Origin of the sequence: Roseicyclus marinus, assembly GCF_036322625.1 — a bacterium.
Lineage (GTDB): Bacteria > Pseudomonadota > Alphaproteobacteria > Rhodobacterales > Rhodobacteraceae > Roseicyclus > Roseicyclus marinus_A.
In genome coordinates this window covers 1,254,358-1,310,786 of record NZ_AP027266.1, presented here as the reverse complement: position 1 = coordinate 1,310,786, position 56,429 = coordinate 1,254,358, and the positions used below count along the sequence as shown (strand labels likewise).

The following is a 56,429-nucleotide window of genomic DNA, read 5'->3' as shown; positions in this document are numbered from 1 at the left end:
ACGAAGCCGAGGATGAAGAGGATCAGCATCACGACGAGGAAGACGATCATCTCGTTGTCGAAGCTGCGCAGGAAGGCCTGGATGTGATGCTCACCCCCGAAGGAGATGAGCACGAGGTTCAGGAGCTGCGAGCCGATCAGGATGGTGAAGACCATCGAGGTGACCTTGGCCGTTTCGCGCACGACAGGGGCCAGGATGTTCGAGCGGAACAGGACCCAGCAGCTGAACAGGAGGCCGAAGAAGGCGAAGTGATAGGCGCCCTGCGCGATGATATAGGCGATCCAGTCCTGCAGCGGAACGTCGCTGCGCGTGATGCGCAGGTCGAAGTTCACGCCGAAGAGGATCATGATCACGAGCGCGAAGGAGGCCCAGATCACGATCTTGGACTTGCCGTTTTCCTCTTTCAGCTTGCGATAGGCGGCCAGCATGATGGCCCCTGCCGCCCCCAGCGCCGCGGCGGGCGTGGGGTTGGTGATGCCGCCGAGGATCGAGCCCAGAACCGCCACGATCAGAACGAGCGGCGGGAAGACCACGCGCAGAAGGTCATTCTGCGAGAGCCGTCCCATCGCGACCCGGCATCCATAGAGCGTCAGGAAGAAGGGGATCGCGAGGATCAGGAAGGTCGATCCGCTGGAGGACAGCGGCGAGATGAAGAGGATATCCGCGATCAGCGCGAGGATGACGCCCATGCCACCCGCGATCAGCGGTGCGGGGTTGGACGAGGGCGAGACGCCGCGCGCGAGGATCAGGACGAGCGAGAGGAGCGTGAAGACCACGGCCACGCCTGCCCCGATGGGCGGTGCGTTCTCGAGCGCAGCGGCACGGGCGGCGACCAGTTCTTCCTCGGTCAGGAGGACGGCTTCGCCGGTCTGGCCCGCATCGGCCATGGCGGCGCGGGCTGCCACGGATTCGTCCCAGCGGTCCTGGCCATGCAGGTCGATCATCGAGGCCTGGCATTGTTCGGAGACATTGGTGCGCAGGATGCCGGAGCTGTCATTCTCGGCATAGTCCGAGACGGTGATCGACTGGCTGCCCACGATCCCGCCAGAGGCGGCGAGGACGACGGCGAAGATCAGGCCGACGGGCGCGAAGAGATACCAGGTCAGCGCCTCCTTGCGGGTGACGGGTTCGCCGCCGCCGCCTTCCATCACCACGGGCGGTGCGGAGGCCGGGCGCAGGAGCGCGAAGCCGAAGGCATAGGCCCCGTAGAGGAAGGCGAGGAAGAGACCGGGCAGAAGCGCCGCCTGGAAGAGCGTACCGACCGACAGGACCGCCGGAGCGCCAAGGAAGGTCAGCGCATCGGTGCAGCCGGCGAGAACGGCGCGGGTTTCCTGGCCGGTGGCGTAGAGGTCACCCACCAGCGTGCCCAGAAGAACGATCACGATCGAGGGCGGGATGATCTGGCCCAGCGTGCCCGAGGCGGCGATGACGCCGGTGGCAAGCTCGGGCGAGTAGTTGTTGCGCAACATGGTGGGCAGGGCCAGGAGGCCCATGGTCACCACGGTCGCGCCCACGATCCCGGTGGAGGCCGCGAGGAAGGCCCCCACGATCACGATGGAGACGGCCAGACCGCCCGGCAGCGGGCCGAAGACGCGCGCCATGGTGGTCAGCAGATCCTCGGCGATCTTGGAGCGTTCGAGGACGATGCCCATCATGACGAACATGAGAACGGCGAGAAGCGTCTCGATCGACTGGCCCGCGATCACGCGCTCGTTCATGCGGTTGACGATGAAGGAGATGTTGCGTTCGAGCGCCTGTTCCCAGCCGCCGGGGAAGACCGGTTCCTCGATCCGTGGCAATTCGGGGTATCGGAAGACGGATATCGCGTCGCGTATGACCCCATCGGCCACGAGGGCGCGGTATTCGGCGGAGCCCGTATCGATGGCCTGATGGATCAGGAGGCCTGCGCTGTCGAGGGCGGCGATGATCGCGAAGGAGATCACCCCTGCCCCGGCGATGGCGAAAGCGACCGGGAAGCCGGTCAGGATCGCGGCGAAGAGGGTCAGGAAGACGATCACAAGACCGATCTCGACCCCATCCAATCCGAAAAGCATGCTGTTACGTCCCTTTGCTCGAGCGCTTTGTGTCGCGGCGGCGTGTCGTTTGGATCAGGTGGACCCGGAGTGAATGGCGTGCTCGAGGTCTTCGGCCTCGTCGCCGGTCTTGTCGCGGTCGAGATACTTGTTCTCGCTCGCTTCGCCCTCGACCCATTCGAGGTAGGAGCGCCAGAAGAACGCGATGGCGTGGATGAAGACCAGAACGCAGAAGAGCACGATCAGGATCTTGAACAGGAAATAGGCGTTGAAGCCGTTGGGGCTGAAGCCGATGGTTTCCACGTTCCAGCGGAAGATGCGCGATTGCGCGACCATCCGGTCAAGATCGGAGGTCGAGGTGACCGAGGGCGTCATCAGGTGACGCCACATGAAGAACCACGAATAGAGATAGGTGAGCGTGATCGCGGGCAGCATGAAGATCAGGCAGCCGACCATGTCGATCACCTTTTTCGTGCGGAATTTCACCGCCGAATAGACGAGGTCGACGCGCACATGCCCGCCCTGCACGAAGGTGTAGGAGACGCAGAGACAGACGACGAGGGCGTTGTAGAACTTGAGCCCCTCGGCCCACCAGCTGAGGTCCTGGGCAAAGGCGGTGCCGAGCGGCCCGAGCTGGATTTCGGCCACGCGGAAGATCCGCTGCAAAAAGACGATCATCACCTGGATCAGGACCATGACGAGGCCCGCCCAGGCGGCGGTGCGGCCCACCGCATTGGCGAAGGTTTCGAGGATGCGGACCGCGGCCCAGAGGATTTCGCGGTTCCAGAACATTCCCAGAAGGGTGATGACGAGCGCCGTCGTGATGACGACGAAGAAGAGTTCGACCGAGGCCCCGTAATAGATGAAGCGCATCACGGCTTCGGGGTTCGACCAGTCGAGCCAGGCCCCCGGATTGGTGATCGCGGTGAACAGGTAATATGGCGCGAGCGCGATATTCTGAAGCACCCAAAGGATGAAGTCGATCATGCGGTGGCCCCCTGGCACGCGGCCCCGGCAAGGGGCGCGTCACATGTCTTGGTCATGTCAAGAATGGGTCCGCCCGGCCCACGAGGGGCCGGACGGTTCAAGGCATCTGCCCGGATCAGCCCGCGTTGTTGACGCGGTTGCGCTGGCGCATGAATTCGCCGTCGGCGATTTCGTACCAGCCCGAGGATTCCTCGATCGAGGCGAAGACGCTGTTGGCGATCTCGGCGTAGATCGGGTCGCCCATGTTTTCCTGACGGACTTCGGCGGCTGCGGTGCCGAAGGCATCCCAGACATCCTCGGGGAACTGGCGAACCTGCACGCCTGCGGCCTGCAGACGGGCGAGTGCCGCACCGTTCTCGGCCAGCGAGAGGGCGGTGTTCTGGGCGTGAGCGGCCTCGCAGGCGACCTTGCAGATGGTCTGCTGCTGGGGCGTCAGCGATTCCCAGATCTCGAGGTTGAACACGAGCGAGAGGGTCGAGCCCGGCTCGTGGAAACCTGCGGCGTAGTAGATGTTGGTGACTTCCTGGAAGCCCATGCGCTCGTCGGCATAGGGGCCGATCCATTCCGCACCGTCGATCTGACGCGACGCGAGGGCCTGGTAGATTTCACCGCCGGGGATGTTCTGGACGGATGCGCCCAGACGGCCCAGCACCTGGCCACCCTGGCCGGGCATGCGGAAGCGCAGGCCCTGCAGGTCTTCGACCGAGTTGATCTCGATGTTGAACCAGCCGCCGGGCTGCATCGCGGTCTGACCGCACATCAGCGGCTTGAGGTTGAAGAGCGAGGACAGGTTGTCGTGCAGTTCCTGACCGCCGCGACGGTAGTACCAGTTGGCCATTTCCTGTGCCGTCATGCCGAAGGGCACGGCGGTGAAGAAGGCGAAGGCCGGGTGCTGGTTCAGGAAGTAGTATTCTGCCGAGTGATACAGGTCGGCCTGGCCGGCGGACACGGCGTCGAACACCTCGAAGGCGCCCACGAGGCTGCCTGCGGGCATCTTGTTGAACGACAGCTGGCCGTCGGTCATGGCGGTGATGTAGTCGATGGCGAGTTGTGCCGCGTCATCGAAAACCGCGAAACCGTCGGGAACCGACGTGACGAGGGTGAGCGTGCGGTTGCCCTGCGCGATGGCGGGTGCAGCCAAGGTGGTGGTTGCGGCGGCCGCGCCACCAATTGCGGACGTTCTCAGGAACGAACGACGATCCATACGGTATCCTCCCCGGATGATGGAATACCCGCGACCCCCCTCGGGCCGCGGTCGTGGGTTGGCCCCACGAAGTGCCCGCACCCTAGCGCGGTGGTTTCGCCCCGGAAACAGGTTTTCGCCCCCAAACCGTCACTTTTTGTAAAATGATCTTACCAAAATCGAGAATTCGAGGGGTGTTTCGCCCAAAAGTTGAGCCGCAAAGCGCGAAATGACGCCAAAAGCTGCGGCAGATCGTTGCAGAGGCCCCGCCACGGGGGCGCAAATCGGGCGAGCACGAATCTTGTTAGCTGCAAGCTTTCCCTTTCCGTTCGTTGCGCGGCGGGTGCCCGAGACGAAAGGAATCGTGCCTTTTGCGGTTGACGCAAGCGGAGGGCTTGCCTAGTTTCCCGGTCACTTGGCGAAGGGGCGCGGTCAGATGACCTCCATTCTCGTACTTGTAGGGATCATGCGCATGGGTCGGTGACGGCAACCATACCGGTCTCCCATGCGCCCTCGGATCGAAGCCGGGGGTTTTTTTATGCCAGTGGCCATGCGGGCGCCACGCGACAAGCCCGCGGGACGTAGATGTCGACAAGAGAAGGACAGGCGCGATGACACGGCAGATGACCGGCGCGAAAATGGTGGTCGAGGCGCTGAAGGATCAGGGCGTCGAGGTCGTATTCGGCTATCCCGGCGGGGCCGTGCTGCCGATCTACGACGAGATTTTCCAGCAAAACAACATCCGCCACATCCTTGTGCGGCACGAACAGGGCGCGGTCCATGCCGCCGAGGGCTATGCGCGCTCGACCGGCAAGCCGGGCGTCGTGCTGGTGACATCGGGGCCGGGTGCGACCAATGCGGTGACGGGCCTGGTCGATGCGCTGATGGATTCGATCCCGATCGTGGTGCTGACGGGGCAGGTTCCGACCTTCATGATCGGTTCGGACGCGTTCCAGGAGGCCGATACGGTCGGCATCACGCGCCCCTGCACCAAGATGAACTGGCTGGTGAAGGATACCGACCAATTGTCGGACACGATCCACCAGGCCTTTCATATCGCCACGCAGGGCCGCCCCGGCCCGGTTCTGGTCGATATCCCCAAGGACGTGCAATTCGCCACCGGCACCTATGTGGAAAAGCCCCAGGCCAAGGTCGCGCATTACCAACCGCGCACCAAGGGCGATCCGGCGATGATCGAGGCGCTGGTCGAAGCGATGGAACAGGCCGAGCGCCCGGTTTTCTACACCGGGGGCGGCGTGATCAATTCGGGCCCGCGCGCGAGCGCGCTGTTGCGCGAGCTGGTGGCCGAGACCGATTTCCCCATCACATCGACGCTGATGGGTCTGGGAAGCTATCCGGCCTCGGGCAAGAACTGGCTCGGCATGCTGGGGATGCACGGGCTGTACGAGGCGAACCTTGCGATGCACGGCTGCGATCTGATGATCAACATCGGCGCGCGGTTCGATGACCGGATCACGGGCCGGATCGCGGATTTCAGCCCCGGCTCGAAAAAGGCGCATGTCGATATCGACCCGTCCTCGATCAACAAGGTGATCCACGCCGATTTCCCGATCATCGGGGATGTGACCGAGGTTCTGGCCGAGATGCTGCGTGTCTGGAAGGCGCGCGGGTCCAGGACCAACAAGGGCGCGCTGTCCAAGTGGTGGAGCCAGATCAACGAGTGGCGCGCGGTCAAGTGCCTGACCTACAAGAATTCCGAGGCCACGATCAAACCGCAATACGCGCTGGAGCGGCTGGAGGCCCTGACCAAGGGGCGGGATCGCTACATCACGACCGAAGTGGGCCAGCACCAGATGTGGGCGGCGCAATTCCTGGGCTTCGAGGACCCCAACCGCTGGATGACCTCGGGGGGCCTGGGGACCATGGGCTATGGCACGCCGGCCTCCATCGGGGTGCAGATCGCGCATCCGGGCGCGCTGGTGATCAACGTGGCGGGCGAGGCGAGCTGGCTGATGAACATGCAGGAGATGGGCACCGCGGTGCAGTATCGCCTGCCGGTCAAGCAGTTCATCCTCAACAACGAGCGTCTGGGCATGGTGCGCCAGTGGCAGGAATTGCTGCATGGCGAGCGTTATTCGCACAGCTGGTCCGAGGCGCTGCCCGATTTCGTGAAGCTGGCCGAAGCCTTTGGCTGCAAGGGCATCTTGTGCAAGGACCCCAAGGACCTGGACGATGCGATCATGGAGATGCTGGAGTATGATGGTCCGGTGATCTTTGACTGCCTCGTCGAGAAGCACGAGAATTGTTTCCCGATGATCCCGTCGGGCAAGGCGCATAACGAGATGCTCTTGGGCGAGGCGGAGACCAAGGGCGTGATCGGGGCCGAAGGCGGCGTTCTGGTCTGATCCCCCTGCCCCGATGCGAGACGGACAAGCGGGCCCTTCGGGGCCCGTTTTCTTTTGCGCCGCGGAGGTTATTGGCCGGATCGCCGTGACGGGGGTTGCACTTAAGTTCATGGATGTTAGCCTGATTACGACAGAAAAATGTCGCAAAAGGGTGCTTCCCTCTCGATCGACTGGCGGTCGGGACACGATCCAGCGCCCCCTTTTCATCGCTATCGCCAGGGAAACGGAGGGGCGTCTTGTTCGGACATATCATGGTGCCGGTCGATCTTGCCCATCTTGCGAAGCTGGAGGGCGCGCTGAAGGTCGCGGGCGATCTGGCCAAGCATTACGGGGCGCGCGTGACCTATGTGGGGGTCACCGCATCGCAGCCGGGCAGCGTCGCGCATGACCCGCAGGACTATGCCGAAAAGCTGGCGAAATTCGCGGCGATGCAGGCGGAGCTGCATGATCTGCGACAGATCGAGACCCATCCCGTGACGGTGCCCGACCCGGCGGCGGAGCTGGACCGGGCGCTGGAAAAGGCGCTCGGGCTCCTGGGGGCCGATCTGGTGGTGATGGGCTCTCATATTCCGCGCCGCTTCGATCTTGGCAGCCATGGCGGGCGCATCGCGCGGCACAGCCAAGTGTCGGTGATGGTGGTGCGCGACTGAGGTCGCCGCGCCCCCCAAGAACAGGAAAAAGGAACCGCAGATGAGCGATACGCAGACAGAGACGATGGCCGTGCAGGGCATCCCGGACCCGGACGGGCATCACGATCCGATCGAGACGGAGTACGACATCGGGCAGGACAATATCGAGGGCAGCGTCGGCCCCATCGGGTTCGACATCCACAACCCGGTCTTTGCGATCTCGGGCCTGTCGGTGGTGGCTTTCGTGGCCTATGCGCTGCTGGCACCGGGACAGGCGGCCGATTTCTTCGGCTGGCTCAGGCCCGCGCTGACATCGGGGTTCGACTGGTTTTTCCTGCTGTCGGCCAATGTCTTTGTCCTTTTTTGCCTTGCGTTGATCGTGCTGCCGGTGGGCAAGGTCCGGCTTGGCGGTGCGGAGGCCACGCCCGATTATTCCTATACGGGCTGGTTCGCGATGCTGTTTGCCGCAGGCATGGGCATCGGGTTGATGTTTTTCGGGGTGCTGGAGCCCGCCTATTATTTCGGCACGCCCTGGGGCGATGCGCCGCTCGGCGCGGTCAGGCCCTTTGACGAGAACGGCGCGCTGATCGCGGCCAATGTGGAGGAGGCGCGGCGGATGGCCTTGGCCGCCACATCCTATCATTGGGCGCTGCATCCATGGGCGATCTATGCGGTGGTGGCCTTGGCGCTGGCGCTTTTCACCTACAACAAGGGATTGCCGCTATCGATCCGCTCGGCCTTTTACCCGCTCCTGGGGGAACGGGTCTGGGGCTGGTGGGGGCATGTCATCGACATTCTTGCCGTTTTCGCCACGCTCTTCGGGCTTGCGACATCGCTGGGCCTGGGCGCGCAGCAGGCCAATGCGGGGCTCGAACATGTCTATGGCATCGCCAATACCACGACCATGCAGGTCATCCTGATCATCGGCATCACGGCCATCGCGCTTGTCTCGGTGCTGCGCGGGCTGGATGGCGGGGTGAAGGTCCTGTCGGAGGTCAACATGGTGCTGGCGGTCCTGTTGCTGCTCTTCGTGCTCTTTGCCGCGGGGGCCACGGCGATCCTGACGGAATTCGGGCGCGGGCTGGTCGCCTATGCGCAGGAGATCGTGCCGCTGTCGAACCCGTTCGGGCGCGAGGATGACGGCTACCGGGAGGGGTGGACGGCATTCTATTGGGCGTGGTGGATCAGCTGGTCGCCCTTTGTCGGCATGTTCATCGCCCGGGTGAGCCGGGGCCGGACGGTGCGCGAATTCCTGACCTGCGTCCTGATCATCCCCTCGCTGGTCTGCGTGTTGTGGATGTCGGTCTTTGGCGGGGCGGCGATCAACGACATGGTGGCCGATCCCGAAGGCTCGGCGGTCATGGCCAATGTGATCGAGAGCTACAGCCCGGAATTGTCGCTCTTTGCCATGCTCGAGGGCCTGCCGCTGGCCGGGATAACCTCGACGCTGGCCATCGTGCTGGTGATCGTGTTCTTCGTCACCTCGTCGGACAGTGGCAGCCTTGTGATCGACACGATCACGGCGGGCGGCAAGATCGACGCGCCCGTGCCGCAGCGGGTGTTCTGGTGCACCTTCGAGGGCTTGGTGGCGATCGCGCTGTTGATCGGGGGCGGCCTTGCCTCGCTTCAGGCGATGGTGATCTCGACCGGCCTGCCCTTCACGCTGGTGCTTTTGGCTTTGTGCCTGTGCATCTACCTGGGCCTGCGCAGCGAGCATGGGGTGCTGAAGGCGGCGGCACCTGCCGAATAGGGCAATTGCACCCTTTCCCATCGCGGCCCGCCCGGCTAAACCGGGCGGGCCGTTTTCATGCCAGGGGCCGCCCATGTCACCGCTCAACATCGAGAAAGGCTCGTCGAGCCATTCCGCCTATGATCTTCGCAGCCACATGTCCGACACGGTGGAGACCCACACGCTGGCGGTGCTGGTGCAGAACGAGGCGGGCGTGCTGGCGCGCGTGATCGGCCTGTTTTCCGGGCGGGGCTACAATATCGAGAGCCTGACCGTGGCCGAGGTGGACCGCGCAGGCCATCGGTCGCGCATCACGATCGTGACGAGCGGCACGCCGCAGGTGATCAACCAGATCAAGATGCAGCTCGAACGCATGGTGCCCGTGCACGAGGTCCATGACCTGACGGTCGAGGGGCCCTTCGTCAGCCGGGAACTGGCGCTGATCAAGGTCATCGCCAAGGGCGAGCACAGGGTCGAGGCGTTGCGCATCGCCGAGATTTTCCGCGCCAACGTGGTCGATTCCACCCTGCAGAGTTTCGTCTTCGAGATCACGGGCACGCCGGAAAAGGTCGATGCCTTTTGCGACCTGATGCGCCCCCTGGGCGAGGTGCGGCTGGCGCGGACGGGTGTTGCGGCCATCGCGCGCGGCGTCTGACCGCGAGAGGCGGGGTCCAAGGCGAAACTTTGGGGGGTGACCCCGAAAATTCGTACGAATTTTCGGGGTCTGCGATCCTTCGTACGAAGGATCGGGTCAACCGGCCGGGATCAGGCCTGCCTCTTCGGCGGCGGCGATTTCCTCGGCGTTGAGCATGCCGTCGCCATTGGCGTCGAGGGCGGCGAATTCCGCCTCGGTCAGGTCGGGCAGGGCTGCCTGTGCTTCGCCGTAGCTGACGAGGCCATCGCCATCGGCATCGAGGACAAGCCCCTGCCCCATGGCATGGCCTGCCCCCACGAGGCCGAGGATCAGCGCGCCGTGAAAGAGCGCGCGGGCGGTGCGGAAGCGGAAGCGGTGTTTCGGTGTCATCTGTCAGGTCTCCTGGTGTCTGTTGGACGGTGAAGGCAGTGTGCCGCCCTCGGGGAGGAAGACGCGGGCGGGCGCTGGTTTGATCCCGGCCCGTCTGCAGGGCGTGACGGGGTGGCGGCGGTTTGCCCAAGGGGAAGGTGCCGCGCGCGGTGTCCCGCCGAGGGTGGGCTGCGCGACGCTGCGACACGCGGAAGGCCGCCGAGGATGGGCGGCGCATGGCGCAAGCGCGCGGGGGATGGCGCGGCGGGCTTGTGCGGGGGGACGGGATGGGCGGTGCTGGTGCGGCCAGCCGCGAGAGGAGATCGCCCGATGCAAGCCCCCTGCCCCGGTCCCGACAGCGAAGGACGCCCGCCCGCCACGGCACGGGCCTTTGCCGCGCTATTGCCCGATCTGCGCCGGAGCGCGCGCCGCCTGAGCCGGTCGGTGGAGGATGCCGATGACCTGGTGCAGGACACCCTGCTCAGGGTCTGGTCGCGGCTGGCCATGGCGCAGGCGGGCGCGAGCGATGCCGCCCCGGTCAGCGATCTGCGCGCCTATGCCTTTGCCACGCTCAGGAATTGCGCGCGCAGCCGGGGGCGGGCCGTGCCGCACGGTGACGGGACGCAAGATGCCAAAGACCCCGACGAGACGGCGGATGAATGTGCCGGGCCGGAGGCGGATCTGGCGGCAGGCAGGACCTTGGCCGCGCTGGACGATCTGCCTAAGGCGCAGGGCGCGCTGTTGCGGCTGCGGGCAATCGAGGGGTTGAGCTATGCCGAGATCGCGGCGGCGACGGGTCTGCCGCTTGGCACGGTCACATCGCGGTTGAGCCGGGGACGGCGGGCCTTGCGCCGGAGATTGGGGGCGGAGGAGCACCTGGCCGATCCGCCAAGGCGCGGGCCGGAGCCGAAGGATGGATCACGATGAGCCGAGGATGATGCGCACGTAATCCTGCGTTTCGGCATAGGGCGGGATGCCGTCATGTTCGCGCACCGCCTCGGGCCCCGCGTTATAGGCGGCGAGCGCGTGATCCCAGCGGCGGAAATCGCGGAATTGCAGGGCGAGATAGCGCGCGCCCCCTTCGAGATTGGCGGTCGGGTCGTGCGGATCGACGCCGAGAAGCGCCGCCGTATCGGGCATGAGCTGGGCCAAGCCAATGGCACCCGCATGGCTGACGGCCTCGGGGTTCCAACCCGATTCCTGTTGCACGAGGCGCAAAAACAGATCCTCGGGGATGCCATGGCGGCGGGCGGCGGCGCGGGCGACCTCGAGCCAGGGGCCGTCATAGCGCCCCTCGAAGCGGGGGATGGCGGCGGCGTCGGGGTCGAAATCGGGCCGGAGCCGGACGGAGGCCGCGTATTGCGTCGAGGCGCGGCTGTCGATCACGCCGAGCGCGCGGTTGATCCGCTCCATCGGGTCGGCATGGAGGGGATGGGCCGCGCACAAAAGGAGCGCGGCCGCCAGAAGGCGGCGCGACAGGAGGGCGCGAAGGGGCGACAGGGATCGGCGCATCGCGCGGGAAATACGCCAATTCGGCCCGGATTTCCAGCGTGACGGCATTTGGACGGGGTGCAAGGGACGCCTTTAACCTTTTCTTGACCATGGCAGGATGATCTAAGCGATACGCGCCGCCGACTCGGATCGGGGCCAGCATTTGCCAGAACGGGGAGAAAGAGACATGGCCGGATCCGTCAACAAGGTGATCCTGATCGGAAACCTGGGCCGCGACCCCGAGGTGCGCAGCTTTCCCAATGGCGGCAAGGTCTGCAACCTGCGCATCGCCACCTCGGAGAACTGGAAGGACCGCAACACCGGCGAGCGGCGCGAAAAGACCGAATGGCATTCGGTCGCGATCTTTTCCGAACCGCTGGCGCGGATCGCCGAGCAATACCTGCGCAAAGGGTCCAAGGTCTATATCGAGGGGCAGCTCGAAACCCGCAAATGGCAAGACCAGTCGGGGCAGGACCGGTATTCGACGGAAGTGGTGCTGCGGCCCTATCGGGGCGAGCTGACGCTTCTGGACGGGCGTGACGGCGGCGGCAGCGGTGGTGGCGGCGGCGGCTATGGCGGCGGCGCCTCGGGCGGCTATGGCGACGACCGCGGCGGCGGCTATCCCGACGACAGGGGCGGCCCGAGCGGTGGCGGCGGCTATGGCGGCGGCGGGGATGTGGACGACGAGATCCCGTTCTGAGCGGCCACCGGCAGGCTTTGGGCGATTTGCGGAGATCGCATCTTTGCGCGGGCGTTTGCTGCGGGAGCCTCCGGCGGGGATATTTTTGAAACAGAGAAGACGCGCGCCGCGCGAGGCGGTGCCGGAAGAGGCATGATGCAGCCGATCAACCCGACCTACAGGCGCACCTTTGCCCCGCCGGTGATGGAGGCGCGGCGCTGGATCGAGGGCAAGAGGTTTTCGCCCGAACAGCCGCTGATCCTGCTGAGCCAGGCGGCGCCGGTCGATCCGCCGCCCCGGGGGCTGGCGCAGGCCATGGCCGATGCGCTGATGGAGAATCCGGCGGCGCATCTCTATGGCCCGGTCCTGGGGATGCCGGAGTTGCGCGCCGAACTGGCCGCGCAATGGTCGGCGGCCTATGGCGGGGTCATCGCGCCGGAGCAGGTGGCGGTGACGGCGGGCTGCAACCAGGCCTTTACCGCCGTGATGTCGACGCTGGCGGGGGCGGGCGACGAGGTGATCGTGCCCCTGCCCTTCTATTTCAATCACAAGATGTGGCTCGACATGGAAGGCGTGGGTTGCGTGGCCCTGCCCACGGGCGACGACCTGATGCCCGACCCCGAGCGGGCGGCGGCGCTGGTCACCGAGAGGACGCGCGCCATCGTGCTGGTCAGCCCCAACAATCCCACGGGGCGGGAATATCCGCCCGAGCTGTTGCGGGCGTTTTTCGACCTGGCACGGACACGGGGGCTGGCGCTGATCCTCGACGAGACCTACCGCGATTTCCATTCGCAAGACGGCGCGCCGCATGGGCTTTTCGCCGATCCCGATTGGGATGACACGCTGATCCATCTCTATTCCTTTTCGAAGGCCTACAGGCTGACGGGGCATCGGGTGGGGGCGATCATGGCGTCGGGCCAGCGGCTGGCGGAGGTGGAGAAATTCCTTGATACCGTCGCGATCTGTCCGCCGCAGGTGGGGCAGATCGGGGCGCTGTGGGGGATGCGGAACCTGAAGGATTGGCTGGCGGGCGAACGCGCCGAGATCCTGGCGCGGCGCGATGCGCTTGTGGCAGGGTTCCAGCGGCTGCCCGGATGGGAGCTGATGGGCTGCGGGGCCTATTTCGCCTATGTGCGCCACCCCTTTGGCAAGCCGTCGGACGTGGTGGCGCGCGAGATGGTGGACAAGGCCGCCCTCCTGGTGCTGCCGGGCACGATGTTCGGGCCGCGCCGGGCCGAGGGCGGGACGGGCCAGGCGGAGGCCACGCTCAGGATCGCATTCGCCAATGCCGATGCGGCGGGGCTTGCCGAAGTGGTGGACAGGCTTTCGGCGCTCGATCTCTAGGCAGCGGTCCCGGGGCGATGGCCCCGGCCCTTGCCGCGCGGGGCGCGAGCGCGTAATCAACCGCGCAATCAAGGGCGGCTGAGCCCGGACGGAGCGAAACAGGAAGGACCCGCAGAGAATGGCGAAATCGGTTGCGAAAAAGGCCTCGAACCTTTTCGTCTGGATCATCCTCGGGCTGTTGTTCGTGGCCCTGGCGGGGTTCGGGATCGGGTCTTTCAGCGGTGGCGGCAGCCGGATCGGCAGCGTCGGCGACATCGAGATCACGGCGGAGGATTATGCCCGCGCGCTCGACCAGGAAATCCGCGCCCGCATCGCCCAGACGCGCCAGCCCGTGACGCTGTCGGACCTGCAGGCCGAAGGCATCGACCAGGCGGTGCTGCAATCGCTGGTGGCGCAGGCGGCGCTGGCCAACGAGGCGGCGCGGATGGGCCTGTCGGTGGGCGACGAGGCGGTCGCGCGCGAGATCACGCGGATCGAGGCGTTCCAGGGGATCAACGGGTCCTTTGACCGCGAGGCCTATGAACAGGTGCTGCGCCAGAACGGGCTGACGCCTGCTCAATTCGAAGAGGACATGCGCGAGGATACCGCGCGCAGCCTGTTGCAGGTGGCGGTTCTGGGCGGCTTGCAGCCCGATCAAGCCATCGCCGAGGCGCTGGTCGCCTACCAGGGCGAGACGCGGGATTTCAGCATCCTGACGCTGACCGAGGCCGATCTGCCCACGGGCCTGCCCGCGCCGGAGGAGGCGGATCTGGTGGCCCATTACGAGGCGAACCCCGGCCGCTTCACCCGCCCCGAGGCGCGGCGGATCACCTATGCCTGGGTCACGCCCGCCATGTTGATGGATGACATGGAGATCGACGAGGGCGCGCTGCGCGATCTTTACGAGGCGCGGGCGGATCTCTACCGCCAGCCCGAGCGGCGTCTGCTGGAGCGGCTGGTCTTCATCGACGAGGCGGCGGCGGAGGCGGCTTTCGCGGCCATCGCGGCGGGCGAGACGGATTTCGACACGCTTGTCGCCGAGCGCGGCCTGTCGCTGGAGGATGTGGACCTGGGCGAAGTGGCCCGTGGCGATCTGTCGGCGGAAGCTGCGGAGGCGATTTTCAGCGACACCGAGAGCGAGATCATCGGGCCGGTGCAATCGGTGCTGGGACCGGCGCTGTTCCGGGTGAACGCGGTTCTCGATGCCTCCGAAGTGCCGTTCGAGGAGGCGGAGGAGGAATTGCGTGCGGAACTGGCCGCCGAGGCGGCGCGGCGCGTGATCGACGATCTGCGCGATCCTGTGGATGACCTGTTGGCCGAGGGCGCGACGCTCGAAGAGCTGGCCGCCGATACCGAGATGCGGCTGGGCGCGATCGAGCTGACCCCTGCCTCCGAAGACGGGATCGCGGGCTATGACGCCTTTCGCGAGGCGGCGCGGCTGGCCGAGGAGGGGGATTTCCCCGAGCTTCTGGAGTTGAGCGATGGCGGGCTGTTCGCGCTGCGGCTCGACGAGGTGGTGCCCCCGACCCTGCCGCCGCTGGACGACGTGCGCGAGGCCGTGGCCGAAAGCTGGCGCGCGGGCGTCTTGCGCGAGCAATTGGCGGCACGGGGCGAGACACTGGTGGGCCAGCTGGCCACCGGCGCGACGCTGGAAAGCCTGGGCTCCGTGAGTGCGGAGGCAGAGGTGCGGCGGCAGGATTTCATCCCCGATGCCCCTCCGACGCTGGTGGCGCAGGTGTTCCGCCTGTCGCAGCCGGGGGACGTGGTGCTGGTACCCGGTGCCGACCGGGCGCTGATCGCGCGGCTTGACGCGATCAACCCCGCCGCGCGCGACGATCCGACGACCCAGATCCTGACGCAGATCATCGGGCAGAGCGTGGCGCAATCCATGGCGCAGGACATTTTCGAGGGCTATGGGCAGGCGATGCAGGCCGAGGTGGGCATCCGGCTCGACCAATCGATGATCAACGCCGTTCACACGCAGTTCCCCTGATGGCCATGATTTCGGATTTCGCCGCCTTCGAGGCGGGTTGGAACGCGGGCAGGAACCAGTTGGTCCATGCGCGGCTGGCGGCCGATCTGGATACGGCCGTGTCGGTGATGATGAAGCTGACGGATGCGGGGCGGGACAGTTTCATCCTGGAATCCGTGACCGGCGGCGAGGTGCGCGGGCGCTATTCGATCATCGGCTGCAAGCCGGACCTGATCTGGGAATGCCATGGGCGGACAAGCCGCCTGAACCGGGCGGCGCGCTATGACCGCGACAGTTTCGAGCCCTGCGAGGCGCCGCCGCTGGAGGCGCTGCGCGCGCTTCTGGCCGAAAGCGCCATCGAGATGCCCGAGGATCTGCCCGGCGCTGCCGCGGGGCTGTTCGGCTACCTCGGCTATGACATGATCCGGCTGGTCGAGCATCTGCCCGACGTGAACCCCGATCCGCTGGGATTGCCCGATGCGGTGCTGATGCGCCCCTCGGTCATCGCGGTTCTGGACGGGGTGAAGGGCGAGGTGACGATCGTGTCGCCCGCCTGGGTGTCATCGGGGTTGAATGCGCGGGCGGCCTATGCGCAGGCGGCCGAGCGGGTGGCCGATGCGCTGCGCGACCTGGAACGCGCGCCCGCCATGGCCAGCCGCGAGATGGGCGAGGCGCGCAAGGTGGCCGAGCCGGTGTCGAATTTCGCCAAGGCCGATTACCTGGCCGCCGTGGAGCGCGCCAAGGATTACATCCGCGCGGGCGATATTTTCCAGGTCGTGCCGTCCCAGCGCTGGACGCAGGATTTTCCCGAGCCGCCCTTTGCGCTCTACCGGGCGCTCCGGCGCACCAACCCCTCGCCCTTCATGTTCTTTTTCAACTTCGGGCCGTTCCAGGTGGTGGGGGCCAGCCCCGAGATCCTGGTGCGGGTCTTTGGCGGGCAGGTCACGATCCGGCCCATCGCGGGCACGCGCAAGCGGGGCGCCACGCCCGAGGAGGATCGCGCGCTGGAGGCCGATCTGTTGTCGGACCAGAAGGAACTGGCCGAGCATCTGATGCTCTTGGACCTGGGGCGCAACGATGTGGGCCGGGTGGCCAAGATCGGGACGGTCCGGCCCACCGAGGAATTCATCGTCGAGCGCTATTCCCACGTGATGCACATCGTGTCGAACGTGGTGGGCGAGCTGCGCGAGGATGAGGACGCGCTGTCGGCGCTTTTGGCCGGGTTGCCCGCGGGCACGGTTTCGGGCGCGCCCAAGGTGCGGGCGATGGAGATCATCGACGAGCTGGAGCCCGAAAAGCGCGGCGTCTATGGCGGGGGCGTGGGCTATTTCAGCGCGGGCGGCGACATGGACATGTGCATCGCGCTGCGCACCGCCGTGGTGAAGGATGGCAAGCTCTACATCCAGGCGGGCGGCGGCGTTGTCTATGACAGCGACCCGGAGGCGGAATTCGAGGAAACCGTGAACAAGTCGCGGGCGATCCGCCGGGCGGCTGAGGATGCGGGGCTGTTTTCGGGGCGGGGCAACCGCTAGGGCGCGCCGGAGCGCCGCGCCCTATTCGGAAAGGTTTTGCAAGACCGCCGAGACGGGGGCGAGCGCCACGCCTTCGACGCGATTGGCCAAGGCCCAGGAAAAGATCCCCGTGACCGTGTCGGGGCGGGTGCGGCCCGCCACGATCACGCTGCCGGTCTGGGCCGCGTCAAAGGCCGCGCGCCCGAGAAAGCGGCTGATGACGGTGGCGCGCTGATCCTCGTCATCGAGCAGCCGGAAGAAGGTCGTCCCCGGCACGCCCAGCCGCCGCGCGGTCTGTTCGGCGGCATTGAGTCCTTGGGGAAAGGCCAAAAACCCGTGCCCCGTCGCGCCGAGTGCTGCCATCGTGGCATCGAGCACCGGCCTGTCGGACTGGATGCGGCCCGAGGGGTCATCCATCAGGGCGACAGCCTGCGGAATGGTGTCGATGGCTGCGGCGAGCGCCGTTTCGACATCGGCCGGTGTCGCGCCCTGGGCGATGGCGGGGGCGGCGAGGATCACCACCTCGAAACCGGCGGCGCGGAAAGCTTCGGCGCGGTCGGCGGCATCGGGGCGCGTGGGATCGATGGCGAAGGTGAGGGGAAAGCTGAGATCGGCAAGCGCCGCCGGATCGAGGGGCGTTGCGGGATCGTCGATCAGAACGACGGCCATGAGCGGCGTGCCGATGGCCACCTCGAAAGGTTCGGCATTGTCACGGAGCGCATCGGCCCTGTCGGAGGGGGACAGGGGCGGAACCGCTGCCGGGTCGGGCGCGGGATCGGGATCGGCTGCGGGCATGGCCGCGCCCTGTGCCGGTTCCGGAAGCACCTGCGGCAGGCCGGAGGTGGTGGCGGTGGCGGCAGCGGGAGGTGGCGGGACCTGTGGCAGGCGGCGCGGCTGGACCGGCGCGGGGCCTGCCTCATCGGTGCGGGTCGCGGCGGGTGCGGGCGGCGGATCGGTCGCATCGCCCAGAATCGGCGCGCCCTGCTGTTCGGGCACGCTCAGGCGGCGCGGGGTGGCGCCCCCGGCGCTGGCATCGAAGGTGGTGGAAAAGCGCGGGCTTGGGGCTGTGGCAAGATCCGGGGGCGCGGGCGGCTCGGACGGGGTTGCGATGACGGCATGGGGTTCTTCCGCCGGGATCGCCGCATCGGGGGCGGTGTCGGCGGCGGGGGTCGGGCCCGGTGGCACGGGTGCGCTGGCCATGGGCGGGATGTCGGCGCGCGGCAGGCGGGGCGCGGGATCGGCGCTGGGCCGGGGCAAGGTGGTGACGCGGGGCAATTCGGCCGGGGCCGGGGGTGTCGTGGCCGGATCGGGCGCAACCGGGGTCTCGGGCGCTTGGGAGGGCGCGGGATCGGGCGTGGCGGCGGGTGCGCTGTCGGCTGCGGGAACGGGCGCAGGCGCGGGATCGGCGCTGGCCATCTCCGCCGGGGCGGCAGGCGGTGCGGCCGCATCCGGCGTCGCGCGGTCCTCGGTCACGGGCGGGGCTGCGGGCGTGGGCGCGACCGGCAGGGGGTCTGCGGCAAAGGGTGCAGGCGCGCGGTCGGGCAGCGGCGTCGAGAGCGACACAGCCCCCAGCACGATCCCCGAGAGCACGAGGCCCAGGATCATCCCGTTCAGAATTCCACCACCCATGTCGCCCCCGCTCACCTGCGCGGGACCCCGGCCCGGAGCGCCCTGCCCCGCGACCAAGATCCCAGCCGCCTTGACCACGGGCGCTTGACCACCCGGCGCGGCTTTGAAACATGTATACCCCGGGTGTGCGCCGCCTTCACCCCCCTTTTGACCCATCAGCGCCGGACCCGCCCCCATGCTGCTTTTGATCGACAATTACGACAGTTTCACCTGGAACCTTGTCCATTACCTGGGCGAATTGGGGGCCGAGACGAAGGTCGTCCGCAATGACCGGATCACGGTGCAAGACGCGCTGGCGCTGAAGCCCGATGCGATCGTGCTGTCGCCCGGTCCCTGCGATCCGGCGCAGGCGGGCATTTGCCTTGCGCTGACGCGGGCGGTGGCGGGCGCGGGCGTGCCGCTGTTGGGCGTGTGCCTCGGCCATCAGACCATCGGGGAGGCCTTTGGCGGCACGGTGCAGCGCCACAGCGAGATCGTGCATGGCAAGATGGGCGAGATCCATCATGAGGGCAAAGGCGTCTTTGCGGGCTTGCCCTCCCCGCTCAAGGCCACGCGGTATCATTCGCTGGTCGTGGACCGCGAGAGCCTGCCCGAGGTGCTGGAGGTGACGGCGGAATTGCCCGACGGCACGATCATGGGCCTGCGCCACAGAACGCTGCCCATCGAGGGCGTGCAGTTTCACCCCGAAAGCATCCGGTCCGAACATGGCCATGCGATGCTGAGGAATTTCCTGACCATGGCCGAGGCCGCCAAGGGAGCCGTGCCCGCATGACCGATGCGATGAAACCGTTGATCTATGCCGCCTCGGAAGGGCCGTTGTCGCGCGCGCAGGCGGAAGCGGCCTTCGAGGAATTGTTCGAGGGCACGGCCACCCCCGCCCAGATCGGGGGATTGCTGATGGCGATGCGGGCACGCGGCGAATCCGTGGCCGAATATGCCGCAGCGGCCCAGGTGATGCGCGATCGCTGCGTGAAGGTCGCGGCACCCGAGGGCGCGATGGATATCGTGGGCACGGGCGGCGACGGGATGGGGACGCTCAACATCTCGACGGCGGCGGCTTTCGTCGTGGCGGGCGCGGGCGTGCCGGTGGCCAAGCACGGGAACCGCAACCTGTCGTCGAAATCGGGATCGGCCGATGCGCTGTCGGAACTGGGGATCGACGTGATGGTCCCGCCCGAGGTGGTCGAACGCGCCATCGCGGAGGCGGGCATCGGCTTCATGATGGCGCCCATGCATCATCCGGCGATGAAGCAGGTGATGCCGGTGCGCATGGAATTGGGCTGCAAGACGATCTTCAACATCCTCGGGCCGCTGACGAACCCGGCGGGGGTGAAGCGGCAATTGACCGGAGCCTTTGCCATCGACCTGATCTTTCCCATGGCCGAGACGCTGCAGGCGCTGGGGTCGGAGGCGGCGTGGCTGGTCCATGGATCGGACGGGACGGACGAGATCTCGATTTGCGGGCCGACATCGGTGGCGGTGCTGAAGGACGGCAAGATCCGGGCGCGCGAGGTGCATCCCGAGGAGGCGGGTCTGCCGGTGCATGCCTTCCGCGACATCCTGGGCGGCACGCCTGCGGAGAATGCGGCGGCGCTGCGCGCGCTTTTGGAGGGGGCACCGGGTGCCTACCGCGACGCGGTGCTGTTGAACGCGGCCGCAGCCCTGGTGGTGGCGGAGAAGGCAGAGGATCTGAAGGGCGGCGTGGAGATCGCGGCCCAGAGCATCGACAGCGGTGCGGCGAAACAAAGCGTGGCGCGGCTGGCCGCGATCACGCAAGCGGCCAAGGGGGCATGAGCGGCGCGATGGCGACCATTCTGGACAAGATCAAGGCCTACAAGCTGGAGGAAGTCGCCCAAGCGAAAGCCGAGCGGCCCTTGGCAAGCGTGGAAGACGCCGCGCGCGCCGCCCCCCGCGTGCGGGGCTTTCACAAGGCGCTGACGGCGGCGGAAGAAACGGGCTACGGCCTGATCGCGGAGATCAAGAAGGCGAGCCCGTCCAAGGGCCTGATCCGGGCGGATTTCGATCCGCCGGTCCTGGCGAAAGCCTATGAGGCGGGGGGGGCCAGCTGTCTGTCGGTCCTGACCGACACGCCCAGTTTCCAGGGCAAGCCCGAGTATCTGAGCCGGGCGCGGGCGGCGGCATCCCTGCCCTGTCTGCGCAAGGATTTTCTCTATGACACCTACCAGGTGGCCGAGGCGCGGGCCTGGGGTGCGGATTGCATCCTGATCATCATGGCCTCGGTCGAGGATGGGCTGGCGGCCGAGCTTGAGGATGCGGCGCGCCATTGGGGGATGGATGCGCTGATCGAGGTGCATGACGATGCGGAACTGGACCGGGCGCTGCGGCTGAACAGCCCGCTTCTGGGCATCAACAACCGCGATCTGAACACGTTCGTCACCGATCTGGCCACGACCGAGCGGTTGGCGGCACGGGTGCCGGGGGATCGGATGGTCATCTCGGAATCGGGGCTGTTCACGCCCGAGGATCTGTCGCGCATGGCGCGGGCGGGGGCGCGGTCCTTCCTCATCGGGGAAAGCCTGATGCGGCAGGAGGATGTGACGGCGGCGACCCGCGCGATCCTGTCCGACCCGGTGGCGGGGTAAGGTCATGGCGGAGCTGACGCATTTCGACGGCGCGGGACAGGCCCACATGGTCGATGTCTCGGGCAAGGCGGTGACAGACCGGATCGCGGTGGCCGAAGGTTGGGTGAAGATGCGGCCCGAGACGCTGGCGCTGGTGGAACAGGGCAGCGCCAAGAAGGGCGATGTCCTGGGCATTGCGCGGCTTGCGGGGATCATGGGCGCGAAAAAGACCGCCGATCTGATCCCGCTGTGTCATCCCCTGCCGATCACCAAGGTGACGCTGGAGCTGGTGACCGATGCGGCGCTGCCCGGTGTGCGGATCACGGCGACGGTCAAGACCACGGGCCAGACGGGGGTCGAGATGGAGGCGCTGACCGCCGTGTCGGTCGCGGCGCTGACGGTCCATGACATGCTGAAGGCCGCGGAGAAATCGATCGAGATCGGCGGCATCAGGGTCGTTTTGAAGGATGGCGGCAAGTCGGGGCGTTACGAGGCGGGCAGCTGAGGCGCGGGCGGCAAGGTCGCGGTGCATATTTGTGGAAAGATGAAGCCATGAGCGGGGGGCGCGAATGATCTCGGTCGCGGAGGCGCTGGAAGCCTGCCTGGCTCTGGTGCGGCCCTTGGGCGTGGAGCGCGTGGCGCTGGCCGAAGCCGGGGGGCGGGTTCTGGCCGAGGACGGGGTGGCGCGGCGCGAGCAGCCGCCCTTTGCCGCATCGGCGATGGATGGCTATGCGATCTTGTCGGAGGATCGGGTCGCGGGACGGGTGCTGCGCGTGGTGGGCGAGGCACCTGCGGGCCGTGCATGGGCGGGGCGGATCGGGCCGGGGGAGGCCGTGCGCATCTTCACCGGCGCGCCGGTGCCCGAGGGGGCCGATTGCGTGGTCATCCAGGAGGATGTGAGCCGCGCGGGCGATCTGGTGACGTTGGGGGCCCTGCCGGAGGGGCCTGCGAATATCCGGCCCATGGGGGTGGATTTCCACGTGGGGGCGCGGCTTGTCGCCCCGCGGCGGATGAGCCCGGCCGATGTGGCGCTTTGTGCCGCGATGAACCTGCCCGAACTGGTCGTGCGGCGGCGGCCCGAGGTGGCCATCATTGCCACGGGCGACGAATTGGTGAGCCCCGGCGAGGACCCGCGCGCCGATCAGATCGTGGCGTCGAACAGCTACGGGATCAAGGCGCTGGTGGAGGCCGAGGGCGGGCGCGCGCGGCTTTTGCCCATCGCGCGGGACAGGCGCGAGAGCCTGGAACAGGTGCTGGGGCTCGCGCGGGGGGCGGATCTCGTGGTGACGATCGGCGGTGCCTCGGTCGGAGATCATGACCTGGTGGGCGAGGTCGCGGCGGGCATGGGGCTGGAGCGGGCCTTTTACAAGGTGGCGATGCGGCCCGGCAAACCCCTGATGGCGGGGCGGCTTGGGGGGGCGGTGTTGCTGGGGCTGCCGGGCAATCCGGTCTCGTCGCTGGTTTGTGCCGAGATCTTCCTGGTGCCGATGCTGCGCGTCATGCTGGGGCTGCCGGGTGAGGCGCGGCCGAGGCGGCGCGGGCGGCTGGCCTGTGACCTGGAGGAGAACGGGCCGCGCGAGCATTACATGCGCGCGAGCCTGATGCCTGGGGGGGAGATGGCGCTGCTCGCCCCGCATGAGAGCCAGGACAGCTCGCTTTTGACGGTGCTGTCGGAGGCGGGCGCGCTGGTGGTGCGGCCGCCCCATGACGGCAAGCGCCGGGCGGGCGATATGGTGGAATACCTGCCGCTTGGGGCGGAGCGCACGTGATTCGTTGACACGGACCGGGAACAGCGGTAGAACATTACCCGAACAAAGGCCCCGGAGGCCCGGTTTGAGGAGAGTGAGCCGATGCTGACCCGCAAGCAGCGTGACCTGCTGGAATTCATCCACAAGCGCGTGCAGCGCGACGGGGTGCCGCCATCCTTTGACGAGATGAAGGAGGCGCTGGACCTGCGGTCGAAATCGGGCATCCACCGGCTGATCACGGCGCTGGAGGAGCGGGGGTTCATCCGGCGGCTGGCGCATCGGGCGCGCGCGCTCGAGATCGTGAAGATGCCCGATGCGGTGGAGCGGCCCGGGTTCGAGCCGCGCGTCATCGCGGGCGACAGGACGGACCCGCCGCGCGGCGCGATGCCGGTGGAGGCTGCGGCGATGGAGGTCCCGGTGATGGGCCGGATCGCGGCGGGCACGCCGATCGAGGCCATTTCCCAGATCGAGACCCATGTCGCGGTGCCGCATCAGATGATGCGCGCGGGGCGCAGCCATTACGCGCTGGAAGTGCGCGGGGACTCGATGATCGAGGCCGGGATCAACGATGGCGACATCGTGGTGATCGAGGAAGGATCGACGGCCGATAACGGGGATATCGTCGTGGCATTGGTCGAGGGGCAGGAGGCGACGCTCAAGCGGTTGCGCCGCAAGTCCGGGATGATCGCGCTGGAGGCGGCGAACCCGGCCTATGAAACGCGGGTGTTCCGCGATGACCAGGTCAGCGTTCAGGGCAAGCTGGTGGGGTTGATCCGCACCTATTGAGGACGGGGATCGGTCTGGCGGGGCGACCATGGGCGGTCGCCTTGCGCCCGGCGCGCGGTGAGGATCTGGAGCCTGTCGCCCTCGGGCGTGAGGGCTAGTGCGCCGGTAAGGGCCAGAAGCGGGCCATCAAGGACATGGCAGCTGGGTCCGTGGGCGAGGATCGAGGACGTATCTGCCTGACCTGTGGCGAGCGTTTCGGAAAGCGTTTCGGCAAGGGCTCTGGCGGAGGCGGCGAGCGGGCCGTCGGGGGCGGCTTCGGACAGGATGACGAGGCTATGGGCGGCGCAGGCGGCTGGAGCCTCGGCCAGGGCTGCGCGGCCCGTGCCGTGCCAGATCGACCAGGTGCCGAAGCGGGCGGATTGCCCTGCGCCCGAGGCTTGCCACAGGGGGCGGGCGGCGGCCTGAGGCTGGGTCGCGGGATCACCGTCATTCTCGAGCCAGATTTCCGCGACAAAGCCCGCGCCCCGGTCGCGGCTGAGGGCGCGGCCCGCCTCGGTCATCACGCCGACCAGGGTGCCGCTGTCGGAGACGAGGATCGCGGGCCGATCCGCGCCCGACCAGAGGAAGAGGGCCGCTGCGACCGGCAGCAGGCCAAGCCAGCGCCCCCGCCCCTGCCAGAGCAGGACGACAAGCGCGCCCAGCGTGACCGCGCCGAGCGTCCAGGCGGCGGGCGTCGGCACAGGGGACACCGCGCCGGGAAGGGCCGCCACGACATCGGCCACGCCGAGGATCCAGGACAAGGCCCAATCCATCACCCACCAGACCGGGCCGGAAAGGCCAAGGGGCCAGAGGATCGCCGCCAGAACCGCGCCGGGGATCACCACGCTGCCCATGACCGGCACGGTCAGGAGATTGGCCAGAAGCCCGTAGACCGCGATCTGGTTGAAATGCACCGCCCCGTAAGGCGCAGTCGCCGCCCCCGCCACGGCAGAGGAGACGAGAAGGGCAAAGGCCCCCTTGGCCCATTTCGGCCAATCCTGCATCCAGGATGCCCCGCGCAGCGCGCCGAAGACACCGACCAGCGCCGCCGTGGCGGCAAAGGACATCTGGAAGCCGGGGGACAGAAGCGTCTCGGGCCGGTGCAGGAGCACGATCACGGCGGCGATGGCGACCGAGCGCAGCGTCAGGGCGCGGCGGTCCAGAAGCACGGCGCAGAACATGACCGCGACCTGGATAAAGGCGCGTTCGGTGGCCACGTTGCCCCCCGAGAGCGCGAGATAGAAGGCCCCTGCCCCAAGTGCTGCGACCGCTGCCCATTTGCGGATCGGGTAGCGCAGGGCGAGTGCCGGGATCAGCGCGAGGATCTGGCGCAGGGCGGCATAGACGAAGCCGGTCAGAAGCCCCATGTGCAGACCGGAAATGGCCAGAAGATGGGCGATGTTGGCCGCGCGCATCGCCTCGACCGGGGCGGCGTCGAGCCCCGAGCGGTCGCCGGTCAGGACGGCGGCGGCAAAGGCCCCGGGCTGGCCCCCGATACGGTCCCGGATCGCGGCCGACATGGCCAGGCGCAGGTGGAAAAGCCACGCCGCCCCCGGCGCGCGGTGTTCCAGAAGCACGACGGGCGTGCGGGTATAGCCGACGGCCCCCAAGGACAGGAAATAGGCGTGAAGCTGGAAGTCGAAGCCGCCCGGCTCGGCCGGGCCTGCCGGGGCCGAGAGATGCCCGGTCATCATCACGATGCTGCCCGGTTCGGGTGCCGCCCCCTGCCCCGCCCCGTGGAGCGAGACGCGAATGCGGTGCGGGATGCGGGCGGGGTCCATATCTTCGAGCCGGACCTGGTCGAGCGTCAGCCGGATCGCATCGGAGGCGGAGCGGTCGACGCCGACCACCCGCCCCTCGATCGCGCCGTAATAGCGGAAATCGAGCACCGGACCGGCAAGGTGATGGGTGCGGCCCGCCGCCGCCATGAGGCCGCAGGCCACAAGCGCGACCCCAAGCCAGAGCGGCCCGAGACCATCACGCCAGCGCATGGCCCCGACCCCGCCGGCAAGCGCCAGAAGGAGCGCCGCGCCAAGCGCAAGGGGCCCCGGTTCCACAGGCAGGGCGAAATAGAGGGCAACGCCAAGGCCCAGTAGGACCGCCGACCATGGCATGAGCGCGCCGCGCTGGCGGTGCAGCATCCCCACGAACGGCGCGACCAGCCGGGCGGGACCCGAGGCTGCGCGCGCTGGCGCCAAGATGGCATCCGCCTGCCCTGCCACGTGTCCGGCCCCGTCCCTTGCGCGGCCCGGACCGATGGCCCTGGCCGCCACTTGCTTGTCAGCGCCCCGAGAGTTGCGGTAACGAGCCCCAGTCTTGCCCGGACATGGTTTCCAACAGGTTAACGCGCGCCCGAAGGCCGGGACGCGGAAGGGATGAGAAATGACCAATTCCTCGCAGATCGTCACGCGGATCGCGCCCTCGCCCACGGGGATCATGCATATTGGCACGGCGCGCACGGCGCTGTTCAACTGGCTTTACGCGCGCGGGCGCGGCGGCAAGTTCCTGCTCCGGATCGAGGATACGGACCGGGCGCGGTCGACCCCCGAGGCGACGGAGGCCATTCTGGAGGGCATGCGCTGGCTGGGCCTTGATTGGGACGGGGAGGCGGTGAGCCAATTCGCCCGTGTCCCCCGCCACGCCGAGGTGGCCCACGAGATGCTGGCCAAGGGCCATGCCTACAAATGCTTTGCCAGCCAGGACGAAATCGAAGCCTTTCGGGAGGCGGCGCGGGCCGAGGGGCGCTCGACCCTCTATCTCAGCCCCTGGCGCGATGCGGATCCGGCCAGCCACCCCGATGCGCCCTTCGTGATCCGGCTGCGCGCGCCGCGCGACGGGGAAACGGTGATCGAGGATGCGGTGCAGGGGCGCGTGATCTTTCGCAACGACCAGCTCGACGACATGGTCCTGCTGCGCTCGGACGGGACGCCCACCTACATGCTGGCCGTGGTGGTCGATGACCATGACATGGGGGTCACCCATGCGATCCGGGGCGATGACCATCTCAACAATGCCGCGCGCCAGGCGCAGATCTACCGCGCCATGGGCTGGGCGGAGCCGGTCTGGGCGCATATCCCGCTGATCCATGGCGAGGACGGCAAGAAACTGTCCAAGCGCAACGGGGCCACCGGCGTCATGGAATATGCCGAGATGGGCATTCCGGCGGCGGCCATGCGCAATTACCTGGCGCGGCTGGGGTGGAGCCATGGGGATGACGAGCTCTTCACCGATGCGCAGGCCATCGAGTGGTTCGATCTGCCCGGCATCGGGCGCGCACCCGCGCGGCTCGACATGAAGAAGCTCGAGAATGTCGCGGGCTGGCATATCGCCCGGATGTCGGATGACGTGCTTTTGTCCGAAATCGATGATTTCCTTGCGCTGACGGGGCGGCCGCCCCTTTCGCAGGCGCAGCACGATCTGATGGCTGCTGCGATGTATTGCCTCAAGGATCGCGCGAAATCCCTGCCCGATCTGCTGGAAAAGGGCCAGTTTGCCTTGGCCTCCCGCCCCTTGCAGCTCGACGAGAAGGCGCAGGCCGCGCTGGACCCGGTATCCCGTGGTATACTGCATGAATTGACTGCGCAGTTGCAGAATGTTAGCTGGGATCGCGACACGCTCGAGGCGGTGCTGACCCGGACGGCAGAGGCCCATGGGACGAAATTCGGCAAGCTCGCCGCGCCCCTGCGCGCGGCCCTTGCCGGGCGCAGCGTCACGCCAAGCGTCTTCGACATGATGCTGGTCATCGGACGCGAGGAGAGCCTTGCGCGGTTGACCGAGGCAGCTTCCCGCGACGGCTGACGGGTCGGGGGCTGCGCGAGACCGAGACGAACCGGGGTCGGCCATGCGCACTTGGCACGCCCCGTGCAGTTACCGCGCAGCGCCAATCCGGCGCGGCGACAGGCCAAGACGGAGAAGGGACGACCATGGCAGAGACGACCAGAACCGCAACCTTGACGATTGACGGGCAAAGCTACGAGCTGCCGATCCATTCGCCGACGGCCGGCCCCGATGTCATCGACATCACCAAGCTTTACGCCAAGGCGGGTGTTTTCACCCATGACCCCGGCTTCACCTCCACCTCGTCTTGCGAAAGCGCCATCACCTATATCGACGGCGACAAGGGCGAGCTGATGCATCGCGGCTACCCGATCGACCAGCTGGCCGAGAAATCGCATTACCTCGAGGTCTGCTACCTGCTGCTCTACGGCGAACTGCCCTCTGCCGCGGAACTCGAGCAATTCGAGACGACGATCACGCGCCACACGATGATCCACGAGCAGATGCACAACTTCTTCCGGGGGTTCCGGCGGGATGCGCATCCGATGGCGACAATGGTGGGGGTCGTGGGCGCTATGTCGGCCTTCTACCACGATTCGACCGACATCAACGACGAACGCCAGCGCGAGATCGCCAGCCACCGCCTGATCGCCAAGATGCCGACGATCGCGGCCATGGCCTATAAGTATTCGATCGGCCAGCCCTTCGTCTATCCGAGGAACGACCTCGATTACGCCTCGAACTTCCTGCGGATGTGCTTTGCCGTGCCCGCCGAGGAATACGTGGTCGATCCGGTCCTGGCCCGCGCGATGGACCGCATCTTCACGTTGCATGCCGACCATGAGCAGAACGCTTCCACCTCCACGGTGCGGCTTGCCTCCTCCTCCGGCGCGAACCCCTTTGCCTGTATCGCGGCGGGCATTGCCTGCCTTTGGGGGCCTGCCCATGGCGGGGCCAACCAGGCCTGCCTCGAGATGCTCAAGGAAATCGGGACGCCCGACCGCATCCCCGAATTCATCGCCCGCGCCAAGGACAAGAACGATCCGTTCCGCCTGATGGGCTTTGGCCACCGCGTCTACAAGAACTTCGATCCCCGCGCGACGGTGATGAAGCAATCCGCCGACGAGGTGCTGGACCTCTTGGGCGTGGAAAACAACCCGCTTCTCCAGATCGCCAAGGAGCTGGAGCGCATCGCGGTCAACGACGAGTATTTCATCGAGAAAAAGCTCTTCCCGAACGTCGATTTCTACTCGGGCATCATCCTCGAGGCGATGGGCTTCCCCACCTCGATGTTCACGCCGATCTTCGCCGTCTCGCGCACGGTCGGCTGGATTTCGCAGTGGAAGGAACAGCTGGCCGATCCCGCGATGAAGATCGGTCGCCCGCGCCAGCTCTACATGGGCGAAACGCTGCGCGATTACGTCGAGATCGAGAACCGCTGATCCAGGCGACACGGACCTGCGAAAGACCGCCTCCACACGGGGCGGTCTTTTTGCTTTGCCCCTTCATCTTTCCCCAAATATGCCCGCCGGAGGCATTGAAGTCTGCGGCGCGACGGTGAAACCTGCGCCGCGACAGACAGGAGCGCGCCCATGCCAGCCAAGATCATCATCGACACCGACCCCGGTCAGGATGACGCGGTGGCGATCTTGCTCGCGCTCGCCTCCCCCGAAGAGGTCGAGGTTCTGGGGATCACCGCCGTCGCGGGCAATGTGCCCTTGGCCCTGACGCAGAAAAACGCGCGGATCGTCTGCGAATTGGCGGGGCGGCGCGACATCCGGGTTTTCGCGGGCTGCGAGAGACCGCTCGCCCATACGCTCGTCACCGCCGAACATGTCCATGGCAAGACGGGGCTCGACGGGATCGACCTGCCCGAGCCGACCATGCCGCTGCAGGAGATGCACGGCGTCGATTTCATCATCGAGACGCTGCGCGCGGAGCCTTCGGGCAGTGTCACGCTCTGCCCGCTCGGGCCGCTCACGAATATCGCCACGGCCTTTCGCAAGGCGCCCGACATCGTCGGTCGTGTCCAAGAGATCGTGCTGATGGGCGGGGCCTATTTCGAGGTGGGCAACATCACGCCCGCGGCGGAATTCAACATCTATGTCGACCCTGAAGCCGCTGAAATCGTGTTCAAATCCGGTGTGCCGCTGACCGTCATGCCGCTTGACGTGACCCACAAGGTGCTGACCACGCGGCCAAGGATCGAGGCGATCCGCGCGCTTGATACGCCCGTCGCCCATGCGGTCGCGCAATGGACGGATTTCTTCGAACGGTTCGACATGGAGAAATACGGCCATGACGGCGCGCCGCTTCATGATCCTTGCGTCATCGCTTGGCTGATCGCGCCGGAGCTGTTTTCGGGTCGCCACATCAATGTCGAGATCGAGACCCGGTCGGAGCTGACGCGGGGCATGACGGTGGCCGATTGGTGGGGCGTGACCAAGCGGCCCGCGAATGCCCATTTCATGGGCGATGTGAGGGCTGACGGCTTTTACGATCTGCTCACCGCGCGACTTGCGCGGCTCTGACCCTTTCCCCCGGGGGCCTGACCGCCTATCTCTGTCTGGAAAGGAGGGCCCATGACCCCCCGTTTCCCCTTTGACAACAGCTATGCCCGCCTGCCCGACAGGTTCTACACCCGCCAGCCCCCGGTGCCTGTCACCGCGCCCCGGTTGGTGGCGGTGAACCATGCGCTGGCCGCGCGGCTGGGCATCGCGCTCCCCCAGAATGAGACCGAGATCGCCAGCATCTTTGCCGGAAACGCCCTGCCCGAGGGGGCGGAGCCGCTGGCGCAGGTCTATGCCGGGCACCAGTTCGGCGGCTGGTCGCCGCGTCTGGGCGATGGGCGCGCGATTCTGCTGGGAGAGGTGGTGGCCCCCGATGGCGCGCGCTTCGACATCCAGCTCAAGGGCGCGGGCCAGACGCCCTATTCGCGCATGGGCGACGGGCGCGCCTGGCTTGGGCCGGTCCTGCGCGAATACATCGTGTCCGAGGCGATGGCCGCGATGGGCATTCCCACGACCCGGGCGCTTGCCGCCGTCACCACGGGCGAGATCATCCAGCGCGAGGGCTTTTTGCCCGGTGCGGTCTTCACCCGTGTCGCGGCCTCCCATATCCGGGTGGGGACGTTTCAGTATTTCGCCGCGCGCAAGGATACCGAGGCGCTGCAGGCGCTTTGCGATCATGCCATCGCGCGGCATTATCCGGGAGCAAGCGGGCCTGCGGGTCTTCTGGATGGGGTGATCGGCGCGCAGGCGCGGCTGATCGCGCAATGGATGGGCGTGGGCTTCATCCATGGGGTGATGAATACCGACAACATGGCGATCTCGGGCGAGACCATCGATTACGGCCCCTGCGCCTTCATGGATGCCTATCATCCCGATACGGTCTTTTCCTCGATCGACCAGTTCGGGCGCTACGCATTTGCCAACCAGCCCCGGATCGCGGTCTGGAACCTGGCGCAATTGGCGACAGCGCTTTTGGCGCTGATCCCCGACCGCGACGAGGGGATCGAGGTCTTTACCACCGCCGTGAACGGGTTCGCCGACAGGTTCGATGCCGAATGGCAGGCGGTTCTGGCCAGAAAGCTGGGCCTGGGCGAGAACCGGGAAGGCGATGCCAGCCTTGCCTTCGATCTTTTGAATATCATGGCCGAGAACGGGGCCGATTTCACCCGCACCTTCCGCGCGCTGTCGCACCCCGATCCGTCCTGGGCGCGGGACGAATTCATCGATCCGACCATCCTGGATGCCTGGCTGGTGCGCTGGCGTGCGAGGCTCGCGCAGGAGGATATCGGCGCCGATGAGCGCGTGGCGCGCATGCGCGCGGTCAATCCCGCTCGCATCCCGCGCAACCACCGGATCGAACAGGTGATCACCAATGCGGTCGATGGCGATTACGACCCGTTCCGCGCGCTGATGGCAGCCCTTGCCGATCCCTTTGCCGAAGCCCCCGAGCTTGCGGCCTATGAAGCCGCGCCCGAGGATGGCGAGCATGTCACCCGCACCTTCTGCGGCACTTGACCACGACGCCTTGCGGCTTTTCCCGCGCGTGCAAATCGCCTAAACCTGCGGCCCACGGAAAATGCGACGGGGCCCGCCATGACCGACACGATCGAAGGCCGCTGCGAGGCGCGCGGCCTGCGCATGACCGAGCAGCGCCGCGTCATCGCCCAAGTGCTGGAACAGGCGACCGACCATCCCGATGTGGAAGAGCTTTACGCCCGCGCCAGCGCCCGCGATCCGCGCATTTCCATCGCCACGGTCTATCGCACGGTGAAGCTGTTCGAGGAATCGGGCATTCTGGACCGGCTGGAATTCGGCGATGGCCGCGCCCGCTACGAGGATGCGGAACGCGACCACCACGACCACCTGATCGACATGAACAGTGGCGAGGTGATCGAATTCGTCGATCCCGAGATCGAGGCGCTGCAAGAAAAGATCGCGGAAAAGCTGGGCTACAGGCTCAAGGGCCATCGGCTGGAGCTTTACGGCGTGCCGATCAAGCGGGGCTGAGGCCACCGGCGGTCCCAAGCCTCTGGCCCCAAGTCTCTGGCCTGTCACGCGGCGCGTGATATGACCTGCGCGAACAGAAGACGGAGAATGCGATGAGCTGGAAAACCCTCGATGACATGGACCTGTCGGGCAAGGTCGTTCTGACCCGCGTGGACATCAACGTGCCCGTGCAGGACGGTCGCGTCACCGATGACACCCGCATCACGCGCATCCTGCCCACGATCCGTGACATCCTGGCCAAGGGGGGCAAGCCCGTCCTGATCGCCCATTTCGACCGGCCCAAGGGCAAGGTCGTGCCGGAGATGTCGCTCAAGGTGACGCTGCCCGCGCTCGAGGCCGCCCTGGGCCAGCCCGTGGGCTTTGCCGCCGAGGATTTCGGCACCGCCATCGCCGCGATGGCACCGGGCGAGGTGCTGCTTCTGGAAAACATCCGCTTCTTTCCCGGCGAGGAAAAGAACGATCCGGGCTTTGCCGCCGACCTGGCAGGCTTGGGGGATATCTATTGCAACGATGCCTTTTCTGCGGCGCACCGGGCCCATGCCTCCACCGAGGCGCTGGCGCATCTCTTGCCGGCCTGTGCCGGTCGCCTGATGGAGGCGGAATTGCGCGCGCTGGAGGCAGCGCTTGGCAAGCCGGAGCGCCCCGTGGTCGCGGTCGTGGGCGGGGCCAAGGTGTCGACCAAGCTCGACCTGCTGTCGAACCTGATCGAAAAGGTCGACCGGCTGGTCATCGGCGGCGGCATGGCGAACACGTTTCTGGCGGCACAGGGGCTGAATGTCGGCACATCCCTGTGCGAACATGATCTGGCCGACACTGCCCGCGCGATCATGGACAAGGCAAAGGCCAAGGGCTGCGAGATCATCCTGCCCGAGGATGTCGTGGTGGCGGAGCGCTTCGCCGCCGGGGCCGATCACGTGACGGTCGCCGCAGATGCCGTGCCCGAGGGCGGCATGATCCTTGACGCAGGCCCCGCGACGGTCGCCCGCATCATCGCGGCTTTCGACACGGCCCGGACGCTGATCTGGAACGGGCCGCTCGGCGCCTTCGAGATCGCGCCCTTCGACACGGCGACCATCGCGGCCGCACGGGCCGCCGCCGATCTGACGGCGGCAGGGCGGCTTGTCTCCGTCGCGGGGGGCGGCGACACGGTCGCGGCGCTGAACCATGCGGGGGCTGCCGATCGCTTCACCTATGTCTCGACGGCGGGCGGTGCATTCCTGGAATGGATGGAAGGCAAGACACTGCCCGGCGTCGCCGCGCTGGAACAGGCGGGCTGAACGGCCACTGTTTGCGCCACCATAATGGACAGCGCCCGCCCGCTTTGGCAGACAGGCGCGACACCCAGCCCATCAGGAGAGCGAGACAGATGCCCCAAGCCGCCATGACAGACCGGATCGCCACCGGACAGGGGTTCATCGCCGCCCTCGACCAATCGGGCGGATCGACCCCCAAGGCTCTGCGGCTCTACGGGATCGAGGACAGCGCCTATGGCTCCGAGGCCGAGATGTTCGACCTCATCCATGCCATGCGCACGCGCATCGCCACCTCGCCCGTCTTTACCGGCGACAAGGTGATCGGCGCGATCCTGTTCGAACAGACGATGGACCGCGATTTCGCGGGCAAACCCGCCGCGACCTATCTGTGGGAGGACAAGGGCGTCGTTCCCTTCCTCAAGATCGACAAGGGTCTGGAAGAGGCGGCAAGCGGCGTCCAGATGATGAAGCCCATTCCCGGCCTCGACGCGCTGCTCGACCGGGCGGTCGCCAAGGGGATCTTCGGCACCAAGGAACGCTCCGTGATCCTTGCGGCCAATGCGGGCGGCATCGCGGATATCGTGGCGCAACAGGTCGATCTGGGCTTCCAGGTGCTGGCCAAGGGGCTGGTCCCAATCCTGGAACCCGAGGTCGACATCAAGGCCCCCGACAAGGCCGAGGCCGAGGAGATCTTGCTTGCCGAATTGCTCAAGGGGGTCGATGCCATCCCCGAGGGCCAGCAGGTGATGCTGAAACTGACCATCCCGACCAAGGCGGGTCTTTATGCGCCGCTGATCGCCCATCCGCGCGTGATGCGCGTCGTGGCGCTGTCGGGCGGCTATGACCGGGCCGAGGCCTGCAAGCGTCTCGCCGCCAATCCGGGCATGATCGCAAGCTTCTCCCGCGCCCTGACCGAAGGCCTGTCGGCCGGGCAATCGGATGCCGATTTCAACACGACGCTTGGTGCCACGATCGACGCGATCCGGGCGGCCTCCATCGCCTGAGCGCGGCCGCCCGCTGCCTGTGGGCGAATCGAAAGGGGGGATTCCCTTTTGCGAATCAATGTGCGAATCTCCCCCTACGGCCCCGTCAGAGGGCCGATTGATCCGAGGCACAGGCAGATCATCTCATGGCGCGCAGCGCATCGCTCACCGGGCTTGTCCTGCCCCTCGCCCTGTTGTTGATCGGGGCCTATTTCACCTTCACCGCGGTGCAGGGGAATTACGGCCTGTTCCAGCGCATCCAGATCAGTGCCGAGGCCGATCGGCTGGAAACCCAGCTTGCCGCGCTTGAGGCCGAAGTGGGGCGGATGGAATTGCTGACGCGCCGGTTGTCGGATGATTTCCTCGATCTCGACCTGCTCGACGAACAGGCCCGCGACGTGCTGGGCTATGTCCGCGCCGACGAAATCATCTTGCCCTGAGCCTTCGCCCTGAATGAGCGCCTCGGCCGGTAGAGGCCGGAATACGGCCTCCAAAACCGCGCGGCGGCTCGCGCCCATCCCCCCTTGCCTTCATCTTTCCCCAAATATGCAAGACGCGGCACTGGCCGTGAAGCCTTGCATCCCCTGCAAGCCCCTGCGTCAGGATTGCGGGGTGCAATCTGCGGTTGCCTCTGCTAGAGAAATGTTCAACGTTAAACTATCTCTGCGACCCCCGGGGGAGGATGACCCGAATGCCACCACGCAAGACCGCCGCAGCACCGGCAGGTGCCACGCCGAATGTCTCGGCAGATGAGCTCAAGCGCTATTACCGCGAGATGCTCTTGATCCGCCGCTTCGAGGAAAAGGCGGGCCAGCTTTACGGCATGGGCCTGATCGGCGGCTTCTGTCACCTCTATATCGGGCAAGAAGCGGTCGTGGTGGGCCTCGAGGCTGCGGCCTCCGAAGGCGACAAGCGCGTCACCTCCTACCGCGACCACGGGCATATGCTGGCTTGCGGCATGGACCCCAAGGGCGTGATGGCGGAACTGACCGGGCGCATCGGCGGCTATTCCAAGGGCAAGGGCGGCTCGATGCACATGTTCTCCAAGGAGAAGCATTTCTACGGCGGCCATGGCATCGTTGCAGCCCAGGTACCGATCGGCGCGGGCCTGGCCTTTGCCGACAAATACCTCGGCAATGACCGCGTCACCTTCACCTATTTCGGGGATGGGGCCGCGAACCAGGGCCAGGTGGCCGAGAGCTACAACATGGCCCAGCTCTGGGATTTGCCGGTCATCTTCGTGATCGAGAACAACCAGTATGCCATGGGCACGAGCGTCAAGCGCGCCACCAAATCCCCCGATTTCTGGGAACGCGGCGTCGCCTACGGGATCAAGGGCGAAGCGGTCGACGGCATGGACGTTCTGGCCGTCAAGGACGCGGGCGAACGCGCCGTCGCGCACTGCCGCGCGGGCAAGGGGCCCTATATCCTCGAGGTCATGACCTATCGCTACCGTGGGCATTCCATGTCGGACCCCGCGAAATACCGCACCCGTGAAGAGGTGCAGGAGATGCGCGAAAAGCGCGACGCCATCGAAAATGTCCGCCAGATGCTGCTGACCGGCGGCCATGCCTCCGAAGAGGATCTGAAAAAGATCGACAAGGAGATCAAGGACATCGTCAACGAGGCGGCCGAATTCTCCAAGGAAAGCCCCGAGCCGGACCTGTCCGAGCTCTGGACCGACATCTACGCCGACGCGGCACCGCAGACCGCCTGAGGGAGCAGACAGACATGGCAACCGAAATTCTCATGCCCGCCCTCTCGCCCACGATGGAGGAAGGCACGCTCGCCAAATGGCTGGTCAAGGAAGGCGACACCGTCAATGCCGGTGACATCCTGGCCGAGATCGAAACCGACAAGGCCACGATGGAATTCGAGGCGGTCGACGAAGGCGTGATCGGCAAGATCCTTGTCCCCGAGGGGACCGAGGGCGTGAAGGTCAACACCCCCATCGCCCTCATCGGCGAGGCCGGCGAGGAGATGGAAGCCCCGAAAGAGGCGGCCGCCCCCGCGCCTGCGGCACTCCAGACTTCGGAAGGGCGGGCCGATCCAGCACCCGCGACGGCGGCCCCTGCCCCGGCAGCGCCCAAGGCACCGCGCACGCCCGATTGGCCCGAAGGGACCAAGATGAAGACCCAGACGGTGCGCGAGGCGCTCCGCGACGCGATGGCCGAGGAAATGCGCGCCGATGACACCGTCTTTGTCATGGGCGAGGAGGTGGCCGAATATCAGGGCGCCTACAAGATCACCCAAGGCTTGCTCGACGAATTCGGCGCGCGCCGCGTGATCGACACGCCGATCACCGAACATGGTTTCGCCGGTATCGGGGTCGGTGCGGCATTCGGCGGGCTGAAGCCCATCGTCGAATTCATGACCTTCAACTTCGCGATGCAGGCGATCGACCATATCATCAACTCGGCGGCCAAGACGCTTTACATGTCGGGCGGCCAGATGGGTGCTCCGATGGTCTTCCGTGGCCCGAATGGGGCCGCCGCCCGCGTGGGCGCGCAGCACAGCCAGGATTACGCCGCGTGGTATTCCCACATTCCGGGCCTGAAGGTGGTGCAGCCCTATTCGGCGGCGGACGCCAAGGGCCTTTTGAAAACCGCGATCCGCGATCCGAACCCTGTGATCTTCCTTGAGAACGAGATCCTCTACGGCCGGTCCTTCGAGGTGCCGGATGTGGAAGATTTCACCATCCCCTTCGGCAAGGCGCGGATCTGGCGCGAAGGTTCGGATGTCACCATCGTGAGCTTTGGCATCGGGATGACCTATGCGCTGGAAGCGGCCGAGAAACTGGCCGCCGAGGGGATCGAGGCCGAGGTGATCGACCTGCGCACGCTGCGCCCGCTCGATTACGACACGATCCTCGAGAGCGTGCGGAAAACCAACCGCTGCGTGACCGTCGAAGAAGGCTTCCCGGTCTGCTCCATCGGCAACCACCTGTCGGCCTATATCATGACCCATGCCTTCGATTACCTCGATGCGCCGGTCCTGAACTGCACCGGCAAGGACGTGCCGATGCCCTATGCGGCCAATCTCGAGAAACTGGCGCTGACCTCCACCGCCGAGGTGATCGAGGCCGTCCGCAAAGTCACCTACCGCTGAGGAGAAGCGCGCGATGCCCACGGAAATCCTGATGCCCGCGCTGTCCCCGACCATGGAGGAGGGGACGCTGGCCAAATGGCTGGTCAAAGAGGGCGATACCGTCGCTGCCGGCGACATCCTGGCCGAGATCGAGACCGACAAGGCCACGATGGAATTCGAAGCCGTCGATGAAGGCGTGATCGGCAAGATCCTTGTAGAAGAAGGCAGCGCGGGGGTGAAGGTGAATGCCCCCATCGCCGTTCTGCTGGCCGAGGGTGAAAGCGCCGAGGATGCCGCCCCCGCCAAACCCGCCGCCGAGGCCCCGAAGGCGGCCGAGAAGGCCGCACCGGCCGCGGCTCCCGCGGCGACTGCAGCGCCCGCTGCCACCAAGGGGGCCGATGGCGGGCGCGTCTTTGCCTCGCCGCTGGCGCGCCGGATCGCCGCCGACAAGGGGCTGGACCTGTCCGCGATCAAGGGCACGGGTCCGCATGGCCGGATCGTCAAGGCCGATGTGACCGGCGCGACCGCCGGTGCCGCGCCCAAATCCGCCGCCGCCCCTGCCGCAGCAGCCGCTGCCCCTGCGGAAGCGCCCAAGGCCGCCGCCGCCGCGATGCCCACGGGCCCCGATGCGGCACAGGTCATGCGCATGTACGAGGGCCGCGATTACGACGAGGTCAAGCTTGACGGGATGCGCCGCACGGTTGCCGCCCGCCTGACCGAGGCGAAACAGACCATCCCGCATTTCTACCTGCGCCGCGACATCAAGCTCGACGCGCTGATGAAATTCCGTGGCCAGCTGAACAAGCAGCTGGAGGGGCGCGGGGTGAAGCTGTCGGTCAATGACTTCATCATCAAGGCCTGTGCCAATGCGCTGCAACAGGTGCCTGCCGCCAATGCCGTCTGGGCGGGCGACCGGATGCTGCGGCTGAAACCGTCCGATGTGGCGGTGGCCGTCGCGGTCGATGGGGGCTTGTTCACCCCCGTCCTCAAGGACGCGCATCAAAAATCGATCTCGGCGCTCTCGGCGGAGATGAAGGACCTGGCCACGCGCGCCCGTGACCGCAAGCTCGCGCCGCATGAATACGTGGGCGGCAGTTTCGCGATCTCGAACCTCGGCATGTTCGGCATCGAGAATTTCGACGCGGTGATCAACCCGCCGCATGGCGCGATCCTGGCCGTGGGGGCAGGCGTGAAGAAACCCGTGGTGGGGGCTGATGGGGAATTGACCGTCGCCACCGTCATGTCGGTGACGCTGTCGGTGGATCACCGGGTCATCGACGGGGCGCTGGGTGCCGAGCTTCTGCAAGCAATTGTTGACAATCTAGAGAACCCGATGACAATGCTTGCATGAACAAGGAATAGCGGCGCCGGGGAGGAGTGGCGACGCTTTCAGACGGGGCTGCGCGGAGACGCGCGGCCCCGTCGCCATTTCGGGGTGACGTTTGATCTGACGCAAGGTGCGGGACTGTCCGCCGATCTATCGGCGGGGAGATCTTGCACAAGGACATTGCCGATGGATTGGAAAGACACGCTGCGCCACACCTCTGCCCTGCTGGGGCCGATGCGCGCGGAACAAGCCGCGACCGCCAAGGGATTTCACGAGCTGCACGAAGCGGCCCTTGCCCCCGGTGCGCTATCGACGAAGGACAAGGAGCTGATCGCGCTGGCGATCGGGATTTCCAAGCAATGCAACGATTGCATCGGCTTCCACATCAAGGCGGCGATCCGGGCGGGCGCCACGCGCGAGGAGGTGGCCGAGACGGTCAATGTCTGCGTGCTGATGAACGGGGGCCCTGGCTACATGTACGGGGCCAAGGCGATGGAGGCCTTTGACCAGCTGTCGTGAGGGGCGGAAAACTGCAGTTTTCCGCTCGGCAAAACTGCAGTCTTACCTTTTCAGGGTTGAAGGGCCTTCCAGCCGCCGGGCGGCAGGCCCTCGACCGTATGGGGCCCGACGGACCAGCGTATGAGGCGCAGAACCGGCAGGCCCACATGGGCGCACATGCGCCGGACCTGTCGGTTGCGGCCCTCGGTTATGGTCAGTTTCAGCCAGGCCTCGGGGATGTTCGCGCGGAACCGCACCGGGGGATCGCGGGGCCAGAGCCAAGAGGGCGCGGCCACCTCCTCGACCCGTGCGGGTCTTGTCGGCCCGTCCTTGAGCGTCACGCCAAGGCGCAGCGCCTCGAGCGCCGAAGGCGTGGGCATGCCTTCGACGAGGGCGAAATAGGTCTTGGGCGTGTGCGATTTCGGATCGGTCAACCGCGCCTGCAAGATGCCGTCATTGGTGAGCAGGAGAAGCCCCTCGCTGTCGCGATCGAGCCTGCCCGCCGGATACATCCCCGGCATGTCGAGCCAACGTTTCAGCCCCGGCCAATGCCCGTCATCGGTGAATTGGCTCAAGACATCCATCGGCTTGTTGAACGCGATCAGCCGCGTCTCGCCCTTGGGCGTCCTGGGTCTTGGGCGCGGGCGGCTCAATGGGCCACGGCCCAATTGGCCCCCTGCCCCGCATCGACGATCAGCGGCACGTCGAGATGCACGGCGGGATGCGCGGCCCCTTCCATCACCTCACGGGCGCGGGTGATGAGCGGCTCGACCGCGCCCTCGTCCACCTCGAACAGCAGTTCGTCATGGACCTGCAAGAGCATCCGCGCGGGCAGGTCGCGGATGGCATCCTCCATCCGGATCATGGCGCGGCGGATGATGTCGGCGGCTGTGCCCTGGATGGGCGCGTTGATCGCCGCGCGATAGGCAAAGCCAGCGCCGGGGCCCTTGGCGTTGATCTCGGGCGTATGGATCTTGCGGCCGAAGAGCGTCTGCACGTAGCCATTGGATTTGGCGAAGGATTTCGTCGCCTCCATGTAATCCTTGATGCCGGGGAAGCGTTCGAAATAGCGGTCGATGAAGCCCTGCGCCTCGGCGCGCGGAATGCGCAGGTTGCGCGCAAGGCCAAAGCCCGAGATGCCGTAGATCACGCCAAAATTAATCGCCTTGGCCTGACGGCGGACATCGGATGTCATCTGGTCGAGCGGCACGCTGAACATTTCCGAGGCGGTGGCGGCGTGAATGTCCTGCCCCTCGCGGAAGGCCTGTTTCAGCGCGTCGATCCCGGCGATATGGGCCAGGATGCGCAATTCGATCTGGGAATAGTCGAGCGATACCAGAACCTTGCCCGTGTCTGCAACGAATGCCTCGCGGATGCGGCGGCCTTCTTCGCTTCGGACAGGGATGTTTTGCAAGTTCGGGTCGGTCGAGGCGAGGCGCCCGGTATTGGCGCCCGCGATGACATAGGAGGTATGGACGCGGCCCGTGTCGCGGTTGATGTGGTCCTGCAGCGCGTCGGTATAGGTCGATTTCAGTTTCGACAGCTGCCGCCAGTCGAGCACGCGGCCCGGAAGGTCATGTTCGGTGGCCAGATCCTCCAGCACATCGGCGGGGGTGGCGTATTTGCCGGTCTTGCCCTTTTGCCCGCCGGGCAGACCCATCTTTTCGAACAGGATCTCGCCCAGTTGGGCGGGCGATCCGACGTTGAAGCTTTCGCCCGCAAGCTCGTGGATCTCGGCCTCGAGCCCCGCCATTTTCTGGGCGAAGGCGTTGGACATGCGGCTCAGCACATCGCGGTCGACCTTGATGCCGGCCATTTCCATGCGCGCCAGAACCGGCACCAGCGGGCGTTCCAGCGTCTCGTAGACGGTGGTCACCTGCGCTCGGTGGAGTTGCGGCTTGAAGGTCTGCCACAGCCGCCATGTCACATCGGCATCTTCGGCGGCATAGGGGGCGGCATCCTCGATCTTGACCCGGTCGAAGGTGATCTGGGATTTGCCCGAACCGATCAGATCCTTGATCGGGATCGGCACATGGCCAAGGTAGCGTTCGGACAGCGCATCCATCCCGTGGCCGTGCAGGCCCGCGTTCATCGCGTAGGACATGAGCATCGTGTCGTCGATGGGCGCGACATTGATCCCGTAGCGCGCGAGGATCTTCACGTCATATTTGGCGTTTTGCAGGATTTTCAGGACGCTCGCATCCTCGAAAAGCGGCTTGAGGAGCGCCAGCGCCTCCTCGAGGCCCAACTGCCCCTCGGCCAAGGCGTCGGAGCCGAAAAGCCCCTCGCCCCCTTCGGCCTTGTGGGCGAGCGGGATGTAGCAGGCGGCCCCCGGCCCGGTGGCAAGCGCCACGCCCACCAGATCGGCGGTCATCTCGTCCAGGCCGGTGGTTTCGGTGTCGATGGCCAGCTCGCCCCGCGCGGTGGCGCGGTCGATCCATGCCTTGAGCGTGGCGGCATCGCGCACGACCTCGTAGGTGGCGCGGTCGATGGGGGGCATGGCAGGTGCATCGCCCGGTGCGGGGTCGGCGCCTGCGGGATCGGCATCGAGGATGGCGGGCGCCTCGACCCCCAGACCATCGGCAATGCGCTTGGTCAGCGTGCGGAATTCCATCTTGCCCAGGAATTCGAGCAGCACCTGCGCATCGGGTTCCATCACCTCCAGATCGTCGAGCGTGACATCGAGGGGCACCTGATCGTCGAGCGTGACCAGACGCTTGGACAGGCGGATCTGATCGGCGAAATCGATGAGCGTCTGGCGGCGCTTGGGTTGCGGAACCTCTTCGGCGCGCTCCAGCAGCGCCTCGAGGCTGCCGAATTCGTTGATCAAAAGCGCCGCGGTCTTGATCCCGATGCCGGGGGCGCCGGGGATATTGTCGACGCTGTCGCCCGCAAGCGCCTGCACATCGACGACCTTGTCGGGGGTGACCCCGAACTTGGCCTCGACCCCCTCTGTGTCGATGCGGGTGTTCTTCATCGCGTCGAACATTTCGACCCCGCCGCCGACAAGCTGCATCAGGTCCTTGTCGGAGGAGATGATGGTGCAGCGCCCGCCCGCCTCGCGAGCCTGACGGGCGAGGGTCGCGATGATGTCATCGGCCTCGTAATTCTCCAGTTCCAGACAGGCAAGGTTGAAGGCGCGCGTCGCCTCGCGCGTGAGCGGGATCTGGGGGCGCAGATCCTCGGGCATGGCCTCGCGGTTGGCCTTGTAGAGATCGTAGAGATCGTTGCGGAAAGTGTGGCTGCCCTTGTCAAAGACGACGGCGGCATGGGTCGGCGCATCGGGGCCGGTATTGGCCTCGATCATCCGGTGGATCATGTTGCAAAAGCCCGAGACGGCCCCGATGGGCAGGCCATCGGATTTCCGCGTGAGCGGCGGCAGCGCGTGATAGGCGCGGAAGATGAAGGCCGAGCCGTCGACCAGATGCAGGTGATGTCCCTTGCCGAATGCCATTGCCGCGCCCTTTCCCCGGTTCGTCCAAGGGTGGTTCTAGCGCGGGCGGGCGCGGGGTGCATCCCCGCTTTTGCGCCCGGTCAGTCGGCGGTGCCCGCCTTGTCCGCAAAATCGGCATGGACGAATTTCTTGTCGCAATAGCCGCATTCGACCTCGCCGGTCGTGGGCGAAAGCGACAGCCAGACCCGGGGATGGCCCAATGCGCCCTGCCCGCCGTCGCAGGCGACGCGCCATTGGGTCACGATCTCGGTTTCGGGCGCAGGGGTGGGCATTTTCTGGCTCCTCGGCTGGTCGTCGCGGGCGATATGGCAGGTTGTGGCGGCCCGGACAAGTCGCGGGCCCTGCGGCTCATTCGGCCTTTTGCAGCATCCGGCCCAGCGGGCGGCCCGACAGGATGTGGACATGGTAATGCGGCACTTCCTGCACCGCGACCTCGCCCGCGTTGGAGATGGTGCGGTAGCCCTGCCCCCCCTCGCCCGGTTGCAGCCCCTTTTCGGCGCAGATGCGCCCGATGGTGCGCCAGAAATCCACGATCTCGGCATCCGATGCCTCGAGCGCGAAATGATCGGCGCAGACATAGGGCCCCTTGGGGATCACGAGGACATGCACCGGGGCCTGCGGATAGATGTCGTTGAAGGCCAGCGTATGCTCGGTTTCGGCCACGGTCTGGTTGGGGATCTCGCCGCGCAGGATGCGGGCAAAGATGTTCTGGGGATCATAGGCATAGGGCATTGCGGCCTCCCGATGTCAGTCAGCGAACAGATAGGGTGTCTGCGCAAGCGCTTGGCCGTGATCGGGCGGAATGTCAAAGAAATCCGCAAGCGCATCGGCATTCTCGTCCATGGGCCGATCCTGTCGCACGCGCCAGTGACGCGGGAATTCGGCATCGCGGATGCGGATCGATTCATCGGCGAATTCATGGCGCAGCGTCGGCAGCATGCGCCCGATCACCTCGTCGGGCGTATCGGCGGTGGCCAGACCCACGCGATGGGCATGGCCGACCAGATACTGGTCATCGAAGACACATTGCAGTTCGAGGATTCGCGCATTGGCGCGATCGGTCATGAAATCGCGCATCAAGCCGATATTGCCCGGATCGAGGCAGATCATCAGCTTGTCGGTGTCGTAATAGTCGAACAGCATCCGCATCAGCGCCCGCCGGTGGCGGTTGCGCTTTTCCAGCGTCCGCTCGATGCCCCCCAGATGCGGGACGGCGCAAGACGCCTCGTCGAACAGGTATTCCACGCCGCGGATATCGAGCCGGTCCGAGGCCGCATGCAGCAAGCGTTTGGCGACATGCCATTTCTTGCACACGAGCATGTAGAGGTTGCGGTCGGGGCCAAGCGTGCTTTCGCGTTCCCAGAACCTTGTGCCGTAGCGTTTGCCGATCCGCCCCCGCCCGGTCAGGAAGGCGTGGAGTTTCTCCCCCTCGTTGCTGGTCGCGAAATCGACCCGTTCGGATTGCCACAAGGCCCCCAAGCGTTCCTTGAGCAAAGCCGCCTCGGGGCTGATCTTGCGGGCGAAAAGGTAGTCTTGGGAAATGAGCAGGTCGTATTGGTCGTTGTAGAAGCTTACCGGCATGCCGTAATCGCTGAACATCTTGAAGGTCAGCGTCCGGCTTTCGATCTCGCGCTCGGGCACGAGATGGCGCACGAGCGTCTGGAAAAACGTCTCGTCGGGGATCCATGTGGTGGAAAAGAACCGCACGACATCGCGCCGTATCCGGCAAAATTCGAGCACTTTTTCGATGGTTTTGCGCCGCAGGCACCACCATTGGCTGCCGATCTGCACCTCGATATCCTCGGGGATGCGCCGGGTCAGGCCCAGCGCCTTCTGGATCTCGAAGCTGCGGTAGAACAGCTTTTTCTGGGTCCGCTCGTTGAACCAGTGCCGGTAGATCAGACGCTCTTCCTTGAAGCCGGTCTTGATCCAGTCCGAGTTGAAGAAATCGAAGCTTTCGATGTAGTCGCGGTCCTGCCCGTCGAGGAAACGGTGCGCATAGGCCGCCGATTTCACCGGCAGGCAATCGCCCGAGAGCATGTAGAAATGCGTGGCCTTGGGAAAGGAACGCTCGGCGGCTTCGAGCGCGTTCAGCGTGGCCTGCACAAGGCTCCAGGCGCCCCATCCGCATTTGATCCGCCGCTTGGCGAAACAGACCGACGGATTGTCGGCCAGGGTTTCGGTGATCGCCGCGTAATCTGTATCGCGCGACCTGGCGTCGAAATGGATCGCCACGAAATCGCCGGTGGCAGTCAGGCGCTCGGCCTGGCGGATGATGGCCGTCGGGTCCTTGTGACACAGCAGGATGAAAGCGATCTTCGCCATGCGCGGAACCACTGGCCTCGGACTTACGTTGGTGTTTGGCTACACATAAGTTTACGGAAATTGAAGATGAACAACGTCTTTGATCTTTCGCGCAACTTGTCTTAAGGCCGCCTCAAGGGGCGCACGACCGCAAACGAGGCGACGAGCATGGGATTTCCCGGAACCTGGATGACGCAAAGCGAAAGCGTCGTGTACCGCGTGGTGCCCAAATGCGCCTGCTCGACCATCGGGCAGATCATGTATTTTTCCGACAACGGCACCTATTTCGACGGCGACATCCATGACGCGACGGGCGGCATGCACAAATGGTCGCTCGACGCCAGCCAGCCCGTGATCGAGCGCAGCGTCAGGGCGCGCGAGACCTATACCTTCACCTGCGTGCGCAACCCCTATACCCGCATCCTGTCGTCGTTTTTCGACAAGATCTGCGGCATCCAGCGCAACGGCAAACGCTATCGGGGGAACCTCGTGCCGCTCTTGATCCAGAAATACGGGATCGAGGTCGGCGGCGATGACGGCAAGGGCGAGTTCGACCAGATCGCCAGTTTCCGCCGCTTCCTGTTGTTCGCGCGGGACACGATCCGCTGGCGCCGCCCGATGGAGCCCGACATCCATTGGTCAGCGATGGCGGGCCATGTCTCGACGCTGATCGTGAACGGCGGGCGCTACGACAACATCTTCTGGACCGAGAAATTCGACCAAGGCATGCAAAGCGTGCTGGATGCGATCGAGGTGAAACATCCCGTCGAACTGAAGAAAGTGCCGCGTTTCAACGAAAGCGAGGGGCATGGGCCCAAGCGGCTGCACCCGGTCGAGGATTACTTCGACGATCTGTCGATGCATCTCGTCTACGAGATCTATCACCGCGATTTCGATCTGTTCAAATACGACTTCGAGAACCCGTCCAACAAGATGCCCACGGGCGAGATCGATCTGGACGAGGTCCACGCCAAGCTGGGTGACTGAACCGCCGCCCGGCCCGCGCGAGACGGATCAGGACAGACCCGCCTCGGCGAAAACCTCGGACAGGGGGCGCTGCGGGCGGGGGCCCACGTGGCGGATCACCTCGGAGGCGGCGGCAACGCCCATCCGGCCCGCCGTTTGCAGATCGCGGCCCGTGGCCATGCCATAGAGGAAACCCGCCGCGAACTGATCGCCTGCGCCGGTGGCATCGACGGGCGTGATGCGGGTCACCGGCACCTCGACACGTTCTGCCCCGCGCAGGATCTTTACCGGTTCGCCGGAATGGGTGCAGACGACGATGTCGCAGATCGCGGCCGCCTGCGCGAGCGCCGCGTCCAGATCATCGGTCTGGTAGAGCGCGAGCCATTCCTCGTGGTTGCCGATGACGTAATCCATCTGCCCCTCGATCAGCGTCAGGAAATCCGCCCTGTGCCGGTCGACGCAGAACGGATCGCTGAGCGTGATGCCGACCTTGCCCCCGCCCTTGCGGCAATGATCGGCGGCGGCGGTGAAGGCCGATTTCCCCTCGGGCTTGTCGTAAAGATAGCCCTCGAGAAACAGCCAGCGGGCATTGCCAGCGACAGCGGCATCCACGTCGCCCGCGTCGAAATCGGCGCCTGCGCCCAGATAGGTGTTCATCGACCGCTCGCCATCGGGCGAGACGAAGATCATCGACCGCGACGTGGGCGCAGGCGCATCCTTGACCGGCGGATTGGGAAAATCGGTGCCTTGATCAGCCATGCCCTGCGCATAGAAGCGGCCCAGCGCGTCATCCTTGACCTTGCCGAGAAAGGCCGTGGACAGCCCCAGCGTGCCAGCCCCCGCGATCGTGTTGGCGACCGACCCGCCCGGCGTCTGCACCCGGTCCTTCATCGCCGCATAAAGAAGCTCGGCCCGTTCCCGGTCGATCAGCTGCATGATGCCCTTCTCGATCCCCATGTTGTCGAGAAAGCTGTCATCGCCATGCGAAATCACGTCGACGATGGCATTGCCGATCCCGACAAGGTCATAGGTCTTGGTCATTGGGTCTTGTCCTCGTATTGGCACAGGTCGGCGATCAGGCAGGCGCCGCATTTGGGTTTGCGCGCGACGCAGGTGTAGCGGCCGTGCAGGATCATCCAGTGATGGGCATGAAGCTGGAATTCGGCGGGAACATGGTCTTCGATGGCGCGCTCGACCGCATCGACATCCCGACCCGGCGCGATGCCCGCGCGATTGCCGAGGCGGAAGATATGCGTGTCGACCGCCTGCGCGGGAAACCGCCACCACATGTTCAGGACCACGTTCGCGGTCTTGCGCCCCACACCGGGCAGCGATTGCAGCGCGGCGCGCGAGGATGGCACCTGCCCGCCATATTCCTCGACGAGGATGCGGCTGAGCTTGATCACATTCTTGGCCTTGTTGCGGAACAGGCCGATGGTCTTGATATGCTCGATCACGCCCTCTTCGCCGAGCGCGAGCATCTTTTCGGGCGTATCCGCGATCTCGAACAGGCGTTTGGTGGCCTTGTTCACGCCCGCATCGGTGGCCTGCGCGCTGAGCGCCACGGCGACGACAAGGGTGAAGGCGTTGGTATGGTGCAATTCGCCCTTCGGCTCAGGCTCGGCGGCCTGAAACCGGGCGAAGATCTCGCGCATCACGGGATAGGGCAACTGCTTGGCCATGCCGCCCTTTTGGCGGCTTGCGCCCCGCCGGGCAAGGCCGTTTTGGCGCAAGTTCCGGGTCGCGCGCCCTGCCCCCGGCAGGCTATGGTCGCGCCATGACCCAAGAGAGCACATATCATTACAACGTCATCCGCCGCGCCATCGCGGAAATCGACGCCGCCGATGTCCCGATGGGCCTCGAGGCGCTGGCCGCACGGATGGGGATGAGCCCCGCGCATTTCCAGCGCGTCTTCACCGCATGGGTGGGGGTCAGCCCCAAGCGCTACCAGCAATACCTTGCGCTCGATCACGCGCGCATCTTGCTGCGAGAGCGCTTCACGACACTGGCCACGGCCGATGCGGTGGGCCTGTCGGGGGGCGGGCGGCTCCATGACCTGTTCTTGACATGGGAGGCGATGGCACCGGGCGATTACGCCAAGGGAGGCGCGGGCCTGACGATCCGGCAGGGCTGGTTCGACAGCCCCTTCGGCCCGGCGCTCGTCATGGGCACGGATCGCGGCATCTGCGGACTTGGCTTTGCCGCCGAAACCGGGCCGGAGGCGACCTTGGCCGATCTGCAGGGACGCTGGCCCGAGGCGCGGTTCATCGAGGACCCGGAGACGCTGTCCCCGATGGTGACCACGGCCTTTGGCGGAACGGGGGGCCAGACGCGGCTGCACCTGATCGGCGCGCCCTTCCAGATCAAGGTCTGGGAGGCGCTCTTGCAGGTCCCCACGGGCCATGTCACCACCTATTCCGAGATCGCGCTGGCCACGGGCCATCCCCGCGCGGTGCGGGCGGTGGGCACGGCGGTGGGCCGCAACCCGATCAGCTGGCTGATCCCCTGTCACCGCGCCTTGCGCAAATCGGGCGAATTGGGGGGCTATCACTGGGGCCTGCCCGTCAAACGCGCCATGCTCGCCCACGAGGCGGCGCGGACCGGGGCCTGAACGGCGGGTTTCCGCCATTTTCCCCAATTTCCTCCTGCAGTCGATTGGACAGGCTGCTATACTCATGGCGAACAAGATCCGCGGGACAACCGCGCCGGAGCAGACTGGAAGGGCTACGCCATGAACATCCGCACGACATCCATCGCCTTCGTCACCCTATCGGCCCTGGCCCTCACGGGCTGCGTCACCACCGGCCCCATGGGCGAACGCACCCAGAGCGGGGCCATCATCGGCGGCATGCTGGGGGCCGCAGCCGGCGCTTTCGGCAATGACAGCGATCCCGGCATGGGCGCGCTGGTGGGCGGTGCGGCAGGCGCGCTGGCGGGCGGGGCCATCGGGGCAGCGCTCGACCGGCAGGCGCGCGACCTGCGCGGCAGTCTTGCCAGCGACGACATCCGCATCGTCAACACCGGCGAGGAACTGGTCGTGACCATGCCCGAGGGCATCCTCTTCGACATCGACAGCGCCGCGATCCGCGCAAGCCTTCAGGCCGATCTCCGGGCGCTCGCACGCAACCTGCAGCAATACCCCGACACCACGGTGGACGTGATCGGCCATACGGACAACACGGGCAGCGCAGGCTACAATCAGGACCTGTCGTCGCGCCGCGCCCAGGCCGTCGCGGGCGTGCTGCTCGAAGAGGGCGTGGCCCCGGCGCGCGTGCGCGCCTTCGGCCGGGGCGAGGATGAGCCCATCGCCTCCAACCTCACCCCCGAAGGCCGCGCGCAGAACCGCCGGGTCGAAGTGGTGATCCGCCCGCGCTGATCGGCGCGATCCACGCCAATCGGCTGGACAGCCCTCTCCCCGTGGTCATAGAATTTGACCAATTCGGGAGGGGGCCATGCCGTTTCAACGCATCGAGGCCGAGAAACTGTCGCATTCCGTGGTGCGGCAGATCGAACAACTGATCCTGCGCGGCATCCTGCGGCCGGGCGAACGCCTGCCGTCGGAACGCGAATTGAGCGAACGCCTGGGCGTTTCGCGCCCCTCCCTGCGCGAGGCGATTGCCGAATTGCAGGATCGCGGGCTTCTGGCGACGCGGGCCGGTGCCGGGATCTATGTCGCCGATGTGCTCGGCTCGGCCTTTTCGCCCGCGCTGATCCGGTTGATCTCCAGCCATGACGAAGCCGTCTTCGACTATATCGCCTTTCGCCGCGACCTGGAGGCCATCGCCGCCGAACGCGCCGCCGTCCAGGGTTCGGACACGGATCTGAAGGTCATCGACACGATCTTCCGCAAGATGGAAGCCGCCCACAAGAAACGGAACCCGGCGGACGAGGCGGAACTGGACGCGGAATTCCACCTCGCCATCCTGGAGGCGAGCCACAACGTGATCTTGCTGCACATGATGCGCTCGATCTTCGACCTGCTGAAACAGGGCGTCTTCTTCAACCGCCAGCGCATGTTCAAGAGCCGCACGACGCGCGATCTGCTTCTGGATCATCACCGCGCGATCAACGCGGCCCTCCAGGCGCGCGACGCGCCCGCCGCCCGCGCCGCCGTGATGGAGCATCTGAGCTACGTCGAAAGCCGCCTTGGCGAATTGCGCCGCGCCGAGAAGAACGAGGAGATCGCGCGCCTGCGCTATGCCCATGAGCAGGAACGCGACTGAACGCGCGCCCTGCCCTTCATCTTTCCAAAAATATGCACGGCCCCGCGCGGGCCGCGCGCGCCTCCCTCAATCCACCGCGCCGCCGCCGAAGGCATTGCCATTCTGCCAGTCGCAAGGCGCTTCCTGCATCTCCAGATGCAGCCGCGTCCCGGTCCAGGCATGGCTCGCCGCCAAAAGCTCGTCGAGTTCGATGCCAAGGCCCGGCGCGACGGGAGCCTCGACGAAGCCGCCTTCGACGACGGGGCGGCCACGGACCAGCGCCTTGTGGAAATCCGTCTCGATCGCCTCGACCATCAGGATATTCGGGCAGGCGATGCCGAGATGGACATTGGCCGCCCATTCCACCGGCCCCGCATAGAGATGGGGGGCGATCTGGGCCCCATGCGCCTCGGCGAGGATGGCGATCTTGCGCCCCTCCCAGATGCCGCCCGCGCGGCCGAGCGCAGGTTGCACGATCCTGACGCCCGCCCGGAGCGCTGCGGCGAATTCCAATTTGCCGCAGAGCCTTTCGCCGGTGGCGACCGGGATGGAGGTCGCCCGCGCAACCTCGGCCAGCCCCGCCAGATCGTCGGGCGGGATCGGTTCCTCGTACCAGAGCGGGTCATGGGGCTCGATTGCCTTGGCCAGCCGGATGGCATGGCCGGGCGTGAACTGGCCATGGGTGCCGAACAAAAGATCCGCGCGGTCGCCCACGGCGCCCCGGATCGATTTGCAGAACGCCGCCGACAGGCTGATGTCGGCGCGGGCAGGCGAATGACCGCCCCGGATCGTGTAGGGGCCCGCGGGATCGAATTTCACCGCCGTCCAGCCTTCGGCGACGCGGGCGGCGGCGGCCTGGCCCTGGGCATCGGCATCGACCCAGAACCGCGCCACCTCGTCCGGCGCAGCGCCGTCCTCGGGATACAGATAGGTATAGGCGCGCAACCTGTCGTTCATCTTGCCGCCCAGAAGCGCCCAGACCGGCCGTTCCCGCGCCTTGCCCAGGATATCCCAACAGGCCATCTCGAGCCCCGCGAAAGCGCCGAAGACGGTGGGATCGGCGCGCTGGGTGAAGCCCGAGGACCAGACGCGGCGGGCCATCAGCTCGATGTTCTCGGGGCTTTCGCCCTGCATGTGGCGCTCGAAGACATCGGCGATGACGGCGCGCATGGCCTGCGTGCCGAGCGCCGAGGCATAGACTTCGCCCAGCCCCGTGATGCCGCAAGCGGTGGTGAGCCGGACGATCTGCCAATAGCGCCCGCCCCAGCCGGGGGGCGGGGGTGCGATGGTGAAGATCTCGAGATCCTGGAGTTTCATGGGTCGGTCCCTGTGGTTGGCGGGGATTGGGGGCTCTGCCCCCGACACGGCCCCTGGCCGCGTCTCCCCGGGATATTTTTGAAACGAAGAAGGGTCAGGGCAGGAAAGTTAGGGCGGGAAGGTCAGGACATTGCGGCGCGCCTGTCCGGCGCGTGTATCGGCGATGGCCGCGTTGATCTGGTCGAAGGGCCATTGGCCGGAGACAAGCTCCTGAAGCTTGAGGCGATTCTGGGCATGGAGATCGACCATCCAGGGAATGTCACGGCCGAGAACCACATCCCCCATCTTGGTCCCGCGCAGGCCCTGGCCCAGGGCCGCGAGGATGACGGGTTCATAGGCCGAAGTGGCCCCTGAATGGGGCATGCCCACCGCATAGGCCGTGCCGCCCGGCGCAAGCAGACGCAGCGCCATGTCATAGGCGGGGATCGCCCCCACGGTGACGAAGACATGGGCCGCAAGCCGCCCGCCGGTGATGGCCGAGAGCGCGCGCCAGGGTTTGGGCTCGGTGGCCGGGATCACGTCGGTCGCGCCAAAGGCACGGGCATCGTCGAGCTTGGTGGGTTCGAGATCCATGGCAACGATCCGGGCCGCGCCCGCGATCCGCGCGCCCTGGATCGCGTTCAGACCGACGCCGCCCGCCCCGATCACCACCACGACATCGCCGGGCCGGACAGAGGCGGTATTGACGACGGCACCGACCCCCGTGGGCACGCCGCACGCCAGAAGACATCCGCAATGGGGGGAAATGGTTTCGCCCAAGGGGGCGATCTGCGAGCGATGGACGATCACCCGTTCGGCAAAGGCCCCGCAATCCATCACCGCATCGACCGGCTGGCCGGATGCATCGGTCAGTTTCGGCGCGGTCGCGGGTTTGTCGCTGCAATAGACGGGCCGACCGCTCAGGCAATCGAGGCAGGACCCGCAGGCACGGATCAGGGTGACAAGCACCCGTTCCCCCAAGACAAGGCCCGCCGTACCGGGCCCGAGCGCCGTGATCCGGCCCGCCGCCTCGTGGCCATAAACGGCCGGCAGCGCGCCGCCCCATGCGCCATCGATCCAGGAAATGTCGGAATGGCAGATCGCGACGGCCTCGATCTGCACCTCGATTTCGGCGGGGCCGGGATCGCGCAGGGTGAGGATCTCGAGGTCGAGCGGCGCGCCGAAGGCACGACAGACCGCGGCGCGAATTTGTCTTGGCATGCGCTTGGATCCTCCCCCCTTGCGTGGTCCCATCCTTGCACAGGAGATGGAGGCCGCAAGGCCGAACTGCGCCTTGGCACGGCTTGTTCGCGACCAGCCTCTTGCAGGGCGCGCGCGGCTGGCCCAGAACCGAAGGACGGAGCAGGGAGGATGCGATGGACAGTCTCGATCTGGGCGATGTGGTGCTGCATTACGCCGATACCGGGCCGCGCGACGCGCAGGCGGTGGTGTTTTCGAATTCGCTGGGCACGGATTTCCGGCTTTGGGATGCGATCCTGCCCTATCTACCGCAAGGATTGCGGGTGATCCGCTACGACAAGCGCGGTCATGGCCTGTCGACCTGCCCGCCCGCGCCCTACACGATGGGCGGGCTCATCCATGATGCCGAACGCTTGCTGGATCATCTGGCAATCCGCGATTGCGTCTTCGTGGGCTTGTCGATCGGAGGCATGATCGCGCAAGGCCTTGCGGCCAAGCGGCTCGACCTGATCCGGGCCGTGGTCCTGTCGAATACCGCGCCCAAGATCGGCACCCGCGAGCTCTGGGCCGAGCGGATCGCCATCGCCGAGGCAGAAGGCACCGGGCCGATGGCCGACGCGATCATGACGCGCTGGTTTTCCAAGGCATTCCGCGAAACACCCAAGGTGTCGCCCTGGCGGCGGATGGTCGAAACCACGCCCGGGGCGGGCTATGCCGGCTGTTCGGCGGCCATCGCGGGCACGGATTTCTACAGCACCACCGCCGGTTTGCGCCTGCCCGCGCTGGTCATCGCCGGGTCCGAGGACGGATCGACGCCGCCCGATCTGGTGCGCGAACTGGCCGATCTGATCCCCGGCGCGCGCTATGAACTGATCCGGGGCGCAGGCCACCTGCCCTGCGTGGAAAAGCCCGAGGTTTTCGGCCCGTTGCTGGCAAGGTTCCTCAACGATCTGGGGCATGTCGCGCCATGAGCGCGAGCCCCTTTGACAGCGCGATCCACCGCCAGCTGTTCGGCGATGCCGAGCTGGGGCGGTTGTTTTCCGACACCGCCGAAATCCGGGCGATGATGCTGGTTCTGGGCGCGCTGGCCAAGACGCAGGGAAAGCTGGGCGTGATCCCCGAGGTCTCGGGCGCCTTTCTGGCGCGTGCCATGATGGAGATCCAGATCGATCCTGCGGGCCTTGCCGACAGCGTGGGGCAGAACGGGGTCAGCGTGCCGGGTCTGGTGGCGGCCCTGCGCAAGGCGCTGGAAGCCCCCGAACATGCCGCGTGGCTGCATTGGGGCGCGACGAGCCAGGACATCCAGGACAGTGCGCTGATGCTGCGGCTGCGCCAGGCACTGGCCCTGATCGAGGCGCGGCTCATCACGTCGCTGGGGCGGTTGGCCGATCTGGCCGAGGCGGAGGCGGAGACGCCGATGGCCGCGCGGACCTATGGGCAACTTGCCGTGCCCTCGAGCCTCGGGGCGATGATGGCGGCATGGGGCTGGCCCGTCCTGCGCGCGGTCGAACGGCTCGGCGCGCTGCGGCCCCGGCTGGCGGTGTCGCTGTCTGGCGCGGGCGGTACCGGCTCGATGCTGGGCGAGGATCCGGCGGCGATCCGGGCCGCGCTGGCCGAGGCGCTGGGGCTCGCCGATCCGGGGCGCAGCTGGCACGCGGATCGCACGATCATCACGGAACTGGCCGAGATCTGCGCAGCGGTCACGGTGGCAGGGGCCAAGGCGGGCGAGGACCTGCTGCTGCTGACGCGCAGCGATGTGGCCGAGCTGCGGCTTGGGGGCGGCGGTGCCTCCTCGACCATGCCGCAAAAGGAAAACCCGATAGGCCCATCGGTGCTTGTGGCTCTGGCGCGCTTTGCCTCGGCGCAAGGTGCGGCACTTGGCGCGGCCCACCGCGAGGCGCGGGACGGCGCGGGCTGGTTCACCGAGTGGCTGGTGGTGCCCGGACTTGTCCTTGCGGCCGGGAAATCGGCGTCCGTACTGGGGGATAGCCTGGCACAGCTTGCGCCCGACCGGGCGGGGATGGCCGCCCGGATCGATGCGCGCCCTGCCCTGATCCACGCAGAGGCGCTGAGTTTCGCCCTGGCCCGCCAGATGCCCCGCCCCGAGGCGCAGGCAGAGGTGAAGCGTCTGGCGGGCGAGGCGCGCCGCGCGAACCGCCCGCTCCCCGAACTGGTCGGCGAAGCCTATCCGGATCTGGACCTGTCCAGGCTCGCAAGCCTCGGGCAAGCACCGGCAGAGGCGCGCGCCTTTGCCCGGGCGGCGCGGCAAATCGGCGATGGACAAGGACAGGGTGTAAATCTAGATTGACACATGTCTGACAGAACATCCGAAAGGCCGGTCATGGCCAAGCCTCGCCTGCCCGTCCTCTTCATCCTGATCACCGTGACGCTGGACGCGATGGGGATCGGACTGATCCTGCCCGTGATCCCCGACCTGATCCGGGAGGTCGAGGGCGTGTCCCTGTCCGATGCCGCGCTGTGGGGGGGGATCCTGTCGGCCTCCTATGCGGTGATGCAATTCGGCTGTTCGCCGACCTTGGGCAACCTGTCGGACCGGTTCGGACGGCGGCCCATCCTGTTGGTGTCGATGGCGGTTCTGGCGCTCGATTACGTCATCATGGCGGTGGCGGGGTCGATCTGGCTCTTGCTCGTCGGGCGGGTGGTCGCGGGGGCTGCGGCGGCGACACATTCGACCGCTTTGGCCTATATGGCCGACATCACGGATGGATCGAAGCGGGCGCAGAATTTCGGCCTGATCTCGGCGGGGTTCGGGATGGGCTTCATCTTTGGCCCGGCGCTTGGGGGATTGCTGGGCGGGCTTGACCCGCGTGCGCCCTTCGTGGCCGCTGCCTGCCTTGCCGCGCTCAATTTCGCCTTCGGCTTTTTTGTCCTGCCCGAAAGCCTGCCCAAGGGGCGCCGCCGCGCCTTTGACTGGGGCCGCGCCAATCCGGCGGGGGCCTTGCGCGCCGTGGGGCGGCTGCCGGGGGTAAGGGCGCTTTTGGCGGTGATGCTGGCCTACCAGATCGCGAATTTCACCTATCCCGCGATCTGGGCCTATTACATCCAGGGCGCCTTTGGCTGGGATGCGCGGATGGTGGGCCTGTCGCTGGCAGCCTATGGGGTCGCCATCGCGGTGGTTCAGGCGGGGTTGATCCGGGCGATCCTGCCGCGCATGGGCGAAACGCGGGCGGTGGTCTGGGGCCTGATCCTGAACACGGTTTGCCTTGTGCTCTACGGCTTTGCCACGCAGGGCTGGATGATCTGGGTTCTGATCCCGATCTCGGCCGTGGGGGCCATCGTCGCCCCGGCCATGCAGGGCGTGATGAGCCGCGCTGCAGGGCCCGATGCACAGGGCGAGTTGCAAGGCGTCCTGTCCTCGATCTCGGCCCTGTCGATGATCCTGTCGCCCCTGATCATGACGCAGGCGTTTTTCTGGTTCACCCGGCCCGAGGGCGCGATCATCCTGCCCGGCGCGCCCTTCCTGATCGCCGCCGTCCTGATGGCGGGGGCATTCGTGCTTTACGTCTCGACGCGCGCCACCCCGACGCCGGTCACGGCGGCGGAGTGAGGCCTGCATATTTTCGGAAAGATGAAGGATCAGCCGCCCGCGAGGATCTCGGCATAATGCCCGGGATCGGCATTTCCGCCAGACAGCGTGCAGATCACCGGGCCGTCGGCAAGATCACACCCGTGAAAGAGCGCTGCAGCGAGCGCCACGGCACCGCCCGGTTCGACGACGAGCTTGAGGCGGCTGGCGGCAAGGCGCATCGCCTCCTTCACCTCGAGTTCGGTCACCACGATACCGGCGCCACAGAGCCGCGACAGGATCGGAAAGGTGATCTCGCCCGGCATCGGGGTCAGGATCGCGTCGCAAAACCCCGCTTCGGGTGAGGCATGGCGGGTGCGGGTGCCCGCGGCGAGCGAAAGCGTGGTAT

The 56,429-nt window shown here is 66.5% G+C and carries 51 protein-coding genes (2 of these 51 only partly in view); 34 read left to right on the top strand and 17 right to left on the bottom strand.

Annotated features, from left to right (window positions below; all coding sequences use genetic code 11):
• The 3 genes from AABA51_RS06245 to AABA51_RS06235 form a co-directional block, all read right to left on the bottom strand.
• Window positions 1-2,054, bottom strand: partial view of a TRAP transporter large permease gene (locus AABA51_RS06245; protein WP_338275518.1) — the 5' portion only. It extends 298 nt beyond the left edge of the window; only the first 2,054 of its 2,352 coding nucleotides appear in the window; the start codon lies at window positions 2,052-2,054; the stop codon falls past the left edge of the window.
• A gap of 54 nt (window positions 2,055-2,108) precedes the next feature.
• A complete protein-coding gene (locus tag AABA51_RS06240) occupies window positions 2,109-3,020 on the bottom strand; it encodes a TRAP transporter small permease subunit (protein WP_338275516.1) in 912 nt (303 codons plus the stop codon).
• A gap of 115 nt (window positions 3,021-3,135) precedes the next feature.
• The gene (locus AABA51_RS06235; protein WP_338275513.1) at window positions 3,136-4,224 is read right to left on the bottom strand and encodes a TRAP transporter substrate-binding protein; all 1,089 of its coding nucleotides are present in this window, start codon (window positions 4,222-4,224) and stop codon (window positions 3,136-3,138) included.
• A 590-nt stretch (window positions 4,225-4,814) separates the two neighbouring features.
• On the opposite strand from AABA51_RS06235, the gene AABA51_RS06230 reads away from it, so the two are divergent.
• The 4 genes from AABA51_RS06230 to ilvN all read left to right on the top strand — a co-directional run bounded on the left by AABA51_RS06230 (window position 4,815) and on the right by ilvN (window position 9,582).
• On the top strand, window positions 4,815-6,569 hold the full coding sequence (locus AABA51_RS06230) for an acetolactate synthase 3 large subunit (RefSeq protein WP_338275510.1): 1,755 nt from the start codon (window positions 4,815-4,817) through the stop codon (window positions 6,567-6,569).
• A 236-nt stretch (window positions 6,570-6,805) separates the two neighbouring features.
• The gene (locus tag AABA51_RS06225) at window positions 6,806-7,219 is read left to right on the top strand and encodes a universal stress protein (protein ID WP_338275507.1); all 414 of its coding nucleotides are present in this window, start codon (window positions 6,806-6,808) and stop codon (window positions 7,217-7,219) included.
• A gap of 40 nt (window positions 7,220-7,259) precedes the next feature.
• The gene (locus AABA51_RS06220) at window positions 7,260-8,948 is read left to right on the top strand and encodes a BCCT family transporter (RefSeq protein ID WP_338275504.1); all 1,689 of its coding nucleotides are present in this window, start codon (window positions 7,260-7,262) and stop codon (window positions 8,946-8,948) included.
• A gap of 73 nt (window positions 8,949-9,021) precedes the next feature.
• The gene (ilvN, locus tag AABA51_RS06215; protein WP_338275502.1) at window positions 9,022-9,582 is read left to right on the top strand and encodes an acetolactate synthase small subunit; all 561 of its coding nucleotides are present in this window, start codon (window positions 9,022-9,024) and stop codon (window positions 9,580-9,582) included.
• Window positions 9,583-9,678: 96 nt separating this feature from the next.
• Here the strand turns inward: ilvN and AABA51_RS06210 are convergent, their stop codons facing one another.
• A complete protein-coding gene (locus AABA51_RS06210) occupies window positions 9,679-9,951 on the bottom strand; it encodes a hypothetical protein (RefSeq protein WP_338275499.1) in 273 nt (90 codons plus the stop codon).
• Between the two features lie 309 nt (window positions 9,952-10,260).
• Between AABA51_RS06210 and AABA51_RS06205 the strand changes: the two genes are divergently transcribed.
• Window positions 10,261-10,857 carry an RNA polymerase sigma factor gene (locus AABA51_RS06205; RefSeq protein WP_338275497.1) on the top strand — a complete coding sequence of 199 codons (597 nt, stop codon included), beginning with the start codon at window positions 10,261-10,263 and terminating at the stop codon, window positions 10,855-10,857.
• Here the strand turns inward: AABA51_RS06205 and AABA51_RS06200 are convergent.
• Window positions 10,849-11,442, bottom strand: a complete 594-nt coding sequence (locus AABA51_RS06200; protein ID WP_338275496.1) for a lytic transglycosylase domain-containing protein — start codon at window positions 11,440-11,442, stop codon at window positions 10,849-10,851. The genes AABA51_RS06205 and AABA51_RS06200 overlap by 9 nt on opposite strands.
• Before the next feature lie 166 nt (window positions 11,443-11,608).
• Here AABA51_RS06200 and ssb point away from each other — a divergent pair, with 166 nt between their 5' ends.
• The 4 genes from ssb (at window position 11,609) to trpE (ending at window position 16,927) form a co-directional block, all read left to right on the top strand.
• The gene (gene ssb, locus AABA51_RS06195; RefSeq protein WP_338275494.1) at window positions 11,609-12,121 is read left to right on the top strand and encodes a single-stranded DNA-binding protein; all 513 of its coding nucleotides are present in this window, start codon (window positions 11,609-11,611) and stop codon (window positions 12,119-12,121) included.
• A 132-nt stretch (window positions 12,122-12,253) separates the two neighbouring features.
• Entirely contained in the window at window positions 12,254-13,444 is a 1,191-nt protein-coding gene (locus AABA51_RS06190) for an aminotransferase (protein ID WP_338275491.1), read from the top strand.
• Between the two features lie 118 nt (window positions 13,445-13,562).
• Window positions 13,563-15,416, top strand: coding sequence for a peptidylprolyl isomerase (locus AABA51_RS06185; RefSeq protein ID WP_338275488.1), 1,854 nt, complete (start codon window positions 13,563-13,565; stop codon window positions 15,414-15,416).
• A complete protein-coding gene (gene trpE, locus AABA51_RS06180) occupies window positions 15,416-16,927 on the top strand; it encodes an anthranilate synthase component I (RefSeq protein WP_338275486.1) in 1,512 nt (503 codons plus the stop codon). The genes AABA51_RS06185 and trpE overlap by 1 nt, the downstream gene beginning before the upstream one ends.
• Before the next feature lie 21 nt (window positions 16,928-16,948).
• Here trpE and AABA51_RS06175 read toward each other — a convergent pair whose 3' ends face one another.
• On the bottom strand, window positions 16,949-18,535 hold the full coding sequence (locus tag AABA51_RS06175) for a divergent polysaccharide deacetylase family protein (protein ID WP_338275484.1): 1,587 nt from the start codon (window positions 18,533-18,535) through the stop codon (window positions 16,949-16,951).
• 175 nt (window positions 18,536-18,710) lie between these two features.
• Between AABA51_RS06175 and AABA51_RS06170 the strand changes: the two genes are divergently transcribed.
• The 6 genes from AABA51_RS06170 to lexA all read left to right on the top strand — a co-directional run bounded on the left by AABA51_RS06170 (window position 18,711) and on the right by lexA (window position 23,651).
• A complete protein-coding gene (locus tag AABA51_RS06170; RefSeq protein WP_338275482.1) occupies window positions 18,711-19,307 on the top strand; it encodes an anthranilate synthase component II in 597 nt (198 codons plus the stop codon).
• Complete coding sequence (gene trpD, locus AABA51_RS06165) at window positions 19,304-20,329, top strand: anthranilate phosphoribosyltransferase (RefSeq protein WP_338275480.1); 1,026 nt, start codon at window positions 19,304-19,306, stop codon at window positions 20,327-20,329. The genes AABA51_RS06170 and trpD overlap by 4 nt, the downstream gene beginning before the upstream one ends.
• 8 nt (window positions 20,330-20,337) lie before the next feature.
• Window positions 20,338-21,138, top strand: a complete 801-nt coding sequence (gene trpC, locus AABA51_RS06160; protein ID WP_338275479.1) for an indole-3-glycerol phosphate synthase TrpC — start codon at window positions 20,338-20,340, stop codon at window positions 21,136-21,138.
• 4 nt (window positions 21,139-21,142) lie between these two features.
• A complete protein-coding gene (moaC, locus tag AABA51_RS06155; RefSeq protein ID WP_338275477.1) occupies window positions 21,143-21,622 on the top strand; it encodes a cyclic pyranopterin monophosphate synthase MoaC in 480 nt (159 codons plus the stop codon).
• A 64-nt stretch (window positions 21,623-21,686) separates the two neighbouring features.
• Window positions 21,687-22,886 (top strand): gephyrin-like molybdotransferase Glp, encoded by a 1,200-nt coding sequence (glp, locus tag AABA51_RS06150; protein WP_338275475.1) that lies wholly within the window; start codon window positions 21,687-21,689, stop codon window positions 22,884-22,886.
• 81 nt (window positions 22,887-22,967) lie between these two features.
• Window positions 22,968-23,651: a transcriptional repressor LexA gene (gene lexA / locus AABA51_RS06145; RefSeq protein ID WP_338275473.1), complete on the top strand. Its 684-nt coding sequence runs from the start codon at window positions 22,968-22,970 to the stop codon at window positions 23,649-23,651.
• Here the strand turns inward: lexA and AABA51_RS06140 are convergent.
• Window positions 23,645-25,828, bottom strand: coding sequence for a ComEC/Rec2 family competence protein (locus tag AABA51_RS06140; RefSeq protein WP_338275471.1), 2,184 nt, complete (start codon window positions 25,826-25,828; stop codon window positions 23,645-23,647). The two genes, lexA and AABA51_RS06140, sit on opposite strands and share 7 nt — an antisense overlap.
• Before the next feature lie 184 nt (window positions 25,829-26,012).
• On the opposite strand from AABA51_RS06140, the gene gltX reads away from it, so the two are divergent.
• The 12 genes from gltX to AABA51_RS06080 all read left to right on the top strand — a co-directional run bounded on the left by gltX (window position 26,013) and on the right by AABA51_RS06080 (window position 39,093).
• Entirely contained in the window at window positions 26,013-27,428 is a 1,416-nt protein-coding gene (gene gltX, locus AABA51_RS06135) for a glutamate--tRNA ligase (protein WP_338275468.1), read from the top strand.
• Between the two features lie 125 nt (window positions 27,429-27,553).
• Window positions 27,554-28,849, top strand: coding sequence for a citrate synthase (locus AABA51_RS06130; protein ID WP_338275466.1), 1,296 nt, complete (start codon window positions 27,554-27,556; stop codon window positions 28,847-28,849).
• Between the two features lie 150 nt (window positions 28,850-28,999).
• Window positions 29,000-29,938 (top strand): nucleoside hydrolase, encoded by a 939-nt coding sequence (locus tag AABA51_RS06125; protein ID WP_338275463.1) that lies wholly within the window; start codon window positions 29,000-29,002, stop codon window positions 29,936-29,938.
• Window positions 29,939-29,989: 51 nt separating this feature from the next.
• Window positions 29,990-31,432, top strand: coding sequence for a protein adenylyltransferase SelO (locus AABA51_RS06120; protein ID WP_338275461.1), 1,443 nt, complete (start codon window positions 29,990-29,992; stop codon window positions 31,430-31,432).
• Window positions 31,433-31,510: 78 nt separating this feature from the next.
• Window positions 31,511-31,924: a Fur family transcriptional regulator gene (locus AABA51_RS06115; RefSeq protein WP_338275459.1), complete on the top strand. Its 414-nt coding sequence runs from the start codon at window positions 31,511-31,513 to the stop codon at window positions 31,922-31,924.
• Between the two features lie 92 nt (window positions 31,925-32,016).
• Complete coding sequence (locus AABA51_RS06110; protein WP_338275457.1) at window positions 32,017-33,201, top strand: phosphoglycerate kinase; 1,185 nt, start codon at window positions 32,017-32,019, stop codon at window positions 33,199-33,201.
• 89 nt (window positions 33,202-33,290) lie between these two features.
• Window positions 33,291-34,181, top strand: a complete 891-nt coding sequence (locus tag AABA51_RS06105) for a fructose bisphosphate aldolase (RefSeq protein WP_338275454.1) — start codon at window positions 33,291-33,293, stop codon at window positions 34,179-34,181.
• Between the two features lie 125 nt (window positions 34,182-34,306).
• Window positions 34,307-34,600, top strand: coding sequence for an FtsB family cell division protein (locus tag AABA51_RS06100; protein WP_338275451.1), 294 nt, complete (start codon window positions 34,307-34,309; stop codon window positions 34,598-34,600).
• 251 nt (window positions 34,601-34,851) lie between these two features.
• Window positions 34,852-35,877, top strand: coding sequence for a pyruvate dehydrogenase (acetyl-transferring) E1 component subunit alpha (gene pdhA / locus AABA51_RS06095; protein WP_338275450.1), 1,026 nt, complete (start codon window positions 34,852-34,854; stop codon window positions 35,875-35,877).
• A gap of 14 nt (window positions 35,878-35,891) precedes the next feature.
• Window positions 35,892-37,268 (top strand): pyruvate dehydrogenase complex E1 component subunit beta, encoded by a 1,377-nt coding sequence (locus AABA51_RS06090; protein ID WP_338275448.1) that lies wholly within the window; start codon window positions 35,892-35,894, stop codon window positions 37,266-37,268.
• 13 nt (window positions 37,269-37,281) lie between these two features.
• A complete protein-coding gene (locus AABA51_RS06085; protein ID WP_338275446.1) occupies window positions 37,282-38,598 on the top strand; it encodes a pyruvate dehydrogenase complex dihydrolipoamide acetyltransferase in 1,317 nt (438 codons plus the stop codon).
• A 162-nt stretch (window positions 38,599-38,760) separates the two neighbouring features.
• Window positions 38,761-39,093, top strand: coding sequence for a carboxymuconolactone decarboxylase family protein (locus AABA51_RS06080; RefSeq protein ID WP_338275444.1), 333 nt, complete (start codon window positions 38,761-38,763; stop codon window positions 39,091-39,093).
• A gap of 50 nt (window positions 39,094-39,143) precedes the next feature.
• Here AABA51_RS06080 and AABA51_RS06075 read toward each other — a convergent pair whose 3' ends face one another.
• The 5 genes from AABA51_RS06075 to AABA51_RS06055 all read right to left on the bottom strand — a co-directional run bounded on the left by AABA51_RS06075 (window position 39,144) and on the right by AABA51_RS06055 (window position 44,851).
• Entirely contained in the window at window positions 39,144-39,725 is a 582-nt protein-coding gene (locus tag AABA51_RS06075) for a pseudouridine synthase (protein WP_338275443.1), read from the bottom strand.
• Window positions 39,722-42,526, bottom strand: coding sequence for a DNA polymerase I (gene polA / locus AABA51_RS06070; protein WP_338275440.1), 2,805 nt, complete (start codon window positions 42,524-42,526; stop codon window positions 39,722-39,724). The genes AABA51_RS06075 and polA overlap by 4 nt, the downstream gene beginning before the upstream one ends.
• A gap of 80 nt (window positions 42,527-42,606) precedes the next feature.
• The gene (locus AABA51_RS06065) at window positions 42,607-42,798 is read right to left on the bottom strand and encodes a zinc-finger domain-containing protein (RefSeq protein WP_338275438.1); all 192 of its coding nucleotides are present in this window, start codon (window positions 42,796-42,798) and stop codon (window positions 42,607-42,609) included.
• A gap of 76 nt (window positions 42,799-42,874) precedes the next feature.
• Complete coding sequence (locus AABA51_RS06060) at window positions 42,875-43,258, bottom strand: HIT domain-containing protein (RefSeq protein ID WP_338275436.1); 384 nt, start codon at window positions 43,256-43,258, stop codon at window positions 42,875-42,877.
• A gap of 15 nt (window positions 43,259-43,273) precedes the next feature.
• Entirely contained in the window at window positions 43,274-44,851 is a 1,578-nt protein-coding gene (locus tag AABA51_RS06055) for a DUF5928 domain-containing protein (RefSeq protein WP_338275434.1), read from the bottom strand.
• A 147-nt stretch (window positions 44,852-44,998) separates the two neighbouring features.
• Here AABA51_RS06055 and AABA51_RS06050 point away from each other — a divergent pair, with 147 nt between their 5' ends.
• Window positions 44,999-45,817 carry a sulfotransferase family protein gene (locus AABA51_RS06050; protein ID WP_338275431.1) on the top strand — a complete coding sequence of 273 codons (819 nt, stop codon included), beginning with the start codon at window positions 44,999-45,001 and terminating at the stop codon, window positions 45,815-45,817.
• Window positions 45,818-45,844: 27 nt separating this feature from the next.
• Here the strand turns inward: AABA51_RS06050 and AABA51_RS06045 are convergent, their stop codons facing one another.
• Both AABA51_RS06045 and nth read right to left on the bottom strand, forming a co-directional pair.
• A complete protein-coding gene (locus AABA51_RS06045) occupies window positions 45,845-46,837 on the bottom strand; it encodes an adenosine kinase (protein ID WP_338275429.1) in 993 nt (330 codons plus the stop codon).
• The gene (gene nth, locus AABA51_RS06040; protein WP_338275426.1) at window positions 46,834-47,478 is read right to left on the bottom strand and encodes an endonuclease III; all 645 of its coding nucleotides are present in this window, start codon (window positions 47,476-47,478) and stop codon (window positions 46,834-46,836) included. Before nth ends, AABA51_RS06045 begins: the two co-directional genes overlap by 4 nt.
• A gap of 95 nt (window positions 47,479-47,573) precedes the next feature.
• Here nth and AABA51_RS06035 point away from each other — a divergent pair, with 95 nt between their 5' ends.
• From AABA51_RS06035 to AABA51_RS06025, 3 genes are all read left to right on the top strand, one after another.
• Window positions 47,574-48,407 (top strand): bifunctional helix-turn-helix domain-containing protein/methylated-DNA--[protein]-cysteine S-methyltransferase, encoded by an 834-nt coding sequence (locus AABA51_RS06035; protein ID WP_338275424.1) that lies wholly within the window; start codon window positions 47,574-47,576, stop codon window positions 48,405-48,407.
• A gap of 120 nt (window positions 48,408-48,527) precedes the next feature.
• Window positions 48,528-49,172: an OmpA family protein gene (locus AABA51_RS06030; protein WP_338275422.1), complete on the top strand. Its 645-nt coding sequence runs from the start codon at window positions 48,528-48,530 to the stop codon at window positions 49,170-49,172.
• A gap of 76 nt (window positions 49,173-49,248) precedes the next feature.
• Window positions 49,249-50,019 (top strand): FadR/GntR family transcriptional regulator, encoded by a 771-nt coding sequence (locus AABA51_RS06025; protein ID WP_338275420.1) that lies wholly within the window; start codon window positions 49,249-49,251, stop codon window positions 50,017-50,019.
• Window positions 50,020-50,085: 66 nt separating this feature from the next.
• On the opposite strand, the gene AABA51_RS06020 is transcribed toward AABA51_RS06025, so the two are convergent.
• Together AABA51_RS06020 and AABA51_RS06015 are read right to left on the bottom strand one after the other, a co-directional pair.
• Window positions 50,086-51,315: a mandelate racemase/muconate lactonizing enzyme family protein gene (locus AABA51_RS06020; protein WP_338275418.1), complete on the bottom strand. Its 1,230-nt coding sequence runs from the start codon at window positions 51,313-51,315 to the stop codon at window positions 50,086-50,088.
• A gap of 108 nt (window positions 51,316-51,423) precedes the next feature.
• Complete coding sequence (locus AABA51_RS06015; protein ID WP_338275416.1) at window positions 51,424-52,515, bottom strand: zinc-binding dehydrogenase; 1,092 nt, start codon at window positions 52,513-52,515, stop codon at window positions 51,424-51,426.
• Between the two features lie 155 nt (window positions 52,516-52,670).
• On the opposite strand from AABA51_RS06015, the gene pcaD reads away from it, so the two are divergent.
• From pcaD to AABA51_RS06000, 3 genes are read left to right on the top strand one after another with little or no spacing between them, the layout of a single operon-like run.
• Window positions 52,671-53,465, top strand: a complete 795-nt coding sequence (pcaD, locus tag AABA51_RS06010) for a 3-oxoadipate enol-lactonase (RefSeq protein WP_338275414.1) — start codon at window positions 52,671-52,673, stop codon at window positions 53,463-53,465.
• Entirely contained in the window at window positions 53,462-54,802 is a 1,341-nt protein-coding gene (locus AABA51_RS06005; protein ID WP_338275412.1) for a lyase family protein, read from the top strand. The genes pcaD and AABA51_RS06005 overlap by 4 nt, the downstream gene beginning before the upstream one ends.
• Before the next feature lie 33 nt (window positions 54,803-54,835).
• A complete protein-coding gene (locus AABA51_RS06000) occupies window positions 54,836-56,062 on the top strand; it encodes a TCR/Tet family MFS transporter (protein WP_338275409.1) in 1,227 nt (408 codons plus the stop codon).
• 29 nt (window positions 56,063-56,091) lie between these two features.
• Here AABA51_RS06000 and AABA51_RS05995 read toward each other — a convergent pair whose 3' ends face one another.
• Window positions 56,092-56,429 carry the final stretch of a threonine ammonia-lyase gene (locus AABA51_RS05995; RefSeq protein WP_338275407.1) on the bottom strand. Its footprint extends 637 nt past the window's final position, so the window shows 338 of its 975 coding nt (coding positions 638-975); its start codon lies off the right edge, out of view; it ends in the stop codon at window positions 56,092-56,094.

Excerpts from the sequence above, each read along its gene's own strand:
- AABA51_RS06240 (WP_338275516.1), bottom strand. The coding sequence starts at position 3,020 with ATGATCGACTTCATCCTTTGGGTGCTTCAGAATATCGCGCTCGCGCCA.
- AABA51_RS06235 (WP_338275513.1), bottom strand. The coding sequence starts at position 4,224 with ATGGATCGTCGTTCGTTCCTGAGAACGTCCGCAATTGGTGGCGCGGCC.
- AABA51_RS06230 (WP_338275510.1), top strand. The coding sequence starts at position 4,815 with ATGACACGGCAGATGACCGGCGCGAAAATGGTGGTCGAGGCGCTGAAG.
- AABA51_RS06220 (WP_338275504.1), top strand. The coding sequence starts at position 7,260 with ATGAGCGATACGCAGACAGAGACGATGGCCGTGCAGGGCATCCCGGAC.
- ilvN (WP_338275502.1), top strand. The coding sequence starts at position 9,022 with ATGTCACCGCTCAACATCGAGAAAGGCTCGTCGAGCCATTCCGCCTAT.
- AABA51_RS06210 (WP_338275499.1), bottom strand. The coding sequence starts at position 9,951 with ATGACACCGAAACACCGCTTCCGCTTCCGCACCGCCCGCGCGCTCTTT.
- AABA51_RS06205 (WP_338275497.1), top strand. The coding sequence starts at position 10,261 with ATGCAAGCCCCCTGCCCCGGTCCCGACAGCGAAGGACGCCCGCCCGCC.
- AABA51_RS06200 (WP_338275496.1), bottom strand. The coding sequence starts at position 11,442 with ATGCGCCGATCCCTGTCGCCCCTTCGCGCCCTCCTGTCGCGCCGCCTT.
- ssb (WP_338275494.1), top strand. The coding sequence starts at position 11,609 with ATGGCCGGATCCGTCAACAAGGTGATCCTGATCGGAAACCTGGGCCGC.
- AABA51_RS06190 (WP_338275491.1), top strand. The coding sequence starts at position 12,254 with ATGATGCAGCCGATCAACCCGACCTACAGGCGCACCTTTGCCCCGCCG.
- AABA51_RS06185 (WP_338275488.1), top strand. The coding sequence starts at position 13,563 with ATGGCGAAATCGGTTGCGAAAAAGGCCTCGAACCTTTTCGTCTGGATC.
- trpE (WP_338275486.1), top strand. The coding sequence starts at position 15,416 with ATGGCCATGATTTCGGATTTCGCCGCCTTCGAGGCGGGTTGGAACGCG.
- AABA51_RS06175 (WP_338275484.1), bottom strand. The coding sequence starts at position 18,535 with ATGGGTGGTGGAATTCTGAACGGGATGATCCTGGGCCTCGTGCTCTCG.
- AABA51_RS06170 (WP_338275482.1), top strand. The coding sequence starts at position 18,711 with ATGCTGCTTTTGATCGACAATTACGACAGTTTCACCTGGAACCTTGTC.
- trpD (WP_338275480.1), top strand. The coding sequence starts at position 19,304 with ATGACCGATGCGATGAAACCGTTGATCTATGCCGCCTCGGAAGGGCCG.
- trpC (WP_338275479.1), top strand. The coding sequence starts at position 20,338 with ATGGCGACCATTCTGGACAAGATCAAGGCCTACAAGCTGGAGGAAGTC.
- moaC (WP_338275477.1), top strand. The coding sequence starts at position 21,143 with ATGGCGGAGCTGACGCATTTCGACGGCGCGGGACAGGCCCACATGGTC.
- glp (WP_338275475.1), top strand. The coding sequence starts at position 21,687 with ATGATCTCGGTCGCGGAGGCGCTGGAAGCCTGCCTGGCTCTGGTGCGG.
- lexA (WP_338275473.1), top strand. The coding sequence starts at position 22,968 with ATGCTGACCCGCAAGCAGCGTGACCTGCTGGAATTCATCCACAAGCGC.
- gltX (WP_338275468.1), top strand. The coding sequence starts at position 26,013 with ATGACCAATTCCTCGCAGATCGTCACGCGGATCGCGCCCTCGCCCACG.
- AABA51_RS06130 (WP_338275466.1), top strand. The coding sequence starts at position 27,554 with ATGGCAGAGACGACCAGAACCGCAACCTTGACGATTGACGGGCAAAGC.
- AABA51_RS06125 (WP_338275463.1), top strand. The coding sequence starts at position 29,000 with ATGCCAGCCAAGATCATCATCGACACCGACCCCGGTCAGGATGACGCG.
- AABA51_RS06120 (WP_338275461.1), top strand. The coding sequence starts at position 29,990 with ATGACCCCCCGTTTCCCCTTTGACAACAGCTATGCCCGCCTGCCCGAC.
- AABA51_RS06115 (WP_338275459.1), top strand. The coding sequence starts at position 31,511 with ATGACCGACACGATCGAAGGCCGCTGCGAGGCGCGCGGCCTGCGCATG.
- AABA51_RS06110 (WP_338275457.1), top strand. The coding sequence starts at position 32,017 with ATGAGCTGGAAAACCCTCGATGACATGGACCTGTCGGGCAAGGTCGTT.
- AABA51_RS06105 (WP_338275454.1), top strand. The coding sequence starts at position 33,291 with ATGCCCCAAGCCGCCATGACAGACCGGATCGCCACCGGACAGGGGTTC.
- AABA51_RS06100 (WP_338275451.1), top strand. The coding sequence starts at position 34,307 with ATGGCGCGCAGCGCATCGCTCACCGGGCTTGTCCTGCCCCTCGCCCTG.
- pdhA (WP_338275450.1), top strand. The coding sequence starts at position 34,852 with ATGCCACCACGCAAGACCGCCGCAGCACCGGCAGGTGCCACGCCGAAT.
- AABA51_RS06090 (WP_338275448.1), top strand. The coding sequence starts at position 35,892 with ATGGCAACCGAAATTCTCATGCCCGCCCTCTCGCCCACGATGGAGGAA.
- AABA51_RS06085 (WP_338275446.1), top strand. The coding sequence starts at position 37,282 with ATGCCCACGGAAATCCTGATGCCCGCGCTGTCCCCGACCATGGAGGAG.
- AABA51_RS06080 (WP_338275444.1), top strand. The coding sequence starts at position 38,761 with ATGGATTGGAAAGACACGCTGCGCCACACCTCTGCCCTGCTGGGGCCG.
- polA (WP_338275440.1), bottom strand. The coding sequence starts at position 42,526 with ATGGCATTCGGCAAGGGACATCACCTGCATCTGGTCGACGGCTCGGCC.
- AABA51_RS06065 (WP_338275438.1), bottom strand. The coding sequence starts at position 42,798 with ATGCCCACCCCTGCGCCCGAAACCGAGATCGTGACCCAATGGCGCGTC.
- AABA51_RS06060 (WP_338275436.1), bottom strand. The coding sequence starts at position 43,258 with ATGCCCTATGCCTATGATCCCCAGAACATCTTTGCCCGCATCCTGCGC.
- AABA51_RS06055 (WP_338275434.1), bottom strand. The coding sequence starts at position 44,851 with ATGGCGAAGATCGCTTTCATCCTGCTGTGTCACAAGGACCCGACGGCC.
- AABA51_RS06050 (WP_338275431.1), top strand. The coding sequence starts at position 44,999 with ATGGGATTTCCCGGAACCTGGATGACGCAAAGCGAAAGCGTCGTGTAC.
- AABA51_RS06045 (WP_338275429.1), bottom strand. The coding sequence starts at position 46,837 with ATGACCAAGACCTATGACCTTGTCGGGATCGGCAATGCCATCGTCGAC.
- nth (WP_338275426.1), bottom strand. The coding sequence starts at position 47,478 with ATGGCCAAGCAGTTGCCCTATCCCGTGATGCGCGAGATCTTCGCCCGG.
- AABA51_RS06035 (WP_338275424.1), top strand. The coding sequence starts at position 47,574 with ATGACCCAAGAGAGCACATATCATTACAACGTCATCCGCCGCGCCATC.
- AABA51_RS06030 (WP_338275422.1), top strand. The coding sequence starts at position 48,528 with ATGAACATCCGCACGACATCCATCGCCTTCGTCACCCTATCGGCCCTG.
- AABA51_RS06025 (WP_338275420.1), top strand. The coding sequence starts at position 49,249 with ATGCCGTTTCAACGCATCGAGGCCGAGAAACTGTCGCATTCCGTGGTG.
- AABA51_RS06020 (WP_338275418.1), bottom strand. The coding sequence starts at position 51,315 with ATGAAACTCCAGGATCTCGAGATCTTCACCATCGCACCCCCGCCCCCC.
- AABA51_RS06015 (WP_338275416.1), bottom strand. The coding sequence starts at position 52,515 with ATGCCAAGACAAATTCGCGCCGCGGTCTGTCGTGCCTTCGGCGCGCCG.
- pcaD (WP_338275414.1), top strand. The coding sequence starts at position 52,671 with ATGGACAGTCTCGATCTGGGCGATGTGGTGCTGCATTACGCCGATACC.
- AABA51_RS06005 (WP_338275412.1), top strand. The coding sequence starts at position 53,462 with ATGAGCGCGAGCCCCTTTGACAGCGCGATCCACCGCCAGCTGTTCGGC.
- AABA51_RS06000 (WP_338275409.1), top strand. The coding sequence starts at position 54,836 with ATGGCCAAGCCTCGCCTGCCCGTCCTCTTCATCCTGATCACCGTGACG.